Source organism: Halobacillus massiliensis, from assembly GCF_900166625.1.
Taxonomy (GTDB): domain Bacteria; phylum Bacillota; class Bacilli; order Bacillales; family Halobacillaceae; genus Halobacillus_A; species Halobacillus_A massiliensis.
Window position 1 is genome coordinate 2,880,375 of sequence record NZ_LT800499.1, and the last position, 56,663, is coordinate 2,937,037.

Sequence of the window (56,663 nt, forward strand, 5' to 3'; positions counted from 1 at the left end):
GACAATCTTAAGCGAATTAGGTTCACCTTCCATTCGGTCTCCCCGTTCCTCTTCTGGAAATCTTACTTCGAGCGTATCCCCTGACTTTAAAGTACTCCAATGAGACGCAGGCTCATCATTTATATAAAAGGATCCTTGTATTTTCACCTTACGCAGCAGCTGTCTAGAAAACGACGCCTTCTTTCTCAGAAAATGGCTGATCGTTGTATTATCCGGGACCTTCCACCGCTTTACAAGCTGGTTCATGGAGTATAACCATCCGATACAAAAGATTCATGAACCCTTTTCCAAAACGGAAACGGCCGGAATCTTGCAAAACGGACTCTTTCTTTTGCCACACGGCACTGTATAGATTTCACATCTTTAAAGGTTTTTGTAATATGGTCAATCATAAACAAAAAGCTTTTATCATTTTTAGGCTTTAAAAGACAGGTGTGGTGGCCCGGCAATATAAGCGGAGAACCGATGGTACGAAAGACGCGGTTATTGATCGATGCCATCTCTGCAATTTGAATGGCTTCTAAAGAAGGGTGAAGAATCGCTCCTCCCAGTGCTTTGTTATACGCTGTACTGCCGGATGGAGTTGAAATACAAAGACCGTCTCCCCGGAAGGTTTCAAAATGATCACCTTTAATTTCAATATCCAGAACGACAGAGCCTTCCGGCGTTTTAATCGCACATTCGTTAAGAGCGAGGTAGCGCGCTTCCTCTCCATCACCCTTCGGACGGATAATAACTTCCAGGAGCGGGTATTCCACTACCTGGAAAGGGGTACGGGCAATTTCGATAATCAATTTCTCTAATTCATCAGGTGTCCAATCTGTATAAAACCCCAGATGCCCTGTATGCACCCCAATAAATGCCGTTTCACCCAGACGGTGTACATACGTGTGAAAAGCCTCAAGCAGTGTCCCGTCGCCTCCTACAGAGATGGCGAGGTCCGGTTCTTTTTCATCATATTCCAGCTTGAATTCGCTTAAATAATTTTTTATTTTCGTACGAATCTCATTCGATTTTTTGTCCCCTTTGGAGAGTATCGCAAACTTCATCATTTTCAACTCCTTTGCTGTAATGCTTACTGCTCTTCCCTGCTTTTTTTCACGGTGAAAATTTTCTGTGCTTCCTGTATTTCGTTTTTTATTTTCGACATTTCTTCATCCAGCTGGAAAGCTGCTTCTGCTGCGCTTTGCAGCCTTGCTTTTATTTCAGCAGGAATTTGACCTGCATACTTATAATTCAATGAGTGCTCATTTGTCGCCCAGAAATTCATGGCTAATGTTCTGATTTGTATTTCTGCAAGCACGATTTTTTCTCCATGAATCGTTTCCACTGGATAGCGGATAATGACATGGTAAGAACGGTACCCGCTGTCTTTCTTTCGCGAAATATAGTCTTTCTCTTCAAAAATATCAAAATCATTTCGGTTCCTCAGCATTTTAACTACCGAATATATATCATCAACAAACTGGCAGACGACCCGAACTCCCGCAATATCTTGAAGCTCGTTCTCTACCTCTTCCGGTGTAATCGCCTTTCTTCGCGTTTTTTCAATGATGCTTGATTTAGGTTTTACCCGGCCTGTCACAAATTCAATCGGAGATTGATCACTTTCATATTCAAATTGTTGCCTCATTCCTTTTAATTTAACCTTAAGTTCTTCGACAACCTGCGAATAAGGTGCTAAAAAAATATCCCAATTCATACTCTACGAGACCACCTTTAAATATCCTTCTATCGATGTATCCATCATCCTATGTATCCCTTGTATTGTATCATATTTACCAGAAATATCTTGAATGAGAATGTTTAATCTTTGCAATTCACATCCTATTTAAATCATAATTAATATATAGAGGTGATTCATATGGCCCAGGAAATAGAAATTGAATTTAAAAACCTTCTCACTAAAAAAGAATATGACATGCTTTATGAGCAATTGAACTTTGAATCAGTTGAACTCATTGAACAAACCAACTATTATTTTGAAACAGAAGACTTTCAGTTAAAAAATCTTGGAGCTGCCTTAAGAATCCGCAGAAAAAAAGACAAATGGACATTAACATTAAAACAGCCCCATGAGGAAGGACTTCTGGAAACCCATGACCCCCTTACAGAAGAGGTTGTTAATGAGTGGATCATAGGCAGACCATCTGAACCTGAAAGTGTGGGTTCACAGCTGCAGGAACTTGGCGTCTCTTTAAAGGATCTGAGATACATGGGGGCTTTGACGACCCGAAGAAAAGAACAGGGGTTTAACGGCACAACCGTTGTGTTAGATCACAGTTTTTATTTTGAAGAAGATGACTATGAATTAGAGCTGGAAGCCAGTGAACGAAAAAGCGGTGAAAAAGTTTTTGAGGAACTTCTAGAGAAATATCATATTCCCCGAAGAAAAACAGATAATAAAATCAAGCGTTTCTTTCAGGCTAAATCAGATTAGTTGCCGAGTCACTGGACCGTTGCTAAAATATATAAACAGACAGGAAGGGATTTTATGCAACAGACACCAGGCACTATTTATGAAGCGATCGGAGACAAAAAACTGGAAAAACTCGTGGATCATTTTTATAATTATGTAAGCCGTCATCCTGATCTTATTCCTATTTTTCCGGATGATCTATCAGAGACGCGGCGTAAACAAAAACAATTTTTAACCCAGTTTTTTGGTGGTCCTCCCCTTTATATACAGGAACACGGGCATCCGATGCTGAGGGCACGGCACATGCCGTTTGCTATTACTCCGACAAGAAGAGATGCATGGCTATCCTGCATGCATCAGGCTCTTGCAGATGCTGAAATTGAAGAGCCCTACCGGACAGCTATGCTTGATCGCCTGACGATGACCGCAAATCATATGATGAATACACCAGAGGATGAGAAAGGAGAATCGTTGTGAGTTGGAAAAGCTTAAACAGTTCGAATGAGCAGTCAGGTGCATCCAGCGGCTTTTTTGATCTGCTGAATAAACCGATTGAGATGTACGTTTTTATTGATCCGCTCTGCCCTGAATGCTGGTCACTTGAACCAGTTATTAAAAAGCTTACCATCGAATATGGACGGTTCTTCACTCTCCGGCCGATTATTAGTGGAAATTTAGCTTCACTCCAGCAGTGCTCCCAGAAGAAACCGGAAAAGCTCAAAAAAGTCTGGGATAAAACAGGATCACGTACCGGGATGTGCTGTGATGGAGATGTTTGGATTGAAAATCCGGTCTCTTCCCCTTTAGCCACAGCCCTCGCTGTTAAAGCAGCTGAACTGCAGGGCAAGAAGGCAGGTATGAGATTTCTGCGTAAAATTCAGGAATATGTGTTTTTAGAGAAAAAGGATATATCGAATGAAGAAGTGCTTATCTCGTGTGCTGAAAAAAGCCGCCTTGATGTAAATGAATTTAAAAAAGACCTTCATTCTGAATCAGCCCAAAAAGCCTTACAGTGCGATATTAAGCTAACGAAAGAAATGGACGTTGATTCTGCTCCTTCTATTGTGCTTTTTAATGAATCAGAAGAAGATGCGGGATTGAAAATCACCGGCACTTACAGCTATGATGTGTATGTAAAAGTATTAAAAGAAATGCTGCAAAAAGATCCTAAACCGGCTAAGAAACCATTATTAGAGGATTTTTTGAATCATTATAAATTTGTAGCTAACAAAGAAGTGGCTGTCGTTTTTGACTGGACCGAACAGCAGGCACGCCGTGAAATGCGGAAGCTTGTACTCAAACAAATAGCGCGAGAAGTCCCTGTAAAACACGGAGCGTTTTGGGAGTATATCGAAGCTTAATATCATAGGAAGGCGTCACTTTACATACAAAGTGACGCCTTCTTATGCCTAAAACAAGCTTTCATAAATTTTAACTTCCTGCATAAGTTTTTATATAAAATAATCAGGGAGCGAGGCTTATGGTAAAAATTGGATTTATCGTTGTCTATATGGTGGTCCTGCTGATCTTTTGTGTTCTCCATCTGCTCGCTTTAATGCGATTGTTTCCCATTTATGTCTCGATTCCTCTGCTGATAGCCGGATTTTATTTTTTCCCGACTATCATTTTTCATAAGAAAAAGTTCCGCGGATTTTCTTAATCCGCGGAACTTTTTAATTTACTTCAGCAATTCTTCCATCTCTTCCAGCTTCTCTTCAAAAACATCCAGCGCCTGATAGATTGGGTCTTTTGAGGTCATGTCCACTCCGGCCTTCTTTAATACTTCAATTGGATAATCGCTCGAGCCTGCTTTTAAAAAGCTTTTATAGCGCTCAACCGCCGGCTCTCCATCACTTAAAATCTGCTCAGCCAAAGCTGTCGCAGCTGCATAGCCGGTAGAATACTGATACACATAATACCCCATATAAAAGTGAGGAATTCGAGCCCACTCTAAACCAATCTCATCATCGATCACAACATTCTCACCAAAATATTTCTTATTAAGATCATAGTAAATTTTTGTTAATTTATCTGCTGTCAATGCTTCTCCGTTTTGGGCCTGAATATGGATTTCGTGCTCAAACTCAGCAAACATCGTCTGACGGAATACCGTGCCACGGAAACCCTCCAGGAAGTTGTTTAGTAAATAAAGCTTTTCTTTTTTATCTTTCGTTTTCTTAAGCATGTAATCATTTAACAAAGCCTCATTACACGTGGAAGCTACTTCAGCTACGAATATGGAATAGTTCCCGTAGCGGTAAGGCTGGTTATTGTGAGTATAGTAACTATGCAGGGAATGTCCTAATTCATGAGCTAACGTAAAAAGATTATTGACGTCATCCTGCCAGTTCATTAAGATAAACGGATTTGTGCCGTAATGACCGGATGAATACGCTCCACTTCTTTTCCCTTTATTTTCTTCTACATCAATCCAGCGGTTGTTAAACCCTTCCTTAACGATATCTACATAATCATCGCCAAGCGGCTTAAGACCCTCCAGCACGAGCTCTTGAGCTTCTTCATAAGGAATCTCCAAATCCGCATCGGAAACAAGCGGCATGTACATGTCGTACATATGAAGCTCATCCAGTTCTAAAATCTTCTTCCTCAGCTCTACATACCGGTGCATAAGTGGCAGCCGTTCATTCACGGCTTCAATCAAATTATCATAGACAGACTCAGGAATATTATTGCTGTCCAATGCTCTCTGACGTGCCCGCTCGTAATTTTTTACGGTCGCAAAGTAATTGTTTTTCTTAACATTGCCGCTTAAAGTAGAAGCAAAGGTATTTTTAAACTGGCCGAATGTATCATACATCGCCTGAAAAGCATTTTTTCTTACTTCACGATTCTGTGATTTTAAAAATCCGACATAGCGGCCGTGTGTTAAATCAACTTCTTCTCCCTTTTCATTCGTTATCGTGGGAAACTTTAAGTCTGCGTTATTTAAAGCACCGAATGTCTGTGAGGGATTTGAAGCTACTTCAGAAAAACCTGCTAACAGCTTTTCTTCTTTTTCACTAAGAACATGGTCACGACGGCGGGTAATCTCTTTTAATGAATGTTCATAAAGCTTTAGGTCATCCAGTTCATTAATAAACTGTTCAATCTTTCCTTCAGGCAGTGATAGAATTTCAGGCACAATAAAGCTCATAGAAGAAGCTACGGTTGTGTATAGGCTTTCTGCTTTTGCATTCATTTCCTGATAATAGGAATTTGTAGTATCCTGATCGTTACGCATGTGTGCATACGTGAACAGAAGCCCTATTTTGTTGGATAGCTTATCCTGCAGCTCAAGCATTTTATATAAATGAGCGGCTGATTCACCAAGCGTTCCTTTAAATTTATCTATTTCAGGAACCATTTCTTTTGTATTTTCAAACTCTTTATACCATTCTTCATCAGTTGCGAAAATTGATTCTAAATCCCAGGTGCGTTCTTTAGGCACTTCTTCTCTTTTAGGCAGCTGTTTTGTCGCCATTTGTGCATCCTCCTCAAACAATAATTCGTCACTCTAAACAGTTTCTCTTTATTTAAGCTAAATTCCTGCCATCTCAGGGAATTTTTTTAGGCGATCTATTATCTGCTGATCTTCTTTCACGGCTGTTTCTACATGGTTAGGCCACTCTATATCCTTTAGCTTAACCCAAATAGACGGACTTATTTTGTCCACGATTCCAAATAAGGCAAGAGTGTCCAAGTACTCTTCATTAAGGTTTGCTGTAAAGCCATTTGCCGTAGTAACTGTCATGGATGCCGGGGGTTTTACTTCACCACCAAGTGGAAGCTTCATAAAATAGTCGATGATAAACCGAGTCTGCCAAACGTAAGCAGGTTTCGCAGTCAATGACTGACTTTTAACCGGTAAATAGCAGAGGCTTGGAATTAAGGAAAGATGCAGCCCTTTTAGGTAAAGGAGCTGGCGAAGCTGAGATTCTTCGCTTCCGGCATTTCTATGATACGTCGTTCGGAAACGAATCATTTGATTGATCCATGAATTATAGAAGGAAGGATTTTTCTTTTGAGAAGTAAGAAATAAATGGGGAAACTTGATATGTCTTAATGGAAGGGTGTGAAAATTGGAGAATAAACGGGAAGGGGCAAGACCTTGAAGCGGACCTGCAACAATTATGGATAACTGGGAGACATCAAAAAAGTAAAGAACATATTGACCGTTAAAATAATATTGAAGCTCTCTAAATAAAGCATGACTTTGGAGCAGTGACTGCCCGGAACGAACAAATTGGCGTCCCCCTAACAGCCATAAAGGATTGATATCAAGCTTTTGATATCCTTTGTTTCTTTTCACCACTTCTTTTGAAGATATTTTAGAACATTGCAATTCAATGGCAATCCTTTTGGACTTTATCTTGAGAAGAAGGTCAGGGCGCTGGTCAATTTCAGATAAGAAAGGTTCCAGTTCGACGTGATAGTTCTGCTGGGCCAGCCATTTAAAAAGCAGCAGCTTTCCTTTTTCGTGATATTCACTTTCACCTCCTCGTCTGCTGCTACATAAACTGCTTGGGTAGTGGGCAAAATGCGGGGTCGTCAAAGGGCCGGAACGTAGCATGACGGCTTCTCTACAATCAGGACAGAAAAAACGTGTCCCTTTTTTTAATTTCCCTACCTCTTGAGGAGGCATTTTGTAAATAACAAACAATTTCCCTCGTTCATTTAATGCTTGAAACATAAATCACCTCCATGTTTATTATTCGACAAAAAGAACCAAAACCCTTTAGTCCTGGTTTTTTTCCATAAAAAAACACACTACCTGCTGTAGTGTGTTTAATTTGCCGGGAAATGACCTTTCACTTGGGCAAGTGCCTGCTTGTCAAAGATAAGCTTCCCGTACTCCTGCAGTCGATAAATAGTAATCGACGACTCATGGCCAAACTCCATAAGCTGGCTCAAAATATTTTCTTGATCGTCATCACTCATATTTTCATCATTGAATTGAATATATAAATAGTAGGCGTCTTCAAAATGGAAAAGCGTATTTTCTACATCTTCTGTTTTTCCGTCCATATAATGACTTAACTGAATGATATCTTCAAATTCTTTAAAACGAAGTGTAAACTGCAGAGGTGCAAATCCCTCTTCTTCCTCTTCGTCATAATTATTATCGTCACTGGTATCTTCATTAGTATATTTATCGTCAAGTAGATTCTCTAATTTTTCGTCTACAGGTACATCAATTGATTTACCATCATCACTAGGGAGTTCGAGCTTTTGCCCGTCTTGGGAAACCTGCGCTTTAGTAACGATCACTTCAAGCCCTTTGTCCATTGCCTGAACTTGAATCCATAATGGACCATCTGCTTGAAAGTTTTCCTGGTCGTTTACTTCATCCATCATTTCCCAGAATAACTGTTCGCTTCGTTCCCGATTGTACCAAATTTCTTCACGATCGAAACCAAGTTGTTCAACATCGTGATAGGAAACATAAAATTTAACGGTGTTCTCATTAATGCGTTCGATTTCCATGCCTCTCTCTCCCTTCTATCATTTAGTAGGCGGAAGGGATCGTAACCCTAAATCGCTTAATATTACCTTACCCCAAAGGTCAAATTCTCAACCATCGTGATGTGTTTACAGCGTAAGGATTGATGTACTTATATTGTATGACAGGAATCCGAAAATGGAAAACAAATTGCTTCGAATCAGCGGATAACTAGAAACCAAGCCTAGGCAAATATGACTGGTGGTTTTTTATTCTAGCTTATTTTTTGAAATTTGTCACTACTTAAAGGGGAGTTTTTTCATGAATTGGGACTTGCTTGAACCAGTACTTATCATAATAAGCATTGATATTATCCTTGGCGGTGACAATGCTGTCGTAATTGCTTTAGCCAGTCGAAACCTTCCTAAGAAGCAGCGCAATAAAGCGATTTTTATAGGGACAGGCCTTGCGGTCATTTGCCGGATTCTTCTCACATTGATCGCTTTATATCTGCTTCATATCCCGTTTCTCCGGCTCGTCGGCGGCCTGCTTCTTCTATACATAGCGATCAAGCTGCTCTTAGATGAAGGAGAAAGCCACAATATTAAGAGTGGGGACAGTTTATTTACCGCTATCCGAACCATCGTTTTTGCTGATATTGTTATGGGCTTTGACAATGTTCTCGCCATTGCCGGTGCTTCTCACGGAAATATGACGTTAGTTATATTGGGCCTTTTAGTTTCTGTACCGATTATTATTTGGGGAAGCCGAATTATCCTGACTCTTATGGAAAAATTTTCGATACTTGTATATATCGGGGCTGGGATTCTTGCGTTTACTGCGGCTGAGATGATGCTTGAAGATCCTCATGTCAAAGAACTCTCTTATTCCATTGCTCCTCTTCTTCCGGCCATACCCTTATTGTTTGTTTTATTTACCGTAACGATTGGTTACATTTACAACCGTCAGGCGGAAGCCAAATAAAAAAAGTTCCGGCAGCTTTCGGCAGTCGGAACTTCTTTTATAATTAGTTAACTAAACGCTGGGCTTCTTTTAACTGGAAAGTCCGGACGCTTCGTGGAAGGAAACGGCGGATCTCATCCTCGTTGTAGCCTACTTGAAGGCGCTTATCGTCAATAATAATCGGACGGCGAAGCAAGCCAGGGTTTTCCTGAATTAAATCGAAAAGATCCTGCATTGGCAGCTGATCAAAATCGACTTTCAGTTTCTGGAAAACTTTTGAACGAGTAGAAATAATTTCTTCCGTTCCGTCTTCTGTCATTCTTAAGATTTCTTTTATTTCATCAATCGTTAACGGTTCGGAAAAAATATTACGCTCCGTATATTCAATGCTGTGTTCCTCCAGCCAAGCTTTGGCTTTACGGCATGATGTACAACTTGGTGAGGTATAAAGTGTTACCATACAGAAACTTCACTCCTCGATAGTTTATTTATGATACATTGCTGGTGGTTCTCAGATTAAAATTAGTATAAACTAACCTTCATTTATAACTATACCATATTTGTCAACTAAAATCTATATCACGTAAGATAAAAGGCTTACAGAATCAATAGAAATACATAAAACTGTGCATTATATTGTTATTTACCACCTATAACAGATAATCAAACCTGTTTTCTAGAGAAATATGTGAAGTTTTTCATTTTCAATTATGAACAAAGAGTGAAAATCCCTCCTTGCTTAAAGACTCGATTTTTCAGAGGATTGTGAAAGTCATTTAAAGTTCATTTTACTGTTTTATCACTCAGTTTTGAATATATAAAACTGGTCCTTTTATTGTAGTAAGAGAAAAGCGGCTGGGAAATGACTCCTCTTCCGCAGGGGGCCGGTGAGTTAGCTCGCTCCACTCGTGGATCTCACCTTGGCTCTATCTCCCTGCCATTTTGAGGAAAGGATAGACGGTTCCGTTTCTGTAGAAAGAGGAAAGCGGCTTGGAAATAGCTCGCTTTCCGCGGGGAGCCGGTGAGCTAGCTCGTTTCACTCGCGGATCTCACCATGGCTCTATCTCCCTGCTGGAGTCTCGCCATTTCCCAGCCACTTTTACTATTGGGGGTTAAACGGAACGCTGTAAGTTTCATAACCACTCTAAAGGAAATAGTCTTTTCTTACTCAGTGTTCCGTTCCTCTAAAAAACATAAAGGGCCAGGGGAAACGGCGAGACTCCTATGGGAGAAGAGAACAGGGTAAGATCCCGGAGGGCTAAAAGCCCGAGGATGCTTAGCGTTCGCCCATGGAAAGCGAGTCTTTCCCCAGGCCCGGTTCTCCATATTCAGGCAAACGGAACAGCCTTCTCTTTAATCTAAGAAAAATTTATGGGTACAGACCAAGGATGAGATACCGGAAGGCTATAAGCCCGAGAAAGCTTAGCGTTCGCCCATGGAAAGCGAGTCTTTCCCCAGGCCCGGTTCTCCATATTCAGGCAAACGGAACAGCCTTCTCTTTAATCTAAGAAAAATTTATGGGTACAGACCAAGGGGGAGATTCCGGAAGGCTATAAGCCCGAGAAAGCTCACCGTTCGCCCATGGAAAGCGAGTCTTTCCCCAGGTCCGGTTCTCCATATTCAGGCAAACGGAACAGCATCTTCATTTTCCTCAGAATCAAAGAAGCTTTTTTTCAGAAAGAAAATCCCCATCTTAACGAAGATGGGGATTTTAATTAGTGTAATTTTTTTAAATCCTTCAAAATATCCTCTGAATCACGATCTTCATCAATTGTTAACACTTCATCGACTGGCTGATAGGATTTCCCATAAAAATCTTTATCTTTATAGGTGTGAATTTCTTCGTACATCCTTTTCATTTGTTCGTAGATCTCTTCTTCTGTTGCGTCTTCCGGAGACCAATAGAGGATTTCCATTGGGGTTGGTTCATTTGTTGCTAACGATCGGCGGGTGTAACCGATGGATTGTGCATGTTTAAACCCTTCACGCTGATAAAAATGAAGCCGCTTCGCCGTGTCTGTATCTTCGTAATCAACTGGCTCCACTTCTAAAATAATCGGCTTGCCTTTTGCTTTCATTTTTTCAATTAATTGATGACCCAGCCCCTGTCCTCTGGCAGCTGAGGAGACGTATACATAGTCAATAAAAATAAAAGATTCAAATTCAGCATACATTAATACATGATTTTCACTTTCATCTTTGTAATAAACATCACTTTTTTCCTTAAGTAAAGTTTCCATGTGCTCTTCTGACTTCATTTCCTCTACAGGAAAATACTGTTTGAGTTTATTATACCAGCTCATTGATCTACTCCCTTATTCAAGTATAGTTTCATTATACCTTAAGCGGAATTTAAAGTTAAATGCTTATAAACAGCCGCAATAAAAGCACTGCGGTAAAACAGTGCTTTTAATTTAAGGGGTATAGTCTACGCCCTCTGTATAGTTATTACCCGCATTCCAAAGCAAATATTCCTCAATACCATTATCATGAAGTGCTTTTATCTGCGCCTCAACTTCTGCTTTTCCATATTGGAAAGTAGGTCCGCTGTACAGCCATGGAGCCTCAAAGTCTTGAAGCCAAGGACGTGAGACGGGAGCGTTCTCAAGCTGTTCCAGAACTCCATTTTCCACTTTTGCATATTCATCAATCGTTTTATATGGCTCTGAATCTGGTTTATCAATTCCAAAGTAAGGGCCCCAGTGACTCGGATAGATCATAGAAGAGATAACGTCCACATTACTGGAGATTTTAGAGAAGTTCTGGCCGATGTTTGGCGCTTCTTCAATAGTTGCGGCATAACCGAATATATCTACTGACACATCTACGTCATATGTGCTGAGTTCCGAACGAGCGTAAGCGACAAAATCAGTAACTGCTTGAACACGTTTTTTCACATTAGACTCTTCTGACTTCGCGTACTCCCCCTGCCCATAATCTAAGATGTCATCCCTTGAGTCAAACCCTTCTGGAAAACGGACATAGTCAAATTGAATTTCCTGGAAACCTAATTCTGCTGCCATTTTGGCGATTTCCAAATTATATTCCCAGACTTCTTTTTCAAAAGGATTAACAAAGGATTCTCCTTTTCCATTCTTCCATACCTGGCCGTTTTCAGTAAACGAAAGTTCGGGATGCTCTTTAGCAAGTAAACTATCTTTGAATACAACAACACGGGCAATTGGATATATACCTTTTTCTTCAAGCGTTTCAAGCATCTTTCTCGGATCATCTATGTATGGTTCGGCAATATCTGCATAAGGTGAATCCTCTGGCGGCTCAAATGAAATATTCCCATGGTCTTCCTTAATATCGATTACCATTGCGTTTAAATCGGTACTTTCCACAAGGTCTGTCAGCTCTTTCATTTTAGCTCCGCCTGCTGACGGTCCGGTTACGTAAATTCCTCTTACTGCCTCTGGATATTCGAACTCTAGTCCCGCATTATAGAGAAACCGTGCCATCTTATGGGGGAGCTCTAAACTTTGTTTCTCAATCTGCTTGCCTGTATGCATATGTACTTCGTTTCCAGCAGCTTCTGCTTGGCTGACTGGAAGAGCAGCCGCCATTACAAAAAGGCCTGCCGCAATGATTTTCCTTAAGTATTTATTTCCCATATTTCACCCTTCTTCTCCTCAATTGGTTTTCTACTATATATATTGTAAAGAAAAAATCGGGCTATGAATAGACATAACTCTCCAAATTTACTTATTTTTTCAAAATATTTCTAAGAGACATAGTTAAAAATGATTATAAAATCAAAAAGCCCCTTAAATAAGGGGCTCAATCATTAAACATTAACTGCATGCTCGGTTTGGTAACGCTCAAATTCTTTAGTGGTACAAAGCACCCAGTGATTAGAACGAACTTCTCTAAATTGAGGCTCTTCACTTGTATCATGATCATTTGGATCATAAGTGAATCGCTCACGTGACCGCTCATATACTGGATCCGGCAGTGGAATCGCTGATAAAAGTGACTGAGTATATGGATGGATAGGATGTTTATAAAGCTCATCTGCATCGGCAAGCTCCACCATACGTCCAAAGTACATCACACCAATTCGATCACTAATATACTTAACCATTGATAAATCGTGCGCAATGAATAAATATGTTAAATTCTTATCTTTTTGAAGCTTTTTCAACAAATTCACAACCTGAGCCTGAATGGAAACATCAAGGGCAGAGATCGGTTCATCGGCAATTATAAAGGATGGATCCACCGCTAAAGCGCGGGCAATACCAATACGCTGACGCTGCCCGCCACTGAATTCGTGCGGATAGCGGTTGGCATGCTCTTTATTCAGTCCTACGGTTTGTAAAAGTTCCTCCACCTTGACTTTTCTAGCCTCTGTGTCATTTTCAAGACCGTGAATGTCCATACCTTCAGCGATTATATCTGATACTTTCATACGTGGGTTAAGAGAAGCATAGGGATCCTGGAAAATCATCTGCATTTCTCGATTGAACTTTTTCAGTTCATCTTTGCTTTTCTTTCCATGAACATCTTCCCCATTGAAAATCACTTCACCATCCGTAGCATTGTAAAGGCGGATGATGGTCCGTCCTGTTGTAGACTTCCCGCAGCCTGATTCACCTACAAGGCCGAAAGTTTCACCTTTATAAATGTCAAAACTGATACCATCTACAGCTTTTACAACACTGTGGCGGCCGGTTTTAAAATGCTGCTTTAAATTTTTTATCTCTACTAGTTTTTCTTGACTCATATACGATCACCTTTCCCGCTGCTCGTAGACATTGCAGCCATTCGCTTCTTAATCGCTTCTGGCGGATCAATATCAGGGGCATGCTCATGCAGTAACCATGTAGCAGCATAATGAGTGTCAGATACTTTAAACATTGGTGGTTCCTGCTCTTTATCAATCTGCATCGCAAACTCGTTACGAGCCGCAAATGCATCTCCCTTAGGAGGATTCAGCAGATCTGGCGGTGAGCCCGGAATAACATAAAGTTCTTCATCTGTGCTGTCGAGTGACGGCATGGAACCAAGCAGTCCCCATGTATATGGATGTTTCGGATTGTAGAAAATATCGTCAACTGTTCCAATTTCCACAATTTTACCGGCATACATAACAGCCACACGATCGGCAACATTGGCAACAACGCCTAAATCATGGGTAATGAAAATTGTCGCTGAATCTGTCTTCTTCTGTATATCTTTCATCAGCTCAAGGATTTGTGCCTGAATGGTTACATCCAATGCTGTGGTCGGCTCATCAGCAATTAAAAGCTTTGGATTACAGGCCAGCGCTATTGCAACGACTACACGCTGACGCATACCGCCGGAAAACTGGTGCGGATATTGCTTCATACGGTTTTCAGGATCTGGAATACCTACTAGTTCAAGCAGCTCCACCACCCGCTTTTTCGCCTGTTCCTTGCTTACTTTCTGGTGCTTAATCAAGCCTTCCATAATCTGGTTACCAACTTTCATCGTTGGATTTAAAGATGTCATTGGATCTTGAAAGATCATGGAGATTTCTTTTCCACGCACTTTTTCCATTTCTTTTTCGCTAAGCTTAGCTAAATCGCGTCCTTCAAAGAGAATTTCGCCTTCTTTGATTCTTCCCGGCGGCATTGGAATAAGTTTCATTAAGGCTTTTGTCGTAACTGATTTTCCAGAACCTGACTCTCCTACAATGGCTAAGGTTTCTCCTTTGTTAACACTGAAGTTCACACCTCGTACTGCTTTTACCTCACCACTATAGGTGTCAAATGATACATGTAAGTTTTTTACGTCTAGTAATTTTTCCATTTCGTACACCTACCTCCTATTCGCGCATCTTCGGATCAAAAGCATCCCGAAGACCATCGGCCAGCAAGTTAAAAGCAATCATAATTAAAGAGATTACTACGGCCGGGAATAATAATATGTGCGGATAAATCTGCAAGGACTGGAACCCATCTTCTACAAGTGTTCCAAGTGAAGCAAGGGGTGTTGGAAGTCCAAGTCCGATAAAGCTTAAAAAGGCTTCAAAGAAAATTGCAGATGGAATTGTAAACATAGTGTTAATAATGATTAAACCTAACACATTAGGTATTAAATGCTTTCTTAATATTCTTCCATCTGGTGCTCCCAGAGTTCTGGAAGCTAACACAAATTCCTGATTTTTCAGTTTGAGTATCTGTCCCCGGACGATCCGCGACATTGATATCCAACCGGTTAAAGCAAGCGCAATTGTTATTGATAGAATTCCCGGTTCCAGTATTAAGATCATAAGAATAACGATAACAAGGTTTGGTATCCCCATTAAAATTTCAATGATACGCTGCATATAGTTATCTACACGTCCACCATAATAGGCAGAAATTCCTCCGTAACCAACACCGATCAGCATGTCCAGCATTGCAGCTACAAAAGCAATATAAAGGGAGATTTGAGTTCCCTTCCACACTCGTGTCCATAGATCACGGCCCAGTCCATCTGTTCCGAACCAGAAATTTTCATTCATATCTTTAGCGGAGTACACATCATACTTTGCTTCTACTCTGGCTTCGTTACCATCTCCGCCTTCATTAAGCACGCTTGTTGTAATAAATTCTTCATCATTATTAAAGCGCATGAGTGCTTTCTGCTCTGCTTCATCAACAGTTGTGCCTGTTTGAACGGAAGTAAGAGTCCCATCAAATCCTAACCAGTGCAGACCTTCAATTTTTGGAGGCATTTTAGCACGAGATAAATCCTGATCGAATTCACCATATCCATTCATTGTAGGACCAGTTAACGCAAAAAATATTAATACAATTAAAACAATTAATCCTGCCATCGCTCCTTTATTTTTACGAAGGCGGATAAATGAGTCTTTCCAAAAAGATATACTGGGTCTCGTTATTTGCTCAGTATCATCATTTCTCGTATCAACAGGTACAAATAAGTCTTTATTGGGTTTTTGATTTTCCATAAAGGTACTACTCTCCTTCTGCCAATCTAATTCTTGGATCTATGACTCCATAGAGCAAGTCAATTACCAATACAATTACGATGAAAAAGAATGCGAAAAATAATGTCGTTCCCATAATGATCGGGTAATCGTTCGTATTAATGGATTTAACAAATTGCTCCCCGATTCCAGGAACCGCAAATATATTTTCGATAACGAGAGTACCTGTCATTAACCCGATAGCCAATGGGCCTAATACTGTAATTAATGGAATTAAAGCATTTCGCACACCGTGTTTAAAGACAACCCCAAATTTATTTACACCTTTGGCACGAGCGGTTGTAATATAATCAGATCCCATAACTTCAAGCATTTCTGTTCGCATAAAGCGGGCTGATATTGCAAGCGGGAAAATAGCTAAAGCAACAGTCGGTAAAACTGTGTGCTGCCAAGTTCCCCAAAGAGCCACTGGGAACCATCCTAGCTTTACGCCAACATAATACTGAAGTATTCCTGCAAATACAAAGGATGGGATGGATTGACCGATTACCGCTGTAAAAGTTGATCCATAATCTAAAAATCCATTGTGGTAAAGCGCAGACACCAATCCAAGCAGCATACCTAAAATTGTTCCAATAAGCATTGCTTGAAACCCTAACTGCAAGGAAGGACCAATACGGTCCATAATAATTGTCGAAACTTCTCTGTTATCAAACTGAAAGGATATTCCTAAATCTCCTTGTACTAAATTCACCATGTAATTAAAATACTGAACAGGTACAGGATCATTTAATCCATACTTTTCTAATATTATTGCCTGCTGTGCTTCAGATAATTTATCTGCTGCACTTAATGGTGTACCTGGCAGGAATTTCATAAGGAAAAATGTAAATGTAGCAATTAAAAACATCGTGATGACCATATATATAATTCTCTGTGTAATATACCGCGCCATCCTGACACCTCCTAAAAAATATACCCTTTGTAAAATAGTGTTGAAATAGACTGAAATTTGTCTATTATCTGACAATTACCTCGACAGGGAAAAAGAGAGTATACGCCGTTCTTGGCCATATACTCTCTCCCTATAAGGTACGCCTTTTTGGGGCTTTGTTGATTATTTGCCTTCTATGGAAGCATACTTGTAAGTGAAATCAGGTCCAGCCTGGTTGAAGTATACTCCTTTAACATATGGCTGCCACAGATATGCACGAGAACGCTGATAGATTGGAGCTAGTACAGCATCTTCCTGGATTAGAAGTTTCTCAGCCTCAAGGAAAGTATCGAAGCGTTCCTTAGGCTCTAGTGCAAGCTCATCGTTAGCTTTTTCAATTAAGGCATCATATTCGTCGCTGGAATAACCAGTCTTGTTATTTCCACCGTCAGTTACCCAAAGGTTCAAGAATGTATTTGGATCGATGTAGTCAGGACCCCATCCAGCCATCTGTAAATCGTAATCCATACTAGTGTCACGATCAAGACGTTCTTGGAATGGAACGGCCTGTACATTTACAGTTAATCCTTCTAACTCTTCAAGCTGGTCTTTTACGTAAGCATCCATGTTCTTAGATAACTCAGTGTCGCCGCCAAGGTATCCAAGTTCAGCTTCTTCAATTCCCAGCTCTTCTTTTGCTTTAGTCCAAAGCTCTTGAGCTTCTTCTTTATTTGTTTCAAATAGATCACCATTTATCTCACGGAAATCTTCTTCACTTTCTGGAGCAAAAACAAAGTTCTTCGGCATATTACCAGCAGAAGCAAGTGAACCGTTGTTAAGTAGAGTGCCTACTAGAGATTCACGATCGATAATTCTTTGAATCGCTTTTCTGGCATTTTCATTTCCAAGAATTTCGTTTTCCTGGTTCATCTTCAGATAGAAAAGTGTTGGCTCTTCAATCGTTTTGAAGTCTTCAGCTGTACGGTATTCATCTACAAATTCTGCATCTAGTGCCGCACGGTCAACTTCTCCAGTGTTGTACAAGTTAACTGCAGAAGATGTTTCTTTAACTACTTTAACGTTGATCTTGTCAAGCTTCACATTGTCAGCATCCCAGTAATCTTCACTCTTCTCAAGAGTCCAACCGGAAGAATCCCAATCAGAGATAGTGAATGGTCCGTTAGAAAGCAGTCCTTCAGCAGAAAGCGCATAGTCATCGCCTTGCTCTTCAACAAACTTTTCATTTAACGGAAGGAATGTACCAAACGTTACAAGTGATTCAAAATATGGTGTTGGTTTCTCTAGTTCTACTTTTAATGTATGATCGTCTTCGGCAGTAACTCCCAGCTCTTCAATTGGTTTATCACCGTCAGCAACTGCTTGAGCGTTTTTAATAACGCCACCCATCATATAAGGACCATACTCAGATCCTGTATCAGGGTTTACTGCGCGCTGCCACGCGTAAACGAAATCATTTGCTGTTACTGGATCTCCATTAGACCATACAGCGTCATCACGTAAGTTAAATGTCCAAGTAAGGGCATCATCACTTACTTCGTGGTCTTCAGCAATTGCTGGCTCAGGCTCACCATTTTCAGCTACTCTGTAAAGCCCGTCCATAGTCTCTCCAAGCCATTGGAAAGCTACAGCGTCAGTTGCCATTGAAGCATCCATCGTAGGAATTTCTGATGGTTCGTATAAGTTAAGTACTTGTTCCCCGGACCCTTCAGATCCTTCACCTTCGCTGCCTTCAGCTTCACCTTCAGATCCTGAATCAGATCCTCCGGAACATGCAGCAAGGAACATGCTTAGTGCCAGTGCGAGCACAAGCAAAATCCAATTTGTCTTTCTCATCTAGAAAATGACCTCCCCTAAAGTCTAAAATTCGTGGTTTCTTGTCCACATAACGAATTATACAAGTTTTCAAATTATTTTGCATTCATTATTTTTCGATAATTTAATAAAATCCCCTATTTTATTACGTTCCCGTAACATAAAACAGGTAAAAATACCTAGTTTATTTTATCGGAATTTGCCATCAACAGCGCCAGCCTTATGCTCATGCGCTTTAAAGGAATACAGTGAATTTTTACATAAATTGAAATAAAGTTAAACTTCTTCACAATAAATAAAAAATATGTTTACTCTTGGTAATTTAGAATATTCTGTATTTATTATGATACTTATATAATTACCCGCTTTCCTTAACCATGGTATAATATTTTTTGAAGATTTCTGAAAGATTTAGGATGTGAAAGAAAATGAAAGTTGTTAGAAACAAATGGGGATTTTTAGCTACTAACTTTACTGCTTTAGTATTATACTTTTTAATCTTTTCTCCCGCCCAAAGTATGCTCCATTTTATTGATCTGCTTTTTTATCTTTGCTTTTTCTACTTATTTATAGGTTTAATTCTCTGGATTGTGAAAGGCGGCTTCTTTGATGCTGTAACTTACAGCTTCCGAAAAACCTCCAGCAAGATTGGAAAAAATAAAGATTATATGGAGGATATCGATGACTTTGAAGAAAAACCTCTGCCTTCGCAGTTGTTCAACAGAAATGTTGTTCGCTTCTTTTTATTCCAAGGGGCCTTTTTGCTCGCTGGAATGTTTTTTCTTTTGGTTATTTATTACATGGGTTGAAAAGCTGGGACGATTGCTCTATAATTTGTTCAAGATTCTAAATAAAGAATGCGACGATAAAGTAAGAGTAGTTTTATTAGTAAGCTTTTCAGAGAGGCTGCGGTCGGTGTAAGCAGCTATGCCTAATAAAGCGAAATGGGGCTTTGGAGCAGAACCGTACATTCGGCGTTAACGAATTTGAGCGACTTTTTTTAAAAAGTAATTAGGGTGGCACCGCGAACCAATCGTCCCTTCCATATAGGAAGAACGATTGGTTCTTTTTATTATTCGAAATCAATTAGAGGTGATGGAAAATGAAAACAATCTTTTCAGGTATTCAGCCAAGCGGAACATTAACGCTCGGAAACTATTTAGGGGCGATGACCCACTTTGTGGACTTACAGGACGACCATAATTGTTATTTTTGTATTGTTGATGAGCATGCTATAACAGTTCCACAGGACCGTCTTGAGCTTCGAAAAAATATTAAATCACTGGCTGCCTTATACCTGGCTTCAGGAATAGATCCAGATAAATCTACTTTGTTCATCCAATCGGAAGTACCTGCCCATACTCAACTGGGCTGGATGCTTCAGTGTGTCAGCTATATCGGCGAACTTGAGCGTATGACACAGTTTAAAGATAAGTCAAAAGGTGGTAAGGAAGCTGTCAGCTCAGGCCTCCTGACCTATCCACCGCTCATGGCTTCTGATATACTGCTCTATCAGACAGACATTGTTCCAGTAGGAGATGACCAGAAACAGCACCTTGAACTAACTCGCAACTTAGCTCAGCGTTTTAACAATAAATACAATGATATCTTTACAGTGCCTGAAGTAAGGATTCCAAAAGAGGGCGCACGAATTATGTCTCTTCAGGATCCATTGAAAAAAATGAGTAAATCGGACTCCAACCAGAAAGCATACATTTCTATGCTTGATGATGAAAAGAAGATTACTAAGAAAATTAAAAGTGCTGTTACGGATTCTGAAGGTGTCGTGAAATATGATAAGGAAAACAAACCAGGTGTGTCTAACCTTCTCACCATTGAATCGGTGTGTCGTGGAGTTTCCATAAAGGAATTGGAGAAAAAGTACGAAGACAAAGGATATGGTGATTTTAAAGCAGGTGTTGCTGAAGCGGTTGTCAACATTCTCACTCCTATACAGGAGCGCTATGAACAACTAATTGATTCTGAAGAATTAGATGCTATATTAGATCAAGGAGCAGATAAAGCCTCCTTCAAAGCAGATAAAATGTTAGCGAAAGCTAAAAAGGCTATGGGATTAGGTCGTGTAAAAAAGAAAAAATAAGAAAAAGCCGGAACTAGAGGTTATCCCTCAGTTCTGGCTTTTTAAATGTTTTTGGTCTTTTTGGTTTTCTGCCTGCCACATGGTTTCGAAAAAAGGCTGTCCTTTAATGATTTTTGCACACAATTCTTCATGCTGTCTGCTCCAGCCTTCCAGAGTTCCATAATAGAGACGTGCCCACGCATCTTCAGTAGTTAAATGTTTAATATCCTGATACTGTGCGGGGTCCCACTCTGTCAGCCAGTAGCCGACTTCTTCTGGATGATCTGTGTTCTTAAGCTGATCCAAGGCCATCATTAACAATTGCTTTAGCTGACGCTCTCTTCTCGTCAACCCTGCTACCTTTTCCGGAGGAAGTGATAGAATGTGGTATTCCTTTGGTACCATGCTTTCCATTACATAATAGGACGGCTTCTTTCCTTCCACCATGTCAAACACGAGGCGTTCCTGGCGGGGAATGAGGCGACTTTTTTTGACAGGAAGTGAATAACCTAAAGTATCGAACACAAGCACTCTATTACCATCTGTTACAACTGCTGCATAATCTATCGTACGCCGCTCCTGGTTGTTTTTCACATATGTGCGTTTGTAAATATCGTCCAGCAAATCTCTAGGCAGTTCCTGTAAATCATTTTCTATTAATTCGTATAGGCTTTCTTCGATATAAAGCAGTGGTATTTGATCCACAAGCTCAATTCCATCTTCTTTACGCCATTCGTGAAATTGACAGACATTGTATCCATTTTCTTCTCCCTCGAACCAATTGACCCATAAATCATGCATATATAACATAGCGCAACCTCACTTTCTTACCGAAGACTCTTTAGGTTACATTATGACCAATGTTGGTTTTTTTATTCTTAACATCCATCATTTAGTAAATTATTCTTTCATCCATAAAAGGGACACAATAATCATAAATAAACCAAGCCCGAATAAATAACATTCAGGCCGAGATCTTACCACATACAAAAATTCAATCCAGGTCAAACCTGCAGGGACAAAGTTCAAATAGGTTATGGTCACCGTTCCTCCAGCTACAGTTAAGCCAAAGCCTGTTAAGAACACCATCCACTGCCACATCTGCTTGTCCCCCTCGTCCATTTTATAAAGTGTATGTTTAGATTTAATGAGACATACCTTTCACTTTTCGACTTAGTCCCCCTCATTCCCCTTTACTATTATGTAAATCACATGTAAATTTATTAGAGGGGGTTACCAATAGAAAGGATGATTAAGCATGGTTGCTGAACGCTCCTTGCGTAAGCAGCGGAAACGCAAACGTAAGAAAAGACTTTTTCTAGCTATTATATTTTTATTCTTTATTACTTCTCTGAGTTATGTGGGCTACGAATATATGATGGGTAAACAAGAATCCCAAAGCAAAGTATCGGGAGATGATGGAAGTGATGATTCACTTTCTGAAATGTCCAGCAAGTATAAAGATGAGTTTAAAGGCGTGGACAATAACGATGGCAAGACAAACGTGCTCGTGCTTGGGGTGGATCAGCGAGATGACGAGACTCCACGCTCAGACACGATTATGATTGCTCAGTATGATGAGGAAGGACAGCGAGCTAAAGTGGTGTCCCTTATGAGGGATTTATATGTAAGTATCCCCGGGCATGGCTATAACAAGCTTAACGCTGCCTTCGCATTTGGCGGGCCGGAGCTTATGAGACAGACGATTAAAGAAAACTTCGGAATAGATGTTGAATATTACTCAATCATAGACTTTGATGGCTTTACTCATATCGTGGATACACTTGCGCCCAGCGGTGTTGAAGTGGATATCGAAAAAGATATGCAATATAAAGCGTCAGATACGAATATTAACCTTAAACAAGGAACCCAAACCTTAAATGGTGAAGAACTCCTGGGATATGCCCGATTCCGTAGTGACTCTCGCGGAGATTTTGCCCGTGTCGAGCGCCAGCAGAAAGTAATTACACTGCTCAAGGAGGAACTTGTTTCTTTTAACGGGGTAATGAAAGCCCCGAGACTTCTTGGTACCCTTCAACCTTATGTTGATACCAATGTAGGAAGCGGGAAGTTTCTTGATTTGGGTAAAGAAGTTCTATTTAATGGAGTAGATAATATAGAAACTTTTAGTTTACCGACAGAAGATAATGTATGGAACGCAAGAATGCCGTACCCAGTCGGCCTGGTACTTCAGCATGACGAACAGCAAAGTGCAGAAGAAGTACAGGAATTCCTTAAATAACAAAAATCCCCTGGCTGCTATAGCCAGGGGATTTTTCGCATTTCTTTGACTTTGTTCAAAAGTTTACGAAGCTTCTCTCTTCGCAGAAACAGAATTTTGTTTGCCATGATAGAGACAGGACGTGGGCCCTCACAAGGTAAAGCCTTCTGTACTCCCTTAAAGGCTTGTCTATTCTCAAAATAGAAAAATTCTGTTCCGTTCGCCTGAATATAGAGAACCGGGCCAGGGGAAACAGCTCGCTTTCCATGGGCGAACGGTGAGCTTCCTCGGGCTTTTAGCCCTCCGGGATCTCACCCTGTTCTATCCTCCCATAGGAGTCTCACCGTTTCCCCCGGCCCTTTGCGTTTACTAGGAGTAACGGAACACTGAGAAAGAAAGGATTATTTCCTTTATAGCGGTTACTAAAACTACAGCGTTCCGTTTATATTCTTGACAGGTAAGAGGCTGGGAAATGACGAGACTCCTGCAGGGAGATAGAGCCGAGGTGAGATCCGCGAGTGCAACGAGCTAGCTCACCGGCTCCCCGCGGAAAGGGAGTTATTTCCCAGCCTCGTTCCTCTTATACAGTAAACGGAACAGCTCCTTCTCTTCATAAGTAAGAAAGAGACACCGAAATAGCGAGACTCCTGAAGGAAAATAGAGACGTGGCGCAGACTTTTTCCTTCACTTTAAGACAGATCAATTGAGATTTCTAAACTCCTGAAGGGCCATAGAGGCAGGGTCAGAACCGCGAGTTTTTAGAACTAGCTCCCTCAGGGAAAAATCATTCCCCTTTCTAAAGCAGATATTAAAAAAGCGTGTGAAATCTTTTTTAGTTGATTTCACACGCTTTTAATTTGGTTTTGCCTATTCAGCAAATTTTTGAAAGACCAGTGAAGCATTATGGCCGCCAAAACCTAGAGAGTTACTCATGACTCTGGTTAGCTCCTGGCTTCTCGCTTCATTTGGAACATAATCAAGATCACATTCAGGATCTGGCGTTTCGTAATTGATTGTCGGCGGGATTATCCCTTCATTAATAGCTTTAAGAGAAATAATAGCTTCTATAGCTCCAGCTGCTCCCAGCAGGTGCCCAGTCATAGACTTAGTAGAAGATATCGCCATTTTATATGCATGATCCTTAAAGACAGATTTAGCTGCAATTGTTTCAAACTTATCGTTTAAATCTGTTGATGTTCCGTGTGCGTTTAAATAGTCGATGCTGTCTGCTGTGATCCCGGCATCTTCTAAAGCCTGGTTCATCGCACGTACTGCTCCTTCGCCTTCTGGTGCTGGAGAAGTGATATGATAAGCATCTCCAGTAGCGCCATAGCCGGTAAGCTCTCCGTAAATTTTAGCCCCGCGTTTTTGGGCGGATTCCAATGTCTCAAGGATAATAATCCCTGCGCCTTCACCCATTACAAAACCGTCTCTGTTCTTATCAAAAGGTCGGCTTGCTGTATTAGGGTCATCATTAAGGGACAATGCACGGGCAGAGGCGAAGCCGGCAAAGGACATTTTGTTCATCGGTGCTTCTGTACCGCCAGTAACCATAATATCAGCGTCACCCCGCTGGATTACCTTGAAGGCATCACCGATAGAATTGGCCCCGGAAGCGCATGCGGTTACCGTACATGAATTAATACCTTTGGCTCCAAGTGAAATGGAAACTTGTCCAGCAGCCATGTCTGGAATCATCATTGGAATAAAAAATGGACTTACACGCCGGTAGCCTTTTTTCTGAAAAGTTTCAAATTGGGATTCATAGGTGTTCATGCCGCCGATCCCTGAACCAATCCAAACTCCTACACGGCTTGCATTATCATCATTAATCGTAAGGTTTGCATCATCAACGGCCATACGGGAAGCAACCATTGCATATTGAACAAACGGATCCATGCGGCGTACATCTTTACGGTCGATAAAAGAAGACGGATCAAAGTCTTTCAGCTCAGCCGCTACATGAACCGGGTAATCTTCTTTATTAACTTTTGTAATAGGCCCAACGCCTGATTTTCCGTTTTTAATGCTGTTCCACATTTCGTCAACTGTATTACCGACTGGAGAAACGGCACCCAGTCCTGTAATTACGACACGCTTTTTTTCCATTACACATATCCTCCTTGATTACTTACCCCATCGAAGGGCAACGGCTCCCCAAGTGAGTCCGCCGCCGAAACCGACGAGCACAACAAGATCATTGTCTTTAATTTTACCTGCTTTCACGTCTTCTGACAAAGCCAGCGGGATAGAAGCAGATGAAGTATTTCCATACTTATTTACCTTTACTGACATTTTTTCCTTTGGAATTCCAAGTCTTTCTCGAGCTGCTTCCATAATTCTTATATTCGCCTGATGGGGAACTAAATAATCGACGTCCTCTTCTTTAAGACCGATTTTTTTCACAACATTTACGGATGACTGCGGCATTTGTCTTACTGCAAACTTAAATACCTCTCTGCCATTCATGAAGAGGTAATCATCCTGGTATAAATGAGGCCCGCCGCTTCCATCTGCTCCAAGCTCAAAGGAAAGGATTCCTTTTCCTTCACTGACAGGTCCAATAACGGCAGCACCCGCTCCATCACCAAAGAGTACGCACGTATTGCGGTCTTCCCAGTTAGTAATTTTGGAAAGTTTTTCTACCCCTACTACTAATATATTCTTACAGGAACCTGTTTCAATAAATTGCTTAGCAGTAATCACACCATACATAAAACCGGCACATGCTGCACTAAGGTCCATAGCGGCTACTTTTCTTGCTCCAAGCTTATGCTGAAGTACTGTAGCTACAGATGGGAATGGATTATCCGGTGTAACAGTCGCCACGAGTATCATATCTATTTCTTCAATTGTTAACCCAGAGTCCTTTATTGCTTCTTCTGCTGCTCGTAAAGCCATATCCGAGGTATCTTCATCATCAGCGGCAATGTGTCTCTCCTCAATTCCTGTCCGCGTGCGAATCCATTCATCACTAGTATCCACAATTTTTTCCATATCTTTATTAGTGAGTACTTTCTCAGGAGCGTAATGCCCTACCCCAATGATTCCAGCGTTCATATATTCATCCCCTTAAGGTTGTGTTTATATCAATTGTTATGACTTGGTACTAATATTAATTCATCTCTGTTTTATAAGCAAGCCTTTAAAATGAAAAGAACATAAGAAGCCGAGGCCCTTATGTTCACTAATTTTAGTATATTTTTGTTTATTTCGAAAGCTCTATTTATAAGGATTGATCTTCCTTACCTGTTAATGGATACATCAGGCCGGCAAAATTAATCACATTTCCCTCTAAAGGAATATATGAGCCCCTTTATGTATGGAGGGGTTTAATAATTAAAAAAAGGAAAAACTACTAGTACAAAAACTCCCCTCCCTTTAAATGGATATTCCAGATTTTCTCGAGTATCTCTTTAGGCTGCTCTCCCCCGCCTTCCCTTTCTATTTTTAAACTTTCTTTTCTTCCTTCTATAATGGAAATCATGTCTTCTACAAAGTCTTCAATATAGACAGCTTGATGCTGAATAATCCAAAACTGCAAATCATCAATGGTTTCGATTTCCTCACAATTAATCTCCATCCATTCACCATATAAAGCAGGGATCTCTGCTGTTTCAATGGAGCGGTCTTTTTGTTTCACCTCTACTCCTGAACGATCGATTAAAACGTGAACTTCCTCCTCACACTCATGACAGTGATTAAGCCGCTGCTCGGCAGACGTAAAATATTGAAAATGGCTGTTTCTCCCGACATATAAATATAATTCCTCTTTTTTTTCACTATCAATTTCATCTACACCAATAACCTCATGGCCTCTATGTAATAGCTGCCGAGCAAAATGATACCCAATCCAGTCAAAGCAGTTATATAAAACAATCACCATAATTCTGTCACCACCAGCTCTTTTTCCTAGATTTTATTCCTTTACTGGTAATAACATGTCACCATAAAGCGATTTCATATTTATTTTTCAAAAAAGTTCTGATAAAATAAAGAAAGAATGTGTAAAAATGAGGTGTGTGACATTGAGATTTATTTGGACAATTCTATGGGCGTTTCTTTTAAGCTTAATGACAGCTTATGTAGTAAGTAACATGTCTGGCGCTGGATTTTCTGCCACTCAAGTAATTACTATGACGATTCTTTTTAGCGGAGCCGCTATTGTTCTTGGCGAAGGGGTCATTACAGAAGAAGCTTAACTTACGAAAAAAACGCTGCTGCCTATCTATTTATTAGATAGCAGCGTTTTTTTATTGTTTTTTGTAGGGTTTTTTTAAAAACAAACGTCTGTATATTTGTGATAAAATTTTTTAAGTCTCGTACATATATTATTACATTTTCTCGAATCGTATAAATTCGAAAGTGAGTAAGGGGGTTATTTTTTGGAAGAGTTATGGCTTTTAATAAAATATTTGTTTTTGGGACTTCTGCAAGGATTCACAGAACCTATTCCTATATCTTCTAGTGGACACCTCGTTATTGTCCAGCAGCTGTTTAATTTAAGGATAGAAGGGCTTCAGTTTGAAGTTCTCGTGAATTTCGCATCATTAATCGCTGTTCTGTTAGTTTATAGGAACGACATCCTGCGGCTCATTCAAAACGGAATAGGCTATGTTTGGACGAAAGATAAACGTCAGAAAGACGATTTTGACTTCATTATTTACTTAATTATCGGCACAATTCCTGCAGGTGTTATCGGAATATTGTTTGAGGATAAGTTTGCTGGATTGAAAACTGTAGAAATGGTTGGTCTGATGTTGATCGTTACCGGAATCGCTCTTTGGATTATTCGAAATTTAAGAGGGCGCCGGGGAGACGGAGCTCTTACCTGGAAAGATGCTCTTATTGTAGGGCTCGCTCAATCTGTCGCATTAATTCCCGGGATCAGTCGTTCAGGTGCTACTATTGTAGCCGCAATGCTCCTGGGCATGAAGCAGGAAACCGCTCTTCGTTTTTCTTTCCTGCTCTACATTCCAATCAGTCTTGGTACAATGTTATTATCAGTGGGAGATTTAATTGATGATCCTAATTTAGGCGAGTTCTGGCTCAGCTATCTCATTGCATTTATTGCTTCATTATTTGCTTCGTATTACGCTCTTAAATGGTTTATGGGAATTATGGCTCGAGGCAATCTTAAATATTTCGCCTTTTACTGCTTTATTGTCGGTGGACTTATTGTGTTATTCATGTAAAAGAAAAAGGCTGTCCCTTAAATTTGGGACAGCCTTTTTAAATTAACCGCCACTCACAGGGGGCAGGAAAGCAATTGTATCTTTTTCCTTGATTGTTGTGTCATTTGAAGCTATCTCTTCATTTATCGCAGTCATCGCTTCATATATATCCGTAAGGCCATAATCCTTCTCCAAACGTTCTTTTAGGCTCTGGACCGTTTGCCCATCAACATCGATTTCTACAAATTCCTTACCTGCTTTTTCCTGAAGGCCGGCAAAAAATAAAACTTTATTCATTTTATATCCTCCTCTTTTGGCTTACCTGTTTCATAGGCTTTGGTTTGCAATTGATTGCCAATCCAGGCTTCTCCATCTTCCCAATGTTCTTTTTTCCAAATAGGAACGATTTCTTTAATTCGTTCAATCGCATAGCGGCTAGCTTCATAGGAATCGGCACGATGCGGAGATGAAACAGCGATAACAACAGCGATATCCTGAATATCCAGCTTGCCGATACGATGAGTAATCGCCGTTTTTGCTTCAGGCCACTTTTTTTCTATTTCTTCCCCAATTTCTTTAAGCTTGGCTTCCGCCATTGCCGTGTACGCCTGATATTCTAAAAAAAGAGTTCTTTTTCCTTTTGTAAATTCTCTTACCGTACCAATAAATGTGTTAATCGCTCCAGCTTCTCTTCGTGCCACTTGATTGGTAACCTTTTCAATAGAGATTGGCTGATCGGTGACTTTAAATAAATTTGTCATCTCTTTCCCTCCTCTGTTACAGCTGCATAAACAGCTGGCATTTGATTTTGCAAATCAGCGATTTTTATGACCGGCACATCACATTCAGGGACAGGTCCCCAGGTTAAAACTAATTTTATATTGCAAAGCTTTAGCAAATCTTTATCTTTTTCTTCTTTCAAAATGACAGCCTTTGGATAATTCTTTTGTTTGTAGCCCTCTATTAAAATGAGGTCTGGACTAAAACTTTCATACCACTTAATCATTTGTTCCAGCTTTATTTCCCCATTAGTATGTAACTGGGCACCCTTAGGGCTGATTACTGTTGAGATACTTGCACCACTGTTAAAAATTCTTTCACTGTCGCTATTCTCACTCAGGGGGTTGAGGGGCGCTTCATGGGGATGGTGTTTAATTACAGCGATTATATCACCAGTATTACTGCCAAAGCTGGTTAACTGCTCAATCACCGTTGTTTTGCCCGAATTTTTGTACCCCGTTATTTGAAAGATTACTGTCATCTTTTAAGACTCCTTATTAAAAAGTGCATTCATTCATAAAGAAAACCCCTTCCAGCAAGGAAAGGGGCTCTTCTTCAATCAATCAGGAATCCCAAGAGCAATTTTCGCATAACGGCTCATGCGATCTTTTGTCCATGGTGGATTCCAAACAATATTAACGTTTACTTCATTGACCTCTGGAAGGTCAGCAAGCACCCGCTTTACATCCTGTTCAATATGCCCAGCCAATGGACAACCCATTGCTGTCAATGTCATTGTCACTGTAGTATTGCCATCTTCGTCCATGTCAGCTCCATAAACGAGACCTAGGTTCACGATATCAATACCCAACTCAGGGTCAATTACATTCTCAAGGGCGCCCATAACATTTTCTTCAAGCGCTGTATCCATAATAGTACCCCCTTCATTTTCATTCATTACTTATTATAAACAATTTTTCCTCTAGAATAAACCGCTAAACATTTTAAAGAACAATCTCTATCCAATTTACCATCTCTAATATGCCAAAACGACTGACTTTATGACCAACTCCTGTTTCCCGTAAAAAGCGGATATTTTCAGGATTTCGGTAATTAGATACAATTTCATTATAAAAATCATAGGAGTGCTCAAATGGAACGACTGGATCGGCATCTCCATGCCAGAAGAACAGTGGCTTTTCTCTAATTTTTTGTGTATTAAGCGATAAATCAATGTTTTCAAGCGATTGATAAAGCTCACTAAGCTCATTTGGTGATATTGGCAAATGAATTCCTGTCTGCTCAACATCCCTAATCAGCTTCTTGGCAAACTCTACTGGTTTTGGAGATCCCATCATCACAGCGCCAGCCTGAATCCATGGGTACATCGTGATCGCTGCTGCAGTTGTGACTCCTCCCATAGAGGTGCCTCCTACACCAAAACGCCGGTCTAATATTAACCCTCGCTGATCAAGACCGTCTTTTATATCTTGAAGATCTTTTAAATTTTGATACACGATCTCCCAAAATTTAAAGCTTAATTCCTGTCTGGACAGGTGATCATCCCTGTCTCCGTGGTATATACTATCTGGGAGAATCACTCGATATCCTTTTTGCGCTAATAAGTAAGCCTGTGGCAAATTATGTTCTTTTGCTGATGTAAAGCCGTGAAAATATGTAAAAACGGGCAGCGGCTGATCATATTTTGCCGAGTTTACAATGATTAAAATCGGAATCCCTTTTAATGTTTCTCGATATATGCCTATCATTTACTCTAATCCCTTCTAACAAATCTTTAATATTTCTCAATCATTAAATTTACATTTATTGTTGTATAATGTAATCGTACCATTTATAACTTGGGATTGGAAAGGATAGGCATTACTAGAGGACTACCTTTGCATTCCAACTAAATACCCGCTACACTTGGATTATAAATTGAGGTGAAGACGATGAAAAAACAACATTTAATAGCACTTGATCTGGACGGTACGCTGCTGACAGATAATAAAGAAATCCATGGAGAAACAGAAAAAGTCGTCAGAGATGCAATGGCGAATGGTCATATCGTCTGTATAGCTACCGGACGCCCTCACAGGGCAAGTATTGATTTTTACAATCAACTGAAACTTGAAACACCTATGGTAAACTTTAACGGCGCTCTTATTCATCACCCGAAAGATGAGCGCTGGGATGCGCTGCATTCACCGCTTTCTATTCGCACAGCACATAAAATCATTCACAGATGCCATGAATTAGGTGTTAAAAACATTCTGGCTGAAGTGAAGGACCATATTTATTTAGATCAGCACGATAAGGAGCTTATGGAAATATTCCATACTCAAGATGAGAACCCGGTGACAGTTGGAAAGCTTAATACCAACTTAAAAGAAGATCCTACATCTATCTTAATCCATCCTGAAGAAGAGAAAATTAACACACTGCGTGAAGAACTGGATGTACATGCAGAGTTAATCGATCACAGGAAATGGGGAGCTCCCTGGCATGTCATCGAAATTGTCAGAGCAGGCATGAATAAAGCTGTCGGTCTAAAGAAAATTGCTCATTTCTATAACATTCCACAAGACCGGATTATTGCTTTTGGAGATGAAGATAACGATTTTGAAATGATTGAGTATGCCGGCGTAGGGGTAGCGATGGGAAATGCCATCAAAGAACTGAAAAATTTAGCCAACCATGTAACAGACACGAATGAGAATAACGGCATTGGCGAGTTTTTAACTGATTATTTAAAACTAAATCGCAAAGCCATGTAAGTAATATTTTACCTTGAGTATAACTTTGCAGCCCAGCCATACTAAGCTTGGACGCGAAAAGCGTTCAGGCTTTTTTTATGACAGGAGGGCTTTGTCATGGATAAGCAAAAGCAAGATCAAAAACGATGGGTTGAGGTTCAAAATTTCGATGAGCGCGAAATGGAACCAAAGCGCATCTCTGAAGCCGAACGCAAAGAGATGGAAGCTGATCAACACACGGTAGGAGGGTTTTAACAGTGAATTCTCTATTTGAAAATGCGAGAAATGCTATTAATCGTATGACACAGAACCGCGAAGCTGGTCATCAGCCAAGTCAAGAAGATATGCAAGCTGCAAAGCAAGCGATTCAATCTGCATATAGCCAGTGCTCTCAAGAAGAGAAGCAAGAGCTACAGCAATTAGAACGCAAGCTTGAAGCTGAACACAACAACCAACTACGGTAACCATTAGATCAGACTCTTTATGAGTCTGATCTTTTTTTCTAAGCTAAAGTCCATTCCCTCAACATGAACATATAAAATGCCTGCATTTTCTATATTAAGAAAATGCAGGTCTTCAATGCTGAATTCATTCAGAAGTCCTCATTTATAGATCTTCAGAAGAAGTACCCTGTTGCATTATAAGAGCGATTGATTTCTCTGCATTCACATAGCCGCTTCCATATATATTAGGATCCCGATCCTTCCACATGTCTGCTCCATCAGTCAATGCCTGCTTCAATTGATCAGGTGTTATGTCAGGTTTTGCTTCGATCATAATTGCGGCAATCCCGGCAACTATTGGAGTAGCCATTGAAGTACCCGACAAAGTCACATAGTGAGAATCAACGCGGCTGGATTTTTGCATCTTATCCAGATAGGATCTTGGTGATCGTAAGGAAACAATGTTTACACCAGGTGCCAGAAGATCTGGTTTTGTGACCCCATAAGGAGTTGGTCCACGACTTGAAAAATCAGCTACATCATCATCTCCTCTATTTTCTGATGTATTTCGGTCATCAAGTGCTCCAACCGTAATGACCTTATCACTGATCCCAGGGCTTGCAATTGTTCCACTGTCAGGTCCTTCATTACCTGCAGCCACTACTACCGTAATGCCGCTTTCCCAGGCTAATTCTACATATCGAACCATAGGATCATCATTTTCACTGGCATATGTGCCAGCAGTCGTCCCTAATGACATGCTGATGATATCGATCTTCGAGGCATTTTCTTCATTATAATTAATACACCAATCGAGCCCTTCCATTATGGATTCAAGGGTCCCCGATCCCATTTTATTAAGTACCTTTACACCAATTAAATTTGCATCAGGTGCAGCACCCTTATATTTTCCATCAGATGTAAAGCCGCTGCCTGCTGCATCTCCGGCACAGTGAGTACCATGACCATTATCATCATAAGGTTCTGACCGGTTATTAACAAAATCCGCAAAAGCGATAATCCTCTCGTCGAGATCCTGGTGTGGATAAATCCCCGTGTCAACGACAGCAATGGTTACATCTTTTCCCGTAAGCGGAGATTCATTTAATAATATTTTTTCCGCATGGGCAGATGGAAGAGCTGTATTTAAGAGAGCATGAACTTCTCTATTTAAATACACTTTTTTTACACAGCTGCATTTATTCAGAATGGATTCCAACCCTTTAGGTGTCACGTGCGCACTTACACATGATACAGGGGCAAACATCTTATTCACCCTGCATTTTTTATGATGAGCACTAACAGTTATAACTTCTTGTGCTGCATCCATAAAGGATGGAGAATTCTTATCAAATTCTATAACTACTTCAATTTTCTTTCTGCTTTTTATCCAGTTTTCAAGCTTAGTGTGCATAAAGCAGGGCACCCATTTAAAAGGTTTATAACTCCCTAAGAGTAAGCTTCTAAGAGGGTGATCTATTTTCACAGCATGACTGCGCACCATTTTAATCATAGAATAACCAAACATCTCATCACCTCAAAAGTTGATTTTTATTATATCTATGAGGGAAATGAAGTTTGGTAACGGTGTTTGTCCTTATATATAATTTTTTAATAAAAAAGACAGCTCTATCCTCTTTTAGGAAAAGCTATCCTTTAAGTTATATGATAATTTTAATAGAAGAGCGTATAGAATATGTCCAGCCGCCCACAAGACGATAGCCGTCATATTTGTAACAGCAGGTGTATCCTTAATAGCAAGCAGTGTTAATGGAAAATACGTACTGAAGGCTATGGCTGATAAAACAAAGGCAAGTATCCATTGCATCCTTACTGTACTGTTCTGTTTACTTCTAAGCAAAAAGCAGTAGATCATTCCTATGGCCCAGGAGATGATAAGATGAAACAGCCATTCTACTGGAGCCGGCCAATCAATATCTCCTATTACAGGAATGAAATCCACATTCATTAATAATATATAAACCTTAATTGCGGTCAATTCTTCTACAAGCCACATGTAAATACCAATAGCTAATCCTGAGATCGTTCCAATCCAAATTCCTTTTCTCCACATGGCCTCTTCCTCCAGATATTTAAAGTTCTTTTATTTATTACCAAAATAGCTATGTGTGAAACTCTACAGTCTGCCATCCTTTTTATTTAGAGTTTATTTATTTTCTGATAAGATAGAGATGAGCCGTTTCAAGAGGAGGAAATAATTATGCCGATAACTGTAGACGAAACACCTAATCCAAACGCACGCAAGTTCACTACTGACTCTTTAATCTTCCAGGGAGACGGAAGCGTATCTGTCATGCCTGGTCAATCAAGTGAATATGATATTATGAATGAACTCATGGAACTACAAGGCGTTGATAACGTATTTGGCTTCCAGAACTTTATTACGGTAAATAAGCTTTCAAATGCTGATTGGGAAGAGCTAACCCCTAAAGTTAAGGAAGTTATAACAAATCACGGCTATTAATAAAAAAACAGCTGACAAATGTGTCAGCTGTTTTTTTAATTCTCAGGCATCAAAGTTTTCGAGCGGTACGTAATTCATATGGATGGGCTGGCCATTCTTGTCTTTTTCGTAAATAGTCATAACCAGTGCCCCGCTTTCTGGAAGTTCAGCTGGGTCAACTTCTATTTCCAAGCTGAAAGGAGACCATTCCTTTTCTGGATCATCCACTTTAACAGCTTTATCTTCTACAAAAATGTTATGACCATCATCAATTGTATAGAAAAATTCACCATTGTTTACATTTGCTTCTCCCGCAACAGAATATTTTCCGTCTTCTCCAGACATCGTCATTTCTCGAAAAACATCCCCATATTGAGGATCAGAAGAAGAAACATCGGCAGGTGCGGATTCCTCCTCTGTGTTCTCCCCACCAACTGTGACCGTTTTAGTCATTTCAAAAGGTTTAGTTTCTAACGGCTGGTCATTTACTGTTCTAACCAGGAAGGACATTTTGGCCTCATATTCCCCCGGAGGCAATTCTTGATCTATTGTTTCACTGGCAGCCAGCTGTCCTCCCGGTTCCAGTTCTTCCGTAGTAAGCTGCTGAGCAAACATTTGGCCTTCTGAATACTTGTACACGACTTCTCCAGCTTCGTTTTCCAGTACAATTTCATATTTCTGGCTGGAGCTGAAACCTAAAGTGATGGGTTTTTCCGAATCATTCGTAATGAAAAAATCAAAGCTTATCCCTTCTTCCCCGGATTGAGCCTGGCCATCAAATGTCAGCTGTTCAACAAGAGACACTATGTTTTCAGGATTTGTTTCTTCTGTGGAACCATTTTCATTATCCATTTCTTCTTCTCCTTCCGAATTATCTTCCGAATTTGAACAAGCGACAAGGAAAATCAGCAGTAAGCTTATGGTGAGGAAGAACTGTTTCTTCATAAATAAATACACACCCTTTTTAAAAAGTTACTTATCATCTTTTCTAAATAAACCGAATATCCCAGTGGTTTGAATGATATTCGTAAAGGCTTGCGGGTCCACTTCTGTGATAATATGCTGCAGATCATAGAGCTCATAACGACTGATAACCATGACGAGCATGTTTTTATCCTGCTGAGTGAAGGCTCCCTTTGCCGGAAGCGTAGTAATCCCGCGTATCATCCGGGCATGGATAGCTTTTTCTAATTCGGGTGCTTTTGTCGTAATAATCATTGCTGTCAGTTTCTCATGGCGTGTATGGATCGCATCAATGACTCTTGTTGTAACATAGAGAGTCAGTAATGTGTATAATGCGTTTTCAGGCAGATATAATATCCCGGCAACCGCAATAATCACACTGTTAATGAGTAAGAAATAAATACCGATCGGACGGTCCTTTAAACGGGAGAGAATCATGGCAATGATGTCAAGACCGCCTGTGGAAGCCCCCCATTTGAGCGTGATTCCAACACCGACTCCACCGAGAACGCCGCCAAAAACAGCATTTAAAATAATGTCCTCAGAAAGCTGCTGTAATGGAATCAGCTCTAGGAATAATGTGGTAAAACCAACAGACAGCGCGCTGTAAACAGTAAAACCTTTACCGACTTTGTACCAGCCAAGTATAGCAACCGGTATATTAAGTATGAATAAAATGAGACCTGTACTAACACCCTGGATATTTAAAAAATCTTGAAAAATACTTGTCAGAAGCTGAGCTACACCTGTAAATCCACTGGCATAAACATTCGCTTCAATGAGGAACAAGTTCAGGGAAAGAGCATTCAGCAAAGCCCCAAATACTACGATTAAAATTCTTTTTACCTCAAATGAAAACATAACTGCCTCCTTACTTTGGCATTAAATACTACTCTTTTTTTATCACCACTATTACTGAAAATCAAGTACTTGTTAAGTGCTACCCGCAAATTCAACCCAATAATCATAAAAAATGACGGAGATATTGCTTTACTATGTCCTTCCATACGCCTAAACTTAAAACTATAAAATTTAAAACAGTAGGTGAATGGTATGAACGTAAAAATTGTATGTGATTCGGCCTGTGATTTATCCGTTGAATCGCTGCATAAATTAAATGTCCACTGTCTTCCTCTAGGGGTGACTATCGGAGGAGAAGAGTTTGAAGATGGCAAAACGATTACCCCTGACCAGGTTTATTCTCTTATGAGAGACGGAGAAGCACCAAAAACCTCACAGGTGTCGCCTCAGGCGTTCCGTGATACTTTTACATCTTTTGCCCGGGATAACCAGCCTTTTATTTACTTCGCTTTCTCTTCAGAGCTATCAGGCACCTATCAAACCGCGAAAATGATCGAACAGGAAGTTAAAGAAGAATTTCCGAATGCCCAGTTTGAAGTAATTGACACGAAAGCTGCTTCTATGGGGTACGGACTTATCGTTATGCGGGTTGCTGAGCTAGCTGAACAAGGAAAAGACTTCAACAGTATCATCGAAACAGGACAATATTACTCTGCCTACATGGAACACATTTTCACAGTGGATGATTTAGAATACCTTCAACGTGGGGGTCGTGTAAGCAAAACTGCTGCATTTGTCGGCAGCCTTCTTAGAATTAAGCCCTTGCTGCATGTAGAAGACGGCAAACTAATTCCCCTGGAAAAAATAAGAGGAGCAAAGAAAGTTCTTTCGCGAATGACAGAAATTATGAAGGAACGAGGAACGGCACTCGATCAGCAGCGTATCGCCATAAGTCATGGTGATGATTTGGAAAACGCTGAAAAATTGGCTGAATTAATTCGCAAAGAGTTCGGCCCCCGGGACATCGAAATTGAAATGGTCGGTTCAGTGATCGGCTCACATGCTGGTCCTGGAACAATCGCTCTCTTTTTCTTAAACCAGCCTCCCCAATAAAAACAAGCCTGAAAAGCGGCCTGTCCGTCTATCAGGCTTGTTTTTCTATTTTTTGAGCGGATGAACGATGGACTACTGAATAGGGAATGATCATTCGTTTAGCTGGTTCGTCTTTATTTTTCACCTTTTCAATAATACACCGGGCAGCCTGACACCCTATATCAAATATATGAATATCGACCGTTGTTAAAGGCGGCCTGGTGATCTCTGAGAGATAGACATTATTAAAGCTCACTATTGAAACATCCTCAGGCACTCTTAGACTCAATTCCTCAAGCATATGAGTTACACCGACAGCCATTAAATCGTCCGCAATAACTAAACCTGTCGGTGGTTCAGAAAGCTGAAACAGCTGATGTACGGCTTCTTTACCACCTGATTTCAAAAATTCGGCATGCACCTTGTATTCCTCAAGTATAGGAAGCGATGCAGCTTTTAAAGCTTCCTGATAACCTTTCAATCGATCCACAGTTACCATCAAGTCAGGAGAACCGCCAATGAAACCTATTCGTTTATGCCCTAAGTCAATTAAGTGCTTTGTAATTTCACTTCCGCTTTTAACATTGTCGTTATCTACATGAGTAATTTCATCCGTCCGTTCTGTAGGCTTTCCAACAATAACAAAGGGAAAATCTTTCTCAAGCAAAAAATGAAAGACAGGATCGTTTACTTGCGAATACAGCAAAATAACGCCGTCTATACGATTTCCATATACCATTCGCTCCACACTATCTAATATTTCCTGATCCGTCTCGCCTGTCGAGATGGAAATGGAGTAATTTTGTTTATGAGCAATTGAGCTGATTCCACGCAGCACTTCAGGAAAAAAAGGATTCTGAAGCGACTTATCTGCACTAAAAGGCATGACTATCCCTAATGTTTGTGTGGAGCGGCTGGCTAAGTTTCTCGCATTAACATTTGGGTGGTAGCCCATTTGTTTCATTAACTTCTTTACTTTTCGCTTCGTTTCCGGGCTGATTCGGGGACTGTCCGCAATAACCCGGGAAACGGTAGATGGAGCAACACCGGCAGCCTTTGCTACGTCTTTTATTGTAACTCCCATAATTTCACCTTCTAATGTTCATTAGTTTCCAGCGTTTCTTTTGGATTTAATGCTCAAGGCTATAATTGCAATCACAAAGAGAAGCAGAACTCCACCTACAAATCCAATAAACAGCCAGTTCCATCCCTGGTTTTCCTCAACGACAAATATATCGCTTGTTTCTCTGTCCATCCCGACTCGGTAGCTTCCATCCTCAGACTGGTGGATAAGACCATCCTGCATAAGCCCGCGAAGCTGTTGATCATCAGGAAGATGGGTCAACTCTGCTGAGCGCGTTTGTGACGAATTGTTTATAGCAACGACTAAGGTCTGATCCTCCAGCTGCCGTTCATAAAGAGTCATTCCATTATCATTGTACAACTCTTTATAACTTCCCCTTGCTAAGGCAGGAAATTCCTGTCGTACGGAGTTAAGCTTTTCCACGATCTGGCCAACCTCAGCATTACCGCCTTTGAAACTCATCATTTGACCGTTCTCCATTTCTTTTCCCTCATCTAAGGGAAGCTCGGTGCCATAGACAGTTACCGGAATACCTGGATAGGTAAATAAATGAGTCAGCGCCAGCTTCCAGCGCGTCACTGGGTTCTCTCCTTCTTCAACGGCCAGACGGGTTAAGCGGTCAGTAAGCGGCATGTCGATATAATGATTCTTCATATTATCGGATTCAGAAAAATTTCCGAGCTCGTTATCAGGTGATTGAAAAGCTTCGGCAGCTTCTGTCGAGTAGTCAGGCAGGGTGTAGCTTACATTATCTCCACCTTCTACATTACTTGTCCCCTTCGTCATAATAAGAACATCTTCCTTTACCTCGGACAAGGATGTACTAAAACTTTCCACAAAGCTGTCCCCGGGAGTTCCCTGCAAATGAAATCCATCCACATTTGTTTGCTGAATCCACCATTTTGCAGTTTCAGTAAAGTATTCCTGAACTTCGCGATTATCTGTATCTAACTGCGGAAGCGAAGATAAACCACCTGTAGTTTCCTGAGAGCCTGTATACCAGCCGCTGTTTTCCTGTACCCACGGATGATTAGGACTTGTATGAGTGACAACGATATCAAAAACAACCTTTATATCTCGTTCATGCGCTTCTTTTACAAGACGCTCAGCATCCTCAATTGTCCCAAAGTTTTCTTCTACAGCCCTGTAGTCATTTATCCAGAACCCATGAAATCCACCTTCTTCATTTTCCATAATGGGGCTAAGGATGATAGATGTAAAACCCATCTCCTTAATATAGTCCAGTTGTTCTATAACTCCCTTGATATCCCCGCCATGATAAGCCTTTGGATTCTTTGTATCTATATTGCTGTCATTTTCGGAATCTCCATTCATAAAGCGATCGACCATTATGTAATACATACTTTCATCCTGCCATTGTCGTTCTTCTTTTTCAGCAGCGTTAACCATGTGAACACCACTAAAAAGAAACAACATGATCGTGAGAAATTGGATGGATCTTCTCATACCCTTTCCCCCTCTTTAAAAATACACTCGGTCTTAAGATTATCCCTTTCTCCTGCTGATAGTCAATCACATTTTCAGAGATTTTATGACAATCTAAGTACCATATTAATATTGGCGCCATTGCTTAAAACTAATTTCATTATTTTCACCTCAAAAAATAAGCTGCCGAGCCTCGCTCGCCAGCTAAAAGTATTTTAAGATTTGATGGAGATTCGATAAGTTTCAAGCCAATGATTGATCTGGCATAAATTCGCAATCAGCTGCGGGCCGGTCATCAGCTGGCCAAACCATGGAGTGCTGAGACTTTTCCCTTTGGAGTCGTTCAGCTTACGTACTTCCTCTTTATCAAAAAGATCAAATAAAGGCGAATATGACCGCTGAAGAATATCGTCCATCCAGACGGTAACAGCATCTGTATAATCAGGGTGAAAGGTTTTTGGATAAGGATTTTTCTTTCTGAACAACACTTTATCAGGCAGCACGCCTCTAAGAGCTTCCCTTAGAAGGCCTTTTTCCTGATCTTTGTAATGTTTCATTTCCCAGGGAATATTCCACGCATATTCAACGAGTCTGTGATCACTAAAAGGCACTCGTACTTCTAAGCTTGCTCCCATGCTCATACGGTCTTTACGTTCGAGCAGTGTCTGCATGAACCAGTTCATATTTAGATAAAACATCTGCCTGTGCTTTTTGGCGTTTTCACTTTCCCCCGGTAAAAGAGGAGCTTCGTTTAGAGTTTCTAAATATCTTCTCATCATATAAGCTGGCATATCATACTGACTGCTTATATCCTTTTTAACGAGTTTCTGCCGCTCATCGACCGATCGGATCCAAGGAAACCCATTGCGATCACGATCCTCTGCCCGATAATACCACGGATAGCCTCCAAAAATTTCATCGGCACATTCGCCCGAAAGAGCCACTGTTACATGGTTTTTAATTTTTTCACAGAACCACAGTAAGGAAGAGTCGACATCGGCCATCCCCGGCAGATCTCTTAATTCCACCGATCTCTCAAGCCGCCGGACTAAGTCCTCTACACTTGCTTCAAGTGTGAAATGCTTCGTCTGGTGTTTTTTCTGCACCATATTAATGTATTCCAAGTCCCTGTCAGGCTGGAAAGCATTCTTCTGGAAATACTTACTTTGTTCCTCATAATCAATGGAGAATGTTTCGAGTTCTCCAAGTTTTCCAGTTTTATAATTCTCGGCAGCGATTGCCGTAATAGCACTGGAATCTACACCGCCTGAAAGAAATGTCCCAAGCTTTACATCACTGACCAGTTGACGCTCTACAGCATCCATAAACAGTTCTCTGACTCTATCTACTGTTTCTGTAAAAGAATGTGTGTGCTTCTCACTTCTTACATTCCAATATCTTTGAGCAGAAATATTTCCTTTTTCAAATACAGCAAAATGACCAGGTCTCAGTTCATGGATATTTTCGAAAACTCCGTGCCCCGGCGTCCTCGACGGTCCTAAAGTTAAGACTTCCAGAATCCCTTCCTCCGCAATCGCTGCCTCAACATCCGGATGTGCTAAAATTCCTTTAATTTCAGATGAAATCAGCAAACCGCCACAATGCTCACTGTAAAACAAGGGTTTAACCCCAAGGCGGTCTCTTGCGATAAATAGCCTTTCATTATTGACTTCCCATACACTAAAAGCAAAAATCCCATTCATGTAGTCAACACAATTTGTTCCCCATTCTATATAACTGATGAGAACAACCTCGGTATCTGAGTGCCCTTTAAAGGACCACCCTTTGGCTTTTAATTGATCTCTCACTTCATCTGTATTGTACAGCTCGCCATTATAGCATAAAATATATTCTTCACCAGCAGCTTGACGGACCATAGGCTGCACGCCTCCCGTCGGGTCGACTACAATTAAGCGGCGATGACCAAACCCCGCTGGACCTTTTATCCATTTCTGATAGTCGTCAGGACCCCTGTGCTGGATTTTTTGTGCCATTTCATTGATTACCTGCTGCTTTTCGTCTTCTCTGGAATTATAATCTATCCAGCCAACTAAACCACACATCTGCCTCACCATCCTTCTGAAAAAAAGCATCGTAATACAGGATATGAAAGTTTTCCGGAATTGTATGAGATTTTTTAAAAATATTGTTGACTTTTTAGTTGAGAATGATTATCATTTTAAATGAGAATAGTTTTCACTAGACCCCAATGCCGGTGAGCTATTTTAATCCCCCCTCTATTTATATGCATAAATAATAAAACAGCAAAAAACTTGCAGTGAAACCGTTTCTCTGCAAGTTTTTTGCCAGCCGTCCAAACAAAAAAAGCCGTCGAGATTTGCTCGACAGCTTTGAAGTGAATGCATTCTTATCGAGGCAGAATCCCTAACGGCAGGAATCCAAAACCTAAAATTAAGGCAAGGATAGCTGCTATCAACAATTGAGCCCACCATCCATAAGAAATATACTTCTTCTTATACTTAATTGTTACCATTTCCATTGCTGTGATGACCCATAAACCGACAAGCATCTTAACAATAGCCAGTCCCATTTGGTCTGATCCATTCATATAATTGGCAAACAGAGAGCCTCCAGAATAAAGGATCAGTAAATAGTCCACTCTTAAAATCATGTGCGAAATTTTTGCAGCTTTTTCATTACCTTTTCGTGTGAATGTTGCAGCTAATCCAACGAGTACAAATGCGATTACCCAAGAGGTAATATGTACGTGCGCCATACTTCTCCTCCTTATTACAAGAATCTTCCTTCATAATACCACGAGGATTCGACTTTTTCCTAAGGAAATACTCTCAACTATTTTAGAATTGAGTAAATAAACTTTAAACCTGTTATACTAAAAGGGATATTTTTCAAAGAAATTGGAGGGATAGCATGACAGTCAGCAGTCAACAAATCATTGATCAAACTCAGGAGTATGGTGCGAAAAACTACCATCCCTTACCGATTGTAATTTCAAAAGCTGAAGGAGTCTGGGTGGAAGATCCAGAAGGAAACCGCTATATGGATATGCTCAGTGCCTATTCAGCAGTTAACCAGGGCCACCGCCATCCGAAAATCATCCAGGCACTAAATGATCAGGCAAGCCGAGTGACCCTTACCTCCCGTGCTTTTCATAATGACCAGCTGGGTCCGTGGTATGAAAAGATCTGCAAACTAACGAATAAAGAAATGGCACTGCCTATGAACACAGGAGCTGAAGCTGTTGAGACAGCAGTCAAAACGGCCAGACGCTGGGCATATGATGTAAAAGGTGTACAGGACGGCCAAGCTGAAATTATTGCCTGTGAAGGAAACTTCCATGGACGTACATTAACTGCGGTTTCTCTTTCCTCTGAAGCAGAGTATCAGCGGGGATTCGGTCCTCTTCTCCCTGGCATTAAACTAATTCCATATGGTGATGTAGAAGCTTTAAAGGAAGCGATTACAGAGAATACTGCCGGATTTCTCCTTGAACCTATTCAAGGAGAAGCAGGAATTGTTATGCCTCCAGAAGGTTTCCTAAAGGAAGCTTATGATGTATGTAAAGAAAATAACGTTTTATTTATAGCTGATGAAATCCAGGCCGGACTCGGTCGAAGCGGTAAAATGTTTGCCTGTGACTGGGAGAATGTCTCCCCTGATGTTTTAATTCTTGGCAAAGCTTTAGGCGGAGGCGTCTTCCCTATCTCCTGTGTAATAGCCAATAAAGATATCCTGGGAGTGTTTAATCCAGGCTCCCATGGTTCAACATTTGGAGGGAATCCGCTGGCGAGTGCAGTATCTGTTGCTTCTCTTGATGTACTGGAAGAAGAAAACCTGGCTGCCCGCTCCCTTGAACTTGGGAATTACATGATGGAAGAATTGAAACAAATTAATAATCCCAAAATTAAGGAAGTACGAGGCAAAGGATTATTTATCGGTGTTGAAATGACGGAAGCCGCCCGTCCTTATTGTGAGCAGCTAAAAGAAAGAGGGCTGCTGTGTAAGGAAACACATGAGAATGTTATCCGATTTGCACCTCCTCTTGTCATCGAAAAAGAAGATCTTCAATGGGCGATCGATCAAATTAAAGAAGTACTAAAATAACAAAAAGCTTCGGCTCTTAGGCCGAAGCTTTTTAATATCCTGGCTTTTCTAACCCGCGTGGACCCGCTTTTCTGCTTAGACTTGAATTATTGTATACCCGCTATTTTCTTCTGTCCCCATGGAGCTACAACAATTTCTACTATCTGCTGTGGTTCCTGTTCCAGTTCCTGGCCAGAACCTTCTTCTACAAAATATCGATCCAGGCCGATATTCATCTGATAGCTGTCTTCAAGCGGCCATTCAAGCTTTGCTTTGAGTTCCACTTGATTGCTTTGACTTTCCTGTTGTTGATCAGAAGCGCTAACTAACTCATACAGGCCGTTTTCTTTTTCTTCAAGAAGAAGATAGACAATATCGCCACGCTGCGGCTCCTGCTCTGCAATCCATCTCTCTTTTGGAACTTCTTCGATGCTGTAACGAAGTGTAACATAATCACCATAAAAAGGGTCGCGTGGATCCATAGGTTCTGTTTCTAATCGAATGGTTTCTCCAACTTCATCCATCAAATAATAAGCAGCCATCATCGAAATGAGGAAAATGAATTGTAAACCGATGATAAGGTAAAAGATCCAGCGCTTCATGAAACTTCTCCCCCTTTCCTAACCTGCCTTCGTTTTTTCTCAAGGAAGAAGCTGAGAATAAAGAGCAGAATACCTCCAGTAAAGAAGAAGATCGATCTGTCCATAAATGCCCAGGCAAGCTGGAAATAAGCGACAAAGGTTGTCACTATAAATGCAGCTGTTCCTTTCGTAACCCACTCGTTGTTTTCCTTTCTGTAACCGGCGACAAGCCAGCCGATTGCATAAGAAAACAAAACAATTAAAGAAAACCAGTCTCCCATCCCAATCCGGAAAACCGGTATAAATAACACAAGATCAATCCAATTGAATTTGCTTGATTCCAAAGCTGACTGAATCACCGCATATATAAACAGAATCGACCAGAGAAGAAAGAAAATTTGCGGATATTCTACAGTTTCACTTTCCTGCCCGAGCAGGAACACCTGAAATATATCCACTATAAAAATAGATAAAACTGCCACAGAACCAAATGTTTTTAAATGAATTTGACCATAAGGCAGATGACTGATTATATAAAGCAGCAGGAAAAGCAGAATCAGCCAGTAGTACGACCAGTCATTAGCAAATACAAAAACAATGGATTGAATGATATAACTTAAGGCAAACAACACGGCTAATAATTTGCTTCCTTCTTTATACAGCAGCCATCCAACGCCGAGTATAAACAACACGCCCAGCGGAATATAAAAGTTCTGATAAACCATCCCACTGTAAATTTGACCAGTCGTTATGATAACGACGGTCGTTAAAAACAATAGGGCTTGCTTATAATAAATCAACAGTCCAAATGAGGCGAGAGCCCATACCAAAAAGGGGAATGCACTAAACGAAGTATAATGGTACATCTGCCCCGTCAAAAAAATGGCTGATCCAAAAATGATGAGCCCAATAATAATAAGAGACAAACCAACCGCCTGACTTCGTTTCCTATAAAGGTGATCACCGGCTATATAGAAGGACAGCAGGAAAAACAACAGGACTGCCATTTTAAAAAGATTGGACATCTCCTGCCAATTGGAAGCAATAAACGTAAGAAACCCCAGACCGATAAAAACAGCAGCAAACGTTAGTAGGATAGGATGCTTAGATTCTGGTCCATAACCTCTCAAAATTTTTCGGCGCTGGTCTTCACTAATAATTCCGTCTTCCACCCAGCGGGAAGACTCTTTCTCTAACTGACTTCGTTTCATCGCCATCTTTCCCTTCTTAGGATGCCTGGTGAACCGATCGTTTTAGCGGTTGTTTCTTTCCATAAGTAAGTGTCCGCCACAGCCATTCAAGTGGTCCATAGCGGAATTTTACGAACCAAGCTTTGCTGGCTGCTGCCTGTATAGTAAAAATTAATAAAACGAGCAGTACACTCGATAATGGAGAGACTTGGCCATATAAGCCAAAACCTGCAGAATAAAACAGCCCAAAGCTGATAACTGACTGAATAATATAGTTTGACAATGACATGCGCCCTACCCATGTCAGGGGTTTTAAAATTTTGCTGCCCGCTTTTGTTCTAAAAACAAGTGTGATCGATAACAAATAAAAGACAGCAGACGCCGAACCCCCGATATTATCCTGCAAAAGCTGTAACCACTCAGGATTCCCTATCACATATGGGCCGGCTTTAAATAAAATAAACAGTAGCCCGGTAACGGCCCACCACCTTTTAATTGATTTCATATGGAACTCAGGCTCATGCAGCCACCTTTTCTTAGCAATGTAAGCACCAATAAGAAACATAGGGATTAATGATAAAGCGAGAAAAGGTACTGTTCCCAAGTTGTTTGAGTACATCCAATCATTCAAATTCTGCTGCCAAATATCGATCAGACTGCCGTTCCCGTAATTTTGCAAGGCATTTTGTACTCGGGCTTCATTTGAAAAACCGCCAAGCATGTTGCGTACGCCGTACAGCGCGAGCGTAAAGGGTACAACAAGGACGGCAAGCATGCTAAAAGCCCAGATAAGCAGGGCTTTTGGAGACACATTAAAGAAGGCCATCATCACTAAACCCAGTACTCCATATGATAATAAGATATCGCCATGCCAAATAAAAAATGCATGTATGAGTCCAAACCCGATTAAAACCAATAACCTTCTTACAATAACCGATCGGTAATTCATATTTTTTAATTCAAGACGTTCTTTCATCATATATAATCCAAACCCGAACATAAGGGAGAATAGTGTATAAAAGCTAGCTTGGAAAAAGATATCAATGAGGCTTTCCACAAACTGATCAGTTGTGGAAGTCCAATATTCGTCTCCGCCTCCGTAAAGGAAAAATGGAGCATTAAAAGCCGGCATATTAACCATAAATATTCCAAGGATTGCTAGTCCTCTTGCAGCATCAATCCAGCTTAACCGCTCAGCCTCCTGAAGAGGTGCAGGTTTTTCTGTCATGTGACTTCCCCCTTTTTTATTAACTTCATTTTACTTTTATTACGATATTTACACAATGTTGAATCATATAGATGTAGAAAGGAGATTTCTGATGCCCGCCAAAGTAGGTTTTGTAAAAGTAATCAGTATCTCTTCTTCTTCTGTTTTTAATATAGGAGATGTATATAATGTTGCACCACAAGCCACTGCCAAAACTTTTGCCGGCGGCGGATCATTTAATACAGGTGATGGCATTAGAATTCGTTTAAACCGCTCAAGTACGTATGTGTATGACAAGGATATAAACGACCAGAATGTGGTCAATTAAGGAGGGTGGCCTTTAATGGGCTTAACTATTTATCAGACCATTTCCATACGTCTTATTAAAATCGGTACGGTTGCCAACTCATCTGTCGTCCAAATCGGCAGCTCCGGGGTCATTCAGGCTCAAGCAGATTTATACAATACCGGCTGTTTTACCGCTCCTGCAACTGAACCTCAGCCAGCGGATGGAGAAGTTATTATTCCTGAAACTGGTGATGAAGGATCCCTTGTCCCTCTTTCCATTACGTAGACAAAATAAACTGTATAATTCATGCATAGGTTGAGTAAGGGGTGATACTAAATGAACAGCAATTACAATAATTATAATAACTACAGTAACTGGAATACGTGGATCCAGCAAATGATGCAGCAAATGAAGGAACAGCAGAAATTAATTGACCAACTCACCCAAAAAATTGAACAGCTTCAATCTCAGGAACCTCCTCCAAGGACAGTCATTGAAAAAATCGAATATCATTTCGACCAGCTTAAGATCGAAACCTTAGAAGGCACCCTGCAGATTGGTTTAACCCCTCAAGGTATGGCTGAAAATGGCATTGAGGATTTATATACCGGCCAGTCAGAAGACTATGAAGTTGAAAAGCTTATGAATGATATAGTACCCAGGCATGTAGATGAGTACTCTGCTTCTCTTAACTTAAATTTAACAAACGATCATCGCGAGAAAATTATTAATGATATCAATCAGCAGCTCCCTGAACGCTTTATGCTTTATAAACAGAAGAATCCCCATCTTAATAATCAGTTAATATCGGAGCGCATATCCGAAGAGATCAGTAATTCTGTTATTCAATATTTGGATAAGTATTATAAGGAGGGTTCTTAATGAATTTTACAGTTCATAATTATGGGTTTCATATTGGTCATGTCCAGGTACGAAGTGTGACCACGTCTTCCGTATTTTTAATTGGGGATAATGAAACAGTAAGACTTCGATCTTTTTTTGATACACCTCCTGAATCACTTATTATTGGTCCCTTTGTTCCAACTGACGTGGACGCTGAATTGGAGAGGTCAGATGCTAAATAGGCGCCTTTCGGAAGTCGGGCATGTAAAAGTGACCAGTATTCTTATTGCTTCAGGGTTTTATATCGGAGATACGACCCGACTTCAGGCGAATGCCAACGTTTTAGCTGTTCAGGAAGAAACTGAAGTCATAACTGAAAAATATGAATTTGAAGATTTCCCTATATTTAAACGTGCTTTGCCTCGTCATAAACCTCCTATTGTTATTAACAGCCGCTTCATTGATCATCGTCCTGTTATCCACGTTGACGATGTTGAAATAAAAGGTATTTCTACTTCAGCCACCTTTCAGATTGGAAGCCTCCAGCATATTTCAGGCTCCTCCCGTGTCAAACATGTACGTATTCTTCGGGAGGAACGATAAGAGTTCTCTTCACATACGCTATGTTAGTATTAAAACGAGAAGGAGGGCTTCCAATTATGCCAGCCATTATCGGACCCTTTCGAATCAACAGTATCAGCGGCGGAGTGGTGAATATGGGAGATTCTTTTTATATTTCGCCTAGAAGCACTTCAGAATCTGTGTCGGGATCAGGCTCAGGAAATACAGGTGACTTCATCTGTACAAATAATGGGTTTAGCAGTACGAACCCGATAGAACCAACGGTAAGTGAAGGGAATATTGTCAGCGGAACTTAAAAAAAAGAGGTATGGCTTATCCGCCATGCCTCTTTTTCATCTTTTCCGATGTGACTTTCTCGTAGTGATTCTTTTCGCTGGATCCTGTTTTTTCACCCACTTCAAGTACCCCTGCATAGCCGGGTGATCGGCTAAACGCTCAGGCGTATGATAAAAGCGGGCAAGTTCCTCATTGGAAAACAGAGCATGGATCTGCCGGTGGCAAGCACTGCACAATATAACGGTCGGACCTTCAGTCCCTCCATGCTGCTTAGGGATTAGATGATGCTCCGTTGTCTGAACAGGATTTCTTAAACAAAGCTCACACGTTTTCTCTTTCACGACCCTCCACCTCCACTACATTTGGACCATCAAAGAAGAATAGGTAGCTTTTTTCCACGGGCCGTTTCCAAATCTTCTCAAGGGCTTTACAGTACAACTGAATTTGAGTACGGTAACGTTCTGTCATTTTCTCAGCCGCTTCTTCTCCATCAGGAATAGAGTCTGTTTTATAATCAAGAATCAGCCAGCCCTCTTCATAAGGAATAACTGCGTCAATCACGCCCTGAATAAAGACTTTTTCATCTGTTGAGCCTTCCCAGTCACGATACACTTCATGTGCAGGAAGTGTTAAACTGAACGGAACTTCCCGGTGGATTTCTTCTGCCTCCAGGATCCTCTGACCAATCCAGGTGGTAAAGAAGGAAGCAATGGCTTCAAAATTAATCTCATCTGCTTCCTCTCTCAGCAGTACTTCTTTTTGAACGAGATGCTCAACGAATTCTTCCACTTCCGTCGCGTTTTTTGCTTCGTTTAAAGGGATATGCTGCATAACCGTATGCATCGCTGTACCAATTTCTGCAGCAGAGAGCCCTTTGTTCTCCTGCATAAACCTTGGCCTTTTAACGAGAGGGGCGCGGTATGGAATTAATAGCTGATCACTTGAGTACTCGTCGATCGATTCCCGCTGACGTTTAATCTCTGTAACCGTCTGCTTTGCGCGCTCGTGTGCGGCCTGCTCATGGGCATATTTATAATTCAGCCTTTTAACCAGCGGTTTCGGCTCCCGATTCTCGCCTTCCCAATTGAAGATCTGCTCCTTTAACTCTTCATCACGCAGCTTTTCAATTTCCTCTATTTGTGAGTATTCACTTCCATGAGCCAGCCGTACTTCCCATTGAGAAGCATCAAATTGAATTTCTTCAGCCGTTTTCACTTCTACTTCTTCTCCGCGAAGCACGCCCGTATCTTTGTGGCGTATTAAAGCAGGCCCTACCCAGTCAAGGTAAGACTTGGCTTCCAGACGGTCATGAGGAGGCAGTACCCATTCTCCTTCTTCTATATAATTCAGCCACTTTTCCCGTTTTCTTTCAAAAGAAGCCACATTTCCTACCATTACAAGCTTCTCTTTTGCCCTTGTTAATGCCACATACAGTACCCGCATTTCCTCAGCAAGAAGCTCTCTTAATTTCACACGCTTAATGGCATGGTAAGCAAGTGTCGGAAACATTAGACGTTTACCAGGATCAATATACCTTGAGCCAAATCCGTAGTCCTTATGAAGCAAATAGCGATCCCTTAAATCCATCATGTTAAATGTCTTATCGATAGCTCCGAGAATTACGACTGGAAATTCAAGACCTTTACTCTTATGAATTGTCATAATTCTTACGACGTCTTCCTGTTCGCCAAGTGCCCTGGCGGCTCCAAGGTCATCGCCTCGTTCTTCCATTCTTTCAATAAATCTCAGGAAGCGGAACAAACCACGAAATGAAGTGGATTCATAGCTTCTCGCTCTATCATAGAGAGCTCTAAGATTGGCCTGACGCTGACGGCCTCCGGGCATTCCACCGACAAAATCATAGTAGCCGGTCTCGCGGTAAATCTGCCATATCAATTCCGATAGCGCGCCTTGACGGGCACGCTCTCTAAAACCTTCAAGGTTATCCATAAACTGTTTAATTTTTTGACCGAGCGATGAAGGTCCTATCGCTTTTTTCATCGATTCATAATAAGTAACCCGCTGATCTTCCAACCGCAGCTGCATCAATTCATCTTCATCGAGACCGACGATCGGGGACTTCAGGACAGAAGCAAGAGGAATATCCTGTCTAGGATTATCAATTACCTTAAGCAGATTAAGCATAATCTTTACTTCTATAGCTTCAAAATAACCTGTGGAAAGCTCGGCATAAACCGGAATGCCCTGTTGTTTCAGTTCATCGACTATCGTTGAAGTCCAGGTCATGGAGCGCATAAGAATTACAATATCGCGAAACTGGACCGGCCGTTTCATACCGGTTTCTTTATCAATCACTTCTAGAGGAGGCTTGTTATCATACCCCAGCCATGTTCGAATTTTCTCAGCATAAGCCCTGGCTTCAAGCTGAGCTTTTTCCAAATCTTCAAATCCTTCACCATCAGTTGTTGGACTTTCTTCCTTAACTTCCCTGTCTATTAGCAAAAGCTCGGTCTGAGCCTCTTTAAAGGGAATCTCGTCATACATCAAATTGCTGTAAATCAGCTCTGCTTCCGGCTCATAATTCATTTCCCCAACTTCTTCATCAAGCACCTGGCGGAATACAAAGTTGGCGGCATCTAATACCTGCTTCCGGCTTCGGAAGTTACGGGCTAAATCGATCTTCTGCCCGTAGCGTTCATCTTCTCCGTATTTTCGGTATTTATTTAAGAACAAAGCAGGCTCTGCATGGCGAAAACGGTAGATGCTCTGCTTCACATCTCCTACCATAAATAGATGGCCGGCATCTTCAGCATCTGTTAAAAGTCGGAGCAGCGTTTCCTGAACGAGGTTCGTATCCTGATACTCATCAATTAAAACCTCGGAGAACTGTTCATGGAACCCTCTGGCAACTGTTGAAGGCACAGGGTTCTCTTTAGTTGATGAGTCATCAAGCAAGATCTGGAGACAGTAATGTTCCAAATCAGAAAAATCAACAACGGCTTTTTCTCGCTTAAGCTCCTGATAACGCTCATGAAAATCTTTCACTACTACAGTCAGCTGCTCCATGACTGGATATAGGGCATGCATGTCGCTTAAATAGCTGTCCAGGCGGCGCTGAAACCATTCTTCTTTCATACTCATCCATCGTTTTTTATAACGGTCCCTAATCTTTTTAGCCCGTTCCTTCTTCCTTTCATCACAATCCATTTTCTTACGTGACAAGGTTGCAAACTTACTCGTGCTAATATAGCTTTGCAGTTCCTCCCAGGAAACAGCCAGCGCACCTTGCGCCTGATGAACCATTTCAAGATCCATTTCTGCGGTTTCCCCATAACTTGAAGGTCCATCTGCTTCGCGTGTTAAAGCGATAAACTGCTGAATCTCGGCTTCCATAGATTGAAGCTGGCTTTTCACTTCTCTTTTTAAAAGACGAAGCCAGGAAATATTCTCTTCATCGACATCTGTGTCCTTATACATGGCCGCCATTTCATCAAGCCATTCATGAGGCCAGGGATTTTGCATGGCAAATGTATATAACCCCAAAACCAGCTGCTCGACATCTAAATCATTTCGGTCGCTTGAAAATCGGTCCACCATGTCAAAAAACCGGCGCTGCTCTTCCCCTTCTTTGCCATACCAGTCTTCGAATAAATCCTCGAGGACTTCCTGACGGATTAAGTCCGCTTCCACATCATCTGCAATCCGAAACCTCGGGTCTAGATCGAGCAGATAGGAATAACGGCGTACGACATCCATACAAAAGGAGTGAAGAGTAGAAATGGATGCATTTTGAAGCAGAGACAGCTGCTTTTTTAAATGGCGAGACTCGGGATTCTCTTCAAGCGCCTTAGCCAGCGCTGAACCTACCCTATTTCTCATTTCCTGAGCCGCTGCATTTGTAAATGTAACGACGAGAAGAGAATCAATATCGGCTGGTCTTTCCTGATGTAACAACTTCTGAATAATCCGCTCAACGAGAACGGCGGTTTTCCCGGACCCGGCTGCCGCTGCTACCAGCACATTCGTCCCTTCAGTATAAATTGCTCTTTCCTGCTCTTTCGTCCAGTTAACCACGGGTATTCTCCTCTCGTCTTGAAATTTGCTGTATGACATCATCTTCTTTTAAATCCTTCAGCTTACGAAATTGATGATCATCGATGGCCGGGTCAAACTGGCAAACGGATCTAAATGGGCAGTAGTCACATGCTGCTTTATCCCCTTTTAGAAACGGGTCCAGTTTTACTTCACCTTCTGTTATATTCTGGCCTGCTTGAACCATCAGCGACCGTGTATATGCACGCAGGTCATTGAATTGTTCCTTTTCCATGGTTTTCGAGCCTTTATAAAACCCACCGTTCGCTTTTATGCCGGCAGGAACGATTTCACTTCGGCCTTTCTCCAATGATGTATCCATCATGGAAACAAGCTGTTCATTTTCAAGCAGCAGTCCTGACATTTTGAACTTTTTAAAAATCTCTTTTTCAACCTCATCGTCCGACACCCAGGAAGGCTTAGATACCATCGGATTATGCACATGAAAATAAAGCATGCCGGCTGGTGTCGCTGGAGCTCCCAGCCAATGCTCCGCGTTGGTAAGAACGACATCTAAGTAAGCCAGCATCTGCAGGGCAAGACCGTAATAAACATCAATTAAACTTAAATCCTTGGCACTCGATTTATAATCAATAATTCGAAGGAACAATTCATTCTCTGCCAGTGCCCGGTCTACCCTGTCAATTCTCCCTCTTAACATTAATTCATGTCCATTATTCAAAGGAAGTGTAAGAGGAGGAAGCTGTGTATCTGGTCCAGTCCCAAAACCTAACTCTAAACCAACAGGAGAGAACCGGCTTTTTCTCGCCTGCTCACTAAGAACGAATGCAGCTCTTGCAATAACCGATTGCAGTTTATATTTAATATAATGGTGGCGGTTTGAACTGTGGAGGATCTGGTTCTGCAAAATAGGCGCCAGCTTGTTCGTTGCTTTCTCAGCATATTGGTTCGTCTGCTCCTGATTTAATTCTGCAAAATCACGACCTTCCTGTTTAATCCATTCCGTTATTTGTTTTAAAGCTTCATGGAAAAGCTGCCCGATATCAGGGGCATCGAGTTTATACGTCTTTCGCTCCTGAAGGTTTAAGCTGTGCCTTGAAAAATACTGATAAGAACAGCGGTGATATGTTTCCATTTGAGAAACACTCGTCTTTACAGGCCCTGTAAATAAACGCTCAGTTGTCTGCCTGGATAAGCTTACAGGCTTGCTTTGATAAAAGAGGCTATGAAGCACCCGGCTTGTAAGCCCTGTACGGCTTTCATGATTCATATACCAGTAGAGGACATCCCACCACACATCATCCATCGGATATCCTCTTAAGTATCGGGCAAACTGAGCAGTTAAAGCAGATCGTGTTTTCATTGGTGTAGTGATAAACCGCTTCGCATCTGCTGCATCATCAGGGTCCTGCAGTAACAGCCGTTCTGCAGCTGTTGGAAACAGCTCTTCTATTTTTTGAATCACCTGTGAAGGGATCTTCGACTTGCCTTCCTCGTTACTTAACGGATAGCTTAGCCACAAATAATCTTTAGCCATCGTTAACGCCAAATAAATGTAGAAACGGTCGTCTAATAACTGACGAGTGCTTCCATCCGCAAGCTTCAGCCCGCCTTCAGATAACAGCTCGCGTTCTTTCTCTGAAATCATGCCGTCACCGGCCGGCTTCATCGGCCACATTCCATCCGTAACTCCCAACAAAAAGCCGGCCTTAACTCCGGTAATTCTTGAACGATCCACATTCCCGACAATGACATGATCCATACTCGGCGGGACATGTGCAAATGTCAGGGCTTCCAATCCACTTTCAATCGTACTTCTAAATATTTGAAGAGAAATTGTTTCATCGCCTGCAATTTCAACAGCTTCATCCAAAAGCTGCAGAATGGCGTCCCACACCTGTTCCTGCTCTCTGCCGCGTTCAATTTCCCCATGCTCATCATAATAATCGCGCCACTTTTCAAGCTGAACCGGTACGTTCATACGGTCAAGCCAATAATAAACAGCTTTTGCTCGTTCTGAAATGGTTTTAGCCTCTCGCAGCTCACGGTCAAAAGGTTCCAGTGCTTCAACCATCTGCTTGCGGTAAGTGTTAATACGGATTTGCTTCTCTTTTTCTTCATCTGTCTGTGCCGCCTGATCAAACCCTCTAAATCGCTGATAAACCCATGGATCAGTGCTGAACCAGCGCTCACGCTTACGGATGCCGTATTCCAGGACGTAGTTCTCAAGCTCGTCAATCGCTTCTTCATCAAGTGGAAAATCAGGGTCGCTCACAGGTATAAATCCGGTTTTCAAAAGCCGGAAAACCGCGTCATACCGATAATCCCCTTCCACAACGTCCAGTCCAGATCGGACCAGCTCAATCATCGGGTGATTAAGCATTGTCCGTTTTTCATCAATGAAGACAGGAATTTCGTAATCATCAAATAATGTCTGAATGAGATCATGATATACATTTGGCTCTCTGACCAGTATAGCGATGTCCTTATACCGGTAACCTCTATCCCTTACGAGGTGAAGAATCTGCTGGGCTGCTCCTTCCACTTCTGCCCGTGGGTGCACAGCTTCCGCCAGCTGAATCGGCACATCCTCTCCTTTATATACAGGAGCAGGCCGCTCATCAAAGTGTTTCTCTACATGCAGAAGAGCCGGGCGATTTTGAAATCGGCCTCTTTCCGGATATAGAACAATATCTTCTGAAACATGGCAGCCAGACTCCTGTGCCATTTGCCTGATCGTATGATACGTTTCTTTCGTTTCATGAAAAAGATCAAGTTCTTCCTGACTCTCAGAATCCGGTGATCCTGTAGTAAGAGCAACATGAACGTTTAAACACTTTGATAACAATGCTTCAATTACTGTATATTCTTGAGGAGTAAAACTATGAAATCCATCAATATAAACCTCGGCCCCTTCAAGGAATGAAGCAGAAGGAATTTTTTCAGCAAGAAGCTGGAGCTGGTCCTCACTGTCTATGTACTGCTGCCGTGTTGCGTCGACTAAACGATCATAGATGTAAACGAGATCCTCAAGCTTATCCTGAAGCCCTTTTTCGTAACTCGTCTGATGGGTGAATGTCTCCATCATCTGTAAATGGGAATGAATATCTTCCGGTCCTATTTTATAACGCTTAAATTCAGTAATCATTCCTTCAAGCTGCTCAATAAACCCCTGCTTCTCTATAGCTTTCTGAAAAACACGCCAGTCTGAAGTACGTTCTTCCACAATCTTTCTCAGCATCATTTGGATACCTGTAGAAGTAATAAATTTCTTAGTGCCTCCTCCAGTTTCCTGAAGAACTCTCCAGGCGAGCCGCGAAAAGCTGAATACTTGTGCTCTAATAGACCCCTCCACATCTCCATCCTTCAATAACTTATATTCCTGCTGAAACGTCATTTGATCAGGAACAATATAAAGAATTGGAGCACCCGCCGGGTCTTTCTTAAGCTTGTTTCGTATATCTTCGAGGCAGCGTGTGCCTTTTCCCGCACCTGATCGGCCTAACATAAATTGTAGCCCCATTTTACTTCCTCTCCTCATTATATCTCTATTCATAATACTATCATTTTCACTGCCCGGGTCAATTTAACAACATCTGTAAACACGGAAAAAACCGCCCATATATCGGACGGTTCTGCCTTATTTAAACTGCACCGCTACTTGTGAAAATGGATAGTAGCGCATATCAACTTTTCCAACGATCTGTTCTTTGGAAACGAAACCGAATGAACGGCTGTCGAGACTGTCCCGTCGATTGTCTCCCATTACAAATAAGTGACCTTCAGGTACGACCTTCTCATCTGTTACTTCTTCCAATGAAAAGTCCTCAGTAAATGGCTGGCCATCATCAGGACGAAGTGACTCTAAATAAGGTTCCT

General features: G+C 41.1%; 61 protein-coding genes and 1 other annotated feature (2 of these 62 cut by a window edge). Of the genes, 22 read left to right on the plus strand and 39 right to left on the minus strand.

Annotated features, from left to right (window positions below; translation table 11 throughout):
* The 3 genes in view from B7E06_RS14295 to yjbM are tightly spaced (at most 26 nt apart) and all read right to left on the minus strand, a layout consistent with a single transcriptional unit that may run on beyond the window.
* Positions 1-246, minus strand: the 5' portion of a protein-coding gene (locus tag B7E06_RS14295) for an RluA family pseudouridine synthase (protein WP_082234634.1). It extends 627 nt beyond the left edge of the window; the window shows 246 of its 873 coding nt (coding positions 1-246); it begins with the start codon at positions 244-246; its stop codon lies beyond the left edge, outside the window.
* Positions 243-1,049 carry an NAD kinase gene (locus tag B7E06_RS14300; protein WP_082234635.1) on the minus strand — a complete coding sequence of 269 codons (807 nt, stop codon included), beginning with the start codon at positions 1,047-1,049 and terminating at the stop codon, positions 243-245. Before B7E06_RS14300 ends, B7E06_RS14295 begins: the two co-directional genes overlap by 4 nt.
* Positions 1,050-1,075: 26 nt before the next feature.
* The gene (yjbM, locus tag B7E06_RS14305; RefSeq protein WP_082234636.1) at positions 1,076-1,702 is read right to left on the minus strand and encodes a GTP diphosphokinase; all 627 of its coding nucleotides are present in this window, start codon (positions 1,700-1,702) and stop codon (positions 1,076-1,078) included.
* A gap of 162 nt (positions 1,703-1,864) precedes the next feature.
* On the opposite strand from yjbM, the gene B7E06_RS14310 reads away from it, so the two are divergent.
* The 4 genes from B7E06_RS14310 to B7E06_RS14325 all read left to right on the plus strand — a co-directional run bounded on the left by B7E06_RS14310 (position 1,865) and on the right by B7E06_RS14325 (position 4,079).
* Positions 1,865-2,440: a CYTH domain-containing protein gene (locus tag B7E06_RS14310; RefSeq protein WP_082234637.1), complete on the plus strand. Its 576-nt coding sequence runs from the start codon at positions 1,865-1,867 to the stop codon at positions 2,438-2,440.
* A gap of 54 nt (positions 2,441-2,494) precedes the next feature.
* Complete coding sequence (locus B7E06_RS14315; RefSeq protein WP_082234638.1) at positions 2,495-2,896, plus strand: globin domain-containing protein; 402 nt, start codon at positions 2,495-2,497, stop codon at positions 2,894-2,896.
* Positions 2,893-3,780 (plus strand): ClpXP adapter SpxH family protein, encoded by an 888-nt coding sequence (locus B7E06_RS14320; protein WP_281249095.1) that lies wholly within the window; start codon positions 2,893-2,895, stop codon positions 3,778-3,780. Before B7E06_RS14315 ends, B7E06_RS14320 begins: the two co-directional genes overlap by 4 nt.
* 119 nt (positions 3,781-3,899) lie before the next feature.
* Positions 3,900-4,079: a hypothetical protein gene (locus tag B7E06_RS14325; protein ID WP_082234639.1), complete on the plus strand. Its 180-nt coding sequence runs from the start codon at positions 3,900-3,902 to the stop codon at positions 4,077-4,079.
* A gap of 18 nt (positions 4,080-4,097) precedes the next feature.
* Here the strand turns inward: B7E06_RS14325 and pepF are convergent, their stop codons facing one another.
* From pepF to mecA, 3 genes are all read right to left on the minus strand, one after another.
* Complete coding sequence (gene pepF, locus B7E06_RS14330; protein ID WP_082234640.1) at positions 4,098-5,900, minus strand: oligoendopeptidase F; 1,803 nt, start codon at positions 5,898-5,900, stop codon at positions 4,098-4,100.
* A 57-nt stretch (positions 5,901-5,957) separates the two neighbouring features.
* Entirely contained in the window at positions 5,958-7,109 is a 1,152-nt protein-coding gene (locus B7E06_RS14335; protein ID WP_082234641.1) for a competence protein CoiA, read from the minus strand.
* Between the two features lie 95 nt (positions 7,110-7,204).
* Positions 7,205-7,903: an adaptor protein MecA gene (mecA, locus tag B7E06_RS14340; protein ID WP_082234642.1), complete on the minus strand. Its 699-nt coding sequence runs from the start codon at positions 7,901-7,903 to the stop codon at positions 7,205-7,207.
* A 277-nt stretch (positions 7,904-8,180) separates the two neighbouring features.
* Between mecA and B7E06_RS14345 the strand changes: the two genes are divergently transcribed.
* Positions 8,181-8,843, plus strand: a complete 663-nt coding sequence (locus B7E06_RS14345) for a TerC family protein (protein ID WP_082234643.1) — start codon at positions 8,181-8,183, stop codon at positions 8,841-8,843.
* Between the two features lie 43 nt (positions 8,844-8,886).
* Here the strand turns inward: B7E06_RS14345 and spxA are convergent, their stop codons facing one another.
* From spxA to B7E06_RS14385, 8 genes are all read right to left on the minus strand, one after another.
* On the minus strand, positions 8,887-9,282 hold the full coding sequence (gene spxA, locus B7E06_RS14350) for a transcriptional regulator SpxA (protein WP_082234644.1): 396 nt from the start codon (positions 9,280-9,282) through the stop codon (positions 8,887-8,889).
* A 1,255-nt stretch (positions 9,283-10,537) separates the two neighbouring features.
* The gene (locus B7E06_RS14355) at positions 10,538-11,125 is read right to left on the minus strand and encodes a GNAT family N-acetyltransferase (RefSeq protein WP_082234645.1); all 588 of its coding nucleotides are present in this window, start codon (positions 11,123-11,125) and stop codon (positions 10,538-10,540) included.
* 111 nt (positions 11,126-11,236) lie between these two features.
* The gene (locus B7E06_RS14360) at positions 11,237-12,439 is read right to left on the minus strand and encodes a putative glycoside hydrolase (protein ID WP_082234646.1); all 1,203 of its coding nucleotides are present in this window, start codon (positions 12,437-12,439) and stop codon (positions 11,237-11,239) included.
* Between the two features lie 173 nt (positions 12,440-12,612).
* Positions 12,613-13,551 carry an ABC transporter ATP-binding protein gene (locus B7E06_RS14365; RefSeq protein WP_082234647.1) on the minus strand — a complete coding sequence of 313 codons (939 nt, stop codon included), beginning with the start codon at positions 13,549-13,551 and terminating at the stop codon, positions 12,613-12,615.
* Positions 13,548-14,600 carry an ABC transporter ATP-binding protein gene (locus B7E06_RS14370; protein WP_082234648.1) on the minus strand — a complete coding sequence of 351 codons (1,053 nt, stop codon included), beginning with the start codon at positions 14,598-14,600 and terminating at the stop codon, positions 13,548-13,550. The genes B7E06_RS14365 and B7E06_RS14370 overlap by 4 nt, the downstream gene beginning before the upstream one ends.
* 16 nt (positions 14,601-14,616) lie before the next feature.
* A complete protein-coding gene (opp3C, locus tag B7E06_RS14375; protein WP_082234649.1) occupies positions 14,617-15,747 on the minus strand; it encodes an oligopeptide ABC transporter permease in 1,131 nt (376 codons plus the stop codon).
* Between the two features lie 7 nt (positions 15,748-15,754).
* Complete coding sequence (gene opp3b, locus B7E06_RS14380) at positions 15,755-16,681, minus strand: oligopeptide ABC transporter permease (protein WP_082234650.1); 927 nt, start codon at positions 16,679-16,681, stop codon at positions 15,755-15,757.
* Positions 16,682-16,843: 162 nt separating this feature from the next.
* The gene (locus B7E06_RS14385; protein WP_082234651.1) at positions 16,844-18,514 is read right to left on the minus strand and encodes a peptide ABC transporter substrate-binding protein; all 1,671 of its coding nucleotides are present in this window, start codon (positions 18,512-18,514) and stop codon (positions 16,844-16,846) included.
* 407 nt (positions 18,515-18,921) lie between these two features.
* Between B7E06_RS14385 and B7E06_RS14390 the strand changes: the two genes are divergently transcribed.
* Together B7E06_RS14390 and trpS are read left to right on the plus strand one after the other, a co-directional pair.
* The gene (locus B7E06_RS14390; RefSeq protein WP_082234652.1) at positions 18,922-19,302 is read left to right on the plus strand and encodes a DUF3899 domain-containing protein; all 381 of its coding nucleotides are present in this window, start codon (positions 18,922-18,924) and stop codon (positions 19,300-19,302) included.
* Positions 19,303-19,346: 44 nt separating this feature from the next.
* Positions 19,347-19,537, plus strand: a binding site (T-box leader).
* A gap of 58 nt (positions 19,538-19,595) precedes the next feature.
* Positions 19,596-20,594 (plus strand): tryptophan--tRNA ligase, encoded by a 999-nt coding sequence (gene trpS / locus B7E06_RS14395; RefSeq protein WP_082234653.1) that lies wholly within the window; start codon positions 19,596-19,598, stop codon positions 20,592-20,594.
* A gap of 27 nt (positions 20,595-20,621) precedes the next feature.
* On the opposite strand, the gene B7E06_RS14400 is transcribed toward trpS, so the two are convergent.
* Together B7E06_RS14400 and B7E06_RS14405 are read right to left on the minus strand one after the other, a co-directional pair.
* Entirely contained in the window at positions 20,622-21,383 is a 762-nt protein-coding gene (locus B7E06_RS14400; RefSeq protein WP_082234654.1) for a DUF3603 family protein, read from the minus strand.
* Positions 21,384-21,473: 90 nt separating this feature from the next.
* Entirely contained in the window at positions 21,474-21,674 is a 201-nt protein-coding gene (locus B7E06_RS14405) for a YuzI family membrane protein (RefSeq protein WP_082234655.1), read from the minus strand.
* Between the two features lie 157 nt (positions 21,675-21,831).
* Here B7E06_RS14405 and B7E06_RS14410 point away from each other — a divergent pair, with 157 nt between their 5' ends.
* On the plus strand, positions 21,832-22,815 hold the full coding sequence (locus tag B7E06_RS14410; protein ID WP_082234656.1) for an LCP family protein: 984 nt from the start codon (positions 21,832-21,834) through the stop codon (positions 22,813-22,815).
* A gap of 846 nt (positions 22,816-23,661) precedes the next feature.
* Here the strand turns inward: B7E06_RS14410 and fabF are convergent.
* The 3 genes from fabF to B7E06_RS14425 form a co-directional block, all read right to left on the minus strand.
* Positions 23,662-24,903 carry a beta-ketoacyl-ACP synthase II gene (gene fabF / locus B7E06_RS14415; RefSeq protein WP_082234657.1) on the minus strand — a complete coding sequence of 414 codons (1,242 nt, stop codon included), beginning with the start codon at positions 24,901-24,903 and terminating at the stop codon, positions 23,662-23,664.
* Between the two features lie 18 nt (positions 24,904-24,921).
* Positions 24,922-25,854 carry a beta-ketoacyl-ACP synthase III gene (locus B7E06_RS14420; protein ID WP_082234658.1) on the minus strand — a complete coding sequence of 311 codons (933 nt, stop codon included), beginning with the start codon at positions 25,852-25,854 and terminating at the stop codon, positions 24,922-24,924.
* Positions 25,855-26,152: 298 nt separating this feature from the next.
* Entirely contained in the window at positions 26,153-26,680 is a 528-nt protein-coding gene (locus B7E06_RS14425; RefSeq protein WP_082234659.1) for a hypothetical protein, read from the minus strand.
* 136 nt (positions 26,681-26,816) lie between these two features.
* On the opposite strand from B7E06_RS14425, the gene B7E06_RS14430 reads away from it, so the two are divergent.
* Both B7E06_RS14430 and B7E06_RS14435 read left to right on the plus strand, forming a co-directional pair.
* Positions 26,817-26,996 (plus strand): DUF2929 family protein, encoded by a 180-nt coding sequence (locus B7E06_RS14430; protein WP_245807745.1) that lies wholly within the window; start codon positions 26,817-26,819, stop codon positions 26,994-26,996.
* Positions 26,997-27,179: 183 nt separating this feature from the next.
* Complete coding sequence (locus tag B7E06_RS14435; RefSeq protein ID WP_082234661.1) at positions 27,180-27,989, plus strand: undecaprenyl-diphosphate phosphatase; 810 nt, start codon at positions 27,180-27,182, stop codon at positions 27,987-27,989.
* A gap of 42 nt (positions 27,990-28,031) precedes the next feature.
* On the opposite strand, the gene moaD is transcribed toward B7E06_RS14435, so the two are convergent.
* The 5 genes from moaD to B7E06_RS14460 all read right to left on the minus strand — a co-directional run bounded on the left by moaD (position 28,032) and on the right by B7E06_RS14460 (position 30,457).
* Positions 28,032-28,265: a molybdopterin converting factor subunit 1 gene (gene moaD / locus B7E06_RS14440; protein ID WP_082234662.1), complete on the minus strand. Its 234-nt coding sequence runs from the start codon at positions 28,263-28,265 to the stop codon at positions 28,032-28,034.
* Complete coding sequence (locus B7E06_RS14445; protein WP_082234663.1) at positions 28,262-28,729, minus strand: molybdenum cofactor biosynthesis protein MoaE; 468 nt, start codon at positions 28,727-28,729, stop codon at positions 28,262-28,264. Before B7E06_RS14445 ends, moaD begins: the two co-directional genes overlap by 4 nt.
* A complete protein-coding gene (mobB, locus tag B7E06_RS14450) occupies positions 28,726-29,229 on the minus strand; it encodes a molybdopterin-guanine dinucleotide biosynthesis protein B (RefSeq protein ID WP_082234664.1) in 504 nt (167 codons plus the stop codon). The genes B7E06_RS14445 and mobB overlap by 4 nt, the downstream gene beginning before the upstream one ends.
* A gap of 78 nt (positions 29,230-29,307) precedes the next feature.
* On the minus strand, positions 29,308-29,619 hold the full coding sequence (locus B7E06_RS14455; protein WP_082234665.1) for a metal-sulfur cluster assembly factor: 312 nt from the start codon (positions 29,617-29,619) through the stop codon (positions 29,308-29,310).
* A gap of 73 nt (positions 29,620-29,692) precedes the next feature.
* Positions 29,693-30,457: a prolyl oligopeptidase family serine peptidase gene (locus B7E06_RS14460; RefSeq protein ID WP_082234666.1), complete on the minus strand. Its 765-nt coding sequence runs from the start codon at positions 30,455-30,457 to the stop codon at positions 29,693-29,695.
* A gap of 183 nt (positions 30,458-30,640) precedes the next feature.
* Between B7E06_RS14460 and B7E06_RS14465 the strand changes: the two genes are divergently transcribed.
* The 3 genes from B7E06_RS14465 to B7E06_RS14470 all read left to right on the plus strand — a co-directional run bounded on the left by B7E06_RS14465 (position 30,641) and on the right by B7E06_RS14470 (position 31,908).
* Positions 30,641-31,465, plus strand: coding sequence for a Cof-type HAD-IIB family hydrolase (locus B7E06_RS14465; RefSeq protein ID WP_082234667.1), 825 nt, complete (start codon positions 30,641-30,643; stop codon positions 31,463-31,465).
* Between the two features lie 96 nt (positions 31,466-31,561).
* Entirely contained in the window at positions 31,562-31,699 is a 138-nt protein-coding gene (locus B7E06_RS21905; protein ID WP_179134062.1) for a hypothetical protein, read from the plus strand.
* A gap of 44 nt (positions 31,700-31,743) precedes the next feature.
* A complete protein-coding gene (locus B7E06_RS14470; protein WP_082236022.1) occupies positions 31,744-31,908 on the plus strand; it encodes a DUF3813 domain-containing protein in 165 nt (54 codons plus the stop codon).
* A gap of 142 nt (positions 31,909-32,050) precedes the next feature.
* Here the strand turns inward: B7E06_RS14470 and B7E06_RS14475 are convergent, their stop codons facing one another.
* Positions 32,051-33,415, minus strand: a complete 1,365-nt coding sequence (locus B7E06_RS14475; protein ID WP_082234668.1) for a S8 family peptidase — start codon at positions 33,413-33,415, stop codon at positions 32,051-32,053.
* A 111-nt stretch (positions 33,416-33,526) separates the two neighbouring features.
* On the minus strand, positions 33,527-33,961 hold the full coding sequence (locus tag B7E06_RS14480) for a hypothetical protein (protein ID WP_082234669.1): 435 nt from the start codon (positions 33,959-33,961) through the stop codon (positions 33,527-33,529).
* A 147-nt stretch (positions 33,962-34,108) separates the two neighbouring features.
* Between B7E06_RS14480 and B7E06_RS14485 the strand changes: the two genes are divergently transcribed.
* Entirely contained in the window at positions 34,109-34,372 is a 264-nt protein-coding gene (locus tag B7E06_RS14485; RefSeq protein WP_082234670.1) for a NifU N-terminal domain-containing protein, read from the plus strand.
* Between the two features lie 42 nt (positions 34,373-34,414).
* Here B7E06_RS14485 and B7E06_RS14490 read toward each other — a convergent pair whose 3' ends face one another.
* Together B7E06_RS14490 and B7E06_RS14495 are read right to left on the minus strand one after the other, a co-directional pair.
* The gene (locus B7E06_RS14490; RefSeq protein WP_082234671.1) at positions 34,415-35,296 is read right to left on the minus strand and encodes a BsuPI-related putative proteinase inhibitor; all 882 of its coding nucleotides are present in this window, start codon (positions 35,294-35,296) and stop codon (positions 34,415-34,417) included.
* Between the two features lie 27 nt (positions 35,297-35,323).
* Positions 35,324-36,175, minus strand: coding sequence for a YitT family protein (locus tag B7E06_RS14495; RefSeq protein WP_082234672.1), 852 nt, complete (start codon positions 36,173-36,175; stop codon positions 35,324-35,326).
* A 192-nt stretch (positions 36,176-36,367) separates the two neighbouring features.
* On the opposite strand from B7E06_RS14495, the gene B7E06_RS14500 reads away from it, so the two are divergent.
* Entirely contained in the window at positions 36,368-37,228 is an 861-nt protein-coding gene (locus B7E06_RS14500) for a DegV family protein (RefSeq protein WP_082234673.1), read from the plus strand.
* Between the two features lie 31 nt (positions 37,229-37,259).
* On the opposite strand, the gene B7E06_RS14505 is transcribed toward B7E06_RS14500, so the two are convergent.
* From B7E06_RS14505 to B7E06_RS14520, 4 genes are all read right to left on the minus strand, one after another.
* Entirely contained in the window at positions 37,260-38,291 is a 1,032-nt protein-coding gene (locus tag B7E06_RS14505) for a LacI family DNA-binding transcriptional regulator (RefSeq protein WP_082234674.1), read from the minus strand.
* Between the two features lie 21 nt (positions 38,292-38,312).
* Entirely contained in the window at positions 38,313-39,758 is a 1,446-nt protein-coding gene (locus tag B7E06_RS14510; RefSeq protein WP_082234675.1) for an alpha-amylase family glycosyl hydrolase, read from the minus strand.
* A gap of 194 nt (positions 39,759-39,952) precedes the next feature.
* Positions 39,953-41,800, minus strand: a complete 1,848-nt coding sequence (gene asnB / locus B7E06_RS14515) for an asparagine synthase (glutamine-hydrolyzing) (RefSeq protein ID WP_082234676.1) — start codon at positions 41,798-41,800, stop codon at positions 39,953-39,955.
* Between the two features lie 305 nt (positions 41,801-42,105).
* Positions 42,106-42,474 carry a YisL family protein gene (locus B7E06_RS14520; RefSeq protein WP_082234677.1) on the minus strand — a complete coding sequence of 123 codons (369 nt, stop codon included), beginning with the start codon at positions 42,472-42,474 and terminating at the stop codon, positions 42,106-42,108.
* Positions 42,475-42,629: 155 nt separating this feature from the next.
* On the opposite strand from B7E06_RS14520, the gene B7E06_RS14525 reads away from it, so the two are divergent.
* On the plus strand, positions 42,630-43,823 hold the full coding sequence (locus B7E06_RS14525; protein WP_082234678.1) for an ornithine--oxo-acid transaminase: 1,194 nt from the start codon (positions 42,630-42,632) through the stop codon (positions 43,821-43,823).
* Between the two features lie 86 nt (positions 43,824-43,909).
* On the opposite strand, the gene B7E06_RS14530 is transcribed toward B7E06_RS14525, so the two are convergent.
* The 3 genes from B7E06_RS14530 to B7E06_RS14540 are packed head-to-tail and all read right to left on the minus strand — an operon-like array spanning position 43,910 to position 46,801.
* Positions 43,910-44,404 (minus strand): GDYXXLXY domain-containing protein, encoded by a 495-nt coding sequence (locus B7E06_RS14530; protein WP_082234679.1) that lies wholly within the window; start codon positions 44,402-44,404, stop codon positions 43,910-43,912.
* Positions 44,401-45,600, minus strand: coding sequence for a DUF2157 domain-containing protein (locus B7E06_RS14535; RefSeq protein ID WP_245807746.1), 1,200 nt, complete (start codon positions 45,598-45,600; stop codon positions 44,401-44,403). Before B7E06_RS14535 ends, B7E06_RS14530 begins: the two co-directional genes overlap by 4 nt.
* A gap of 10 nt (positions 45,601-45,610) precedes the next feature.
* Positions 45,611-46,801 (minus strand): DUF418 domain-containing protein, encoded by a 1,191-nt coding sequence (locus tag B7E06_RS14540; RefSeq protein ID WP_082234680.1) that lies wholly within the window; start codon positions 46,799-46,801, stop codon positions 45,611-45,613.
* Positions 46,802-46,892: 91 nt separating this feature from the next.
* On the opposite strand from B7E06_RS14540, the gene B7E06_RS14545 reads away from it, so the two are divergent.
* From B7E06_RS14545 to B7E06_RS14570, 6 genes are read left to right on the plus strand one after another with little or no spacing between them, the layout of a single operon-like run.
* Entirely contained in the window at positions 46,893-47,108 is a 216-nt protein-coding gene (locus B7E06_RS14545; RefSeq protein WP_082234681.1) for a spore germination protein, read from the plus strand.
* 15 nt (positions 47,109-47,123) lie between these two features.
* Positions 47,124-47,354, plus strand: a complete 231-nt coding sequence (locus tag B7E06_RS14550) for a spore germination protein GerPB (protein ID WP_082234682.1) — start codon at positions 47,124-47,126, stop codon at positions 47,352-47,354.
* A 51-nt stretch (positions 47,355-47,405) separates the two neighbouring features.
* Entirely contained in the window at positions 47,406-47,951 is a 546-nt protein-coding gene (gene gerPC, locus B7E06_RS14555) for a spore germination protein GerPC (protein WP_082234683.1), read from the plus strand.
* Positions 47,951-48,154, plus strand: coding sequence for a spore gernimation protein GerPD (locus tag B7E06_RS14560; protein WP_082234684.1), 204 nt, complete (start codon positions 47,951-47,953; stop codon positions 48,152-48,154). Before gerPC ends, B7E06_RS14560 begins: the two co-directional genes overlap by 1 nt.
* The gene (locus B7E06_RS14565) at positions 48,144-48,515 is read left to right on the plus strand and encodes a spore germination protein GerPE (RefSeq protein WP_082234685.1); all 372 of its coding nucleotides are present in this window, start codon (positions 48,144-48,146) and stop codon (positions 48,513-48,515) included. The genes B7E06_RS14560 and B7E06_RS14565 overlap by 11 nt, the downstream gene beginning before the upstream one ends.
* Before the next feature lie 56 nt (positions 48,516-48,571).
* On the plus strand, positions 48,572-48,790 hold the full coding sequence (locus B7E06_RS14570; RefSeq protein ID WP_082234686.1) for a spore germination protein: 219 nt from the start codon (positions 48,572-48,574) through the stop codon (positions 48,788-48,790).
* Positions 48,791-48,826: 36 nt separating this feature from the next.
* On the opposite strand, the gene B7E06_RS14575 is transcribed toward B7E06_RS14570, so the two are convergent.
* The 4 genes from B7E06_RS14575 to lepB form a co-directional block, all read right to left on the minus strand.
* Complete coding sequence (locus B7E06_RS14575) at positions 48,827-49,111, minus strand: HNH endonuclease (protein ID WP_082234687.1); 285 nt, start codon at positions 49,109-49,111, stop codon at positions 48,827-48,829.
* The gene (gene addA, locus B7E06_RS14580) at positions 49,092-52,805 is read right to left on the minus strand and encodes a helicase-exonuclease AddAB subunit AddA (RefSeq protein ID WP_082234688.1); all 3,714 of its coding nucleotides are present in this window, start codon (positions 52,803-52,805) and stop codon (positions 49,092-49,094) included. Before addA ends, B7E06_RS14575 begins: the two co-directional genes overlap by 20 nt.
* Positions 52,798-56,307 carry a helicase-exonuclease AddAB subunit AddB gene (addB, locus tag B7E06_RS14585; RefSeq protein WP_082234689.1) on the minus strand — a complete coding sequence of 1,170 codons (3,510 nt, stop codon included), beginning with the start codon at positions 56,305-56,307 and terminating at the stop codon, positions 52,798-52,800. Before addB ends, addA begins: the two co-directional genes overlap by 8 nt.
* Positions 56,308-56,424: 117 nt before the next feature.
* Positions 56,425-56,663, minus strand: partial view of a signal peptidase I gene (lepB, locus tag B7E06_RS14590; protein WP_082234690.1) — the 3' end only. It continues 301 nt past the right edge of the window; 239 of the gene's 540 nt are visible here — the last part of the coding sequence; the start codon falls outside the window, past its right edge; its stop codon occupies positions 56,425-56,427.

Bases quoted from the DNA above. Each gene is read 5' to 3' on its own strand.
- B7E06_RS14300 (WP_082234635.1), bottom strand. From the start codon at position 1,049: ATGAAGTTTGCGATACTCTCCAAAGGGGACAAAAAATCGAATGAGATT.
- yjbM (WP_082234636.1), bottom strand. From the start codon at position 1,702: ATGAATTGGGATATTTTTTTAGCACCTTATTCGCAGGTTGTCGAAGAA.
- B7E06_RS14310 (WP_082234637.1), top strand. From the start codon at position 1,865: ATGGCCCAGGAAATAGAAATTGAATTTAAAAACCTTCTCACTAAAAAA.
- B7E06_RS14315 (WP_082234638.1), top strand. From the start codon at position 2,495: ATGCAACAGACACCAGGCACTATTTATGAAGCGATCGGAGACAAAAAA.
- B7E06_RS14325 (WP_082234639.1), top strand. From the start codon at position 3,900: ATGGTAAAAATTGGATTTATCGTTGTCTATATGGTGGTCCTGCTGATC.
- pepF (WP_082234640.1), bottom strand. From the start codon at position 5,900: ATGGCGACAAAACAGCTGCCTAAAAGAGAAGAAGTGCCTAAAGAACGC.
- B7E06_RS14335 (WP_082234641.1), bottom strand. From the start codon at position 7,109: ATGTTTCAAGCATTAAATGAACGAGGGAAATTGTTTGTTATTTACAAA.
- mecA (WP_082234642.1), bottom strand. From the start codon at position 7,903: ATGGAAATCGAACGCATTAATGAGAACACCGTTAAATTTTATGTTTCC.
- B7E06_RS14345 (WP_082234643.1), top strand. From the start codon at position 8,181: ATGAATTGGGACTTGCTTGAACCAGTACTTATCATAATAAGCATTGAT.
- spxA (WP_082234644.1), bottom strand. From the start codon at position 9,282: ATGGTAACACTTTATACCTCACCAAGTTGTACATCATGCCGTAAAGCC.
- B7E06_RS14355 (WP_082234645.1), bottom strand. From the start codon at position 11,125: ATGAGCTGGTATAATAAACTCAAACAGTATTTTCCTGTAGAGGAAATG.
- B7E06_RS14360 (WP_082234646.1), bottom strand. From the start codon at position 12,439: ATGGGAAATAAATACTTAAGGAAAATCATTGCGGCAGGCCTTTTTGTA.
- B7E06_RS14365 (WP_082234647.1), bottom strand. From the start codon at position 13,551: ATGAGTCAAGAAAAACTAGTAGAGATAAAAAATTTAAAGCAGCATTTT.
- B7E06_RS14370 (WP_082234648.1), bottom strand. From the start codon at position 14,600: ATGGAAAAATTACTAGACGTAAAAAACTTACATGTATCATTTGACACC.
- opp3C (WP_082234649.1), bottom strand. From the start codon at position 15,747: ATGGAAAATCAAAAACCCAATAAAGACTTATTTGTACCTGTTGATACG.
- opp3b (WP_082234650.1), bottom strand. From the start codon at position 16,681: ATGGCGCGGTATATTACACAGAGAATTATATATATGGTCATCACGATG.
- B7E06_RS14385 (WP_082234651.1), bottom strand. From the start codon at position 18,514: ATGAGAAAGACAAATTGGATTTTGCTTGTGCTCGCACTGGCACTAAGC.
- B7E06_RS14390 (WP_082234652.1), top strand. From the start codon at position 18,922: ATGAAAGTTGTTAGAAACAAATGGGGATTTTTAGCTACTAACTTTACT.
- trpS (WP_082234653.1), top strand. From the start codon at position 19,596: ATGAAAACAATCTTTTCAGGTATTCAGCCAAGCGGAACATTAACGCTC.
- B7E06_RS14400 (WP_082234654.1), bottom strand. From the start codon at position 21,383: ATGTTATATATGCATGATTTATGGGTCAATTGGTTCGAGGGAGAAGAA.
- B7E06_RS14405 (WP_082234655.1), bottom strand. From the start codon at position 21,674: ATGTGGCAGTGGATGGTGTTCTTAACAGGCTTTGGCTTAACTGTAGCT.
- B7E06_RS14410 (WP_082234656.1), top strand. From the start codon at position 21,832: ATGGTTGCTGAACGCTCCTTGCGTAAGCAGCGGAAACGCAAACGTAAG.
- fabF (WP_082234657.1), bottom strand. From the start codon at position 24,903: ATGGAAAAAAAGCGTGTCGTAATTACAGGACTGGGTGCCGTTTCTCCA.
- B7E06_RS14420 (WP_082234658.1), bottom strand. From the start codon at position 25,854: ATGAACGCTGGAATCATTGGGGTAGGGCATTACGCTCCTGAGAAAGTA.
- B7E06_RS14425 (WP_082234659.1), bottom strand. From the start codon at position 26,680: ATGGTGATTGTTTTATATAACTGCTTTGACTGGATTGGGTATCATTTT.
- moaD (WP_082234662.1), bottom strand. From the start codon at position 28,265: ATGAATAAAGTTTTATTTTTTGCCGGCCTTCAGGAAAAAGCAGGTAAG.
- B7E06_RS14445 (WP_082234663.1), bottom strand. From the start codon at position 28,729: ATGACAAATTTATTTAAAGTCACCGATCAGCCAATCTCTATTGAAAAG.
- mobB (WP_082234664.1), bottom strand. From the start codon at position 29,229: ATGACAGTAATCTTTCAAATAACGGGGTACAAAAATTCGGGCAAAACA.
- B7E06_RS14455 (WP_082234665.1), bottom strand. From the start codon at position 29,619: ATGGATACAGCGCTTGAAGAAAATGTTATGGGCGCCCTTGAGAATGTA.
- B7E06_RS14460 (WP_082234666.1), bottom strand. From the start codon at position 30,457: ATGATAGGCATATATCGAGAAACATTAAAAGGGATTCCGATTTTAATC.
- B7E06_RS14465 (WP_082234667.1), top strand. From the start codon at position 30,641: ATGAAAAAACAACATTTAATAGCACTTGATCTGGACGGTACGCTGCTG.
- B7E06_RS21905 (WP_179134062.1), top strand. From the start codon at position 31,562: ATGGATAAGCAAAAGCAAGATCAAAAACGATGGGTTGAGGTTCAAAAT.
- B7E06_RS14470 (WP_082236022.1), top strand. From the start codon at position 31,744: ATGACACAGAACCGCGAAGCTGGTCATCAGCCAAGTCAAGAAGATATG.
- B7E06_RS14475 (WP_082234668.1), bottom strand. From the start codon at position 33,415: ATGTTTGGTTATTCTATGATTAAAATGGTGCGCAGTCATGCTGTGAAA.
- B7E06_RS14480 (WP_082234669.1), bottom strand. From the start codon at position 33,961: ATGTGGAGAAAAGGAATTTGGATTGGAACGATCTCAGGATTAGCTATT.
- B7E06_RS14485 (WP_082234670.1), top strand. From the start codon at position 34,109: ATGCCGATAACTGTAGACGAAACACCTAATCCAAACGCACGCAAGTTC.
- B7E06_RS14490 (WP_082234671.1), bottom strand. From the start codon at position 35,296: ATGAAGAAACAGTTCTTCCTCACCATAAGCTTACTGCTGATTTTCCTT.
- B7E06_RS14495 (WP_082234672.1), bottom strand. From the start codon at position 36,175: ATGTTTTCATTTGAGGTAAAAAGAATTTTAATCGTAGTATTTGGGGCT.
- B7E06_RS14500 (WP_082234673.1), top strand. From the start codon at position 36,368: ATGAACGTAAAAATTGTATGTGATTCGGCCTGTGATTTATCCGTTGAA.
- B7E06_RS14505 (WP_082234674.1), bottom strand. From the start codon at position 38,291: ATGGGAGTTACAATAAAAGACGTAGCAAAGGCTGCCGGTGTTGCTCCA.
- B7E06_RS14510 (WP_082234675.1), bottom strand. From the start codon at position 39,758: ATGAGAAGATCCATCCAATTTCTCACGATCATGTTGTTTCTTTTTAGT.
- asnB (WP_082234676.1), bottom strand. From the start codon at position 41,800: ATGTGTGGTTTAGTTGGCTGGATAGATTATAATTCCAGAGAAGACGAA.
- B7E06_RS14520 (WP_082234677.1), bottom strand. From the start codon at position 42,474: ATGGCGCACGTACATATTACCTCTTGGGTAATCGCATTTGTACTCGTT.
- B7E06_RS14525 (WP_082234678.1), top strand. From the start codon at position 42,630: ATGACAGTCAGCAGTCAACAAATCATTGATCAAACTCAGGAGTATGGT.
- B7E06_RS14530 (WP_082234679.1), bottom strand. From the start codon at position 44,404: ATGAAGCGCTGGATCTTTTACCTTATCATCGGTTTACAATTCATTTTC.
- B7E06_RS14535 (WP_245807746.1), bottom strand. From the start codon at position 45,600: ATGGCGATGAAACGAAGTCAGTTAGAGAAAGAGTCTTCCCGCTGGGTG.
- B7E06_RS14540 (WP_082234680.1), bottom strand. From the start codon at position 46,801: ATGACAGAAAAACCTGCACCTCTTCAGGAGGCTGAGCGGTTAAGCTGG.
- B7E06_RS14545 (WP_082234681.1), top strand. From the start codon at position 46,893: ATGCCCGCCAAAGTAGGTTTTGTAAAAGTAATCAGTATCTCTTCTTCT.
- B7E06_RS14550 (WP_082234682.1), top strand. From the start codon at position 47,124: ATGGGCTTAACTATTTATCAGACCATTTCCATACGTCTTATTAAAATC.
- gerPC (WP_082234683.1), top strand. From the start codon at position 47,406: ATGAACAGCAATTACAATAATTATAATAACTACAGTAACTGGAATACG.
- B7E06_RS14560 (WP_082234684.1), top strand. From the start codon at position 47,951: ATGAATTTTACAGTTCATAATTATGGGTTTCATATTGGTCATGTCCAG.
- B7E06_RS14565 (WP_082234685.1), top strand. From the start codon at position 48,144: ATGCTAAATAGGCGCCTTTCGGAAGTCGGGCATGTAAAAGTGACCAGT.
- B7E06_RS14570 (WP_082234686.1), top strand. From the start codon at position 48,572: ATGCCAGCCATTATCGGACCCTTTCGAATCAACAGTATCAGCGGCGGA.
- addB (WP_082234689.1), bottom strand. From the start codon at position 56,307: ATGGGGCTACAATTTATGTTAGGCCGATCAGGTGCGGGAAAAGGCACA.